General features: G+C 37.5%; 49 protein-coding genes (1 of these 49 running past the window's edge). 36 read left to right on the top strand and 13 right to left on the bottom strand.

The features are described from left to right. From RM553_RS15665 to uvrA, 4 genes are all read right to left on the bottom strand, one after another. Window positions 1-291: the start of a thiamine pyrophosphate-dependent enzyme gene (locus RM553_RS15665; protein WP_311535892.1), read on the bottom strand. It extends 2,112 nt beyond the left edge of the window; 291 of the gene's 2,403 nt are visible here — the first part of the coding sequence; the start codon lies at window positions 289-291; its stop codon lies off the left edge, out of view. A 201-nt stretch (window positions 292-492) separates the two neighbouring features. Next, the gene (locus tag RM553_RS15660; protein WP_311535891.1) at window positions 493-3,306 is read right to left on the bottom strand and encodes a gluzincin family metallopeptidase; all 2,814 of its coding nucleotides are present in this window, start codon (window positions 3,304-3,306) and stop codon (window positions 493-495) included. A gap of 78 nt (window positions 3,307-3,384) precedes the next feature. Continuing rightward, window positions 3,385-4,074, bottom strand: a complete 690-nt coding sequence (locus RM553_RS15655) for an LOG family protein (protein ID WP_311535890.1) — start codon at window positions 4,072-4,074, stop codon at window positions 3,385-3,387. 16 nt (window positions 4,075-4,090) lie between these two features. Continuing rightward, window positions 4,091-6,922, bottom strand: coding sequence for an excinuclease ABC subunit UvrA (uvrA, locus tag RM553_RS15650; protein WP_311535889.1), 2,832 nt, complete (start codon window positions 6,920-6,922; stop codon window positions 4,091-4,093). A 338-nt stretch (window positions 6,923-7,260) separates the two neighbouring features. On the opposite strand from uvrA, the gene RM553_RS15645 reads away from it, so the two are divergent. The 6 genes from RM553_RS15645 (at window position 7,261) to RM553_RS15620 (ending at window position 17,164) form a co-directional block, all read left to right on the top strand. Then, on the top strand, window positions 7,261-8,784 hold the full coding sequence (locus RM553_RS15645; RefSeq protein ID WP_311535888.1) for a hypothetical protein: 1,524 nt from the start codon (window positions 7,261-7,263) through the stop codon (window positions 8,782-8,784). Window positions 8,785-9,319: 535 nt separating this feature from the next. Then, the gene (locus RM553_RS15640; RefSeq protein WP_311535887.1) at window positions 9,320-10,333 is read left to right on the top strand and encodes a LuxR C-terminal-related transcriptional regulator; all 1,014 of its coding nucleotides are present in this window, start codon (window positions 9,320-9,322) and stop codon (window positions 10,331-10,333) included. A gap of 228 nt (window positions 10,334-10,561) precedes the next feature. Beyond that, window positions 10,562-12,184, top strand: a complete 1,623-nt coding sequence (locus RM553_RS15635; RefSeq protein ID WP_311535886.1) for a hypothetical protein — start codon at window positions 10,562-10,564, stop codon at window positions 12,182-12,184. A gap of 150 nt (window positions 12,185-12,334) precedes the next feature. Beyond that, a complete protein-coding gene (locus RM553_RS15630) occupies window positions 12,335-13,831 on the top strand; it encodes a hypothetical protein (protein WP_311535885.1) in 1,497 nt (498 codons plus the stop codon). Between the two features lie 146 nt (window positions 13,832-13,977). After that, window positions 13,978-15,531: a hypothetical protein gene (locus RM553_RS15625; RefSeq protein ID WP_311535884.1), complete on the top strand. Its 1,554-nt coding sequence runs from the start codon at window positions 13,978-13,980 to the stop codon at window positions 15,529-15,531. Window positions 15,532-16,108: 577 nt separating this feature from the next. After that, a complete protein-coding gene (locus tag RM553_RS15620; RefSeq protein ID WP_311535883.1) occupies window positions 16,109-17,164 on the top strand; it encodes a M12 family metallopeptidase in 1,056 nt (351 codons plus the stop codon). A 185-nt stretch (window positions 17,165-17,349) separates the two neighbouring features. On the opposite strand, the gene RM553_RS15615 is transcribed toward RM553_RS15620, so the two are convergent. Next, window positions 17,350-17,943, bottom strand: a complete 594-nt coding sequence (locus RM553_RS15615) for an acyl carrier protein phosphodiesterase (protein ID WP_311535882.1) — start codon at window positions 17,941-17,943, stop codon at window positions 17,350-17,352. Window positions 17,944-18,059: 116 nt separating this feature from the next. On the opposite strand from RM553_RS15615, the gene glmM reads away from it, so the two are divergent. After that, window positions 18,060-19,445 (top strand): phosphoglucosamine mutase, encoded by a 1,386-nt coding sequence (gene glmM, locus RM553_RS15610; RefSeq protein WP_311535881.1) that lies wholly within the window; start codon window positions 18,060-18,062, stop codon window positions 19,443-19,445. A gap of 1 nt (window position 19,446) precedes the next feature. Here glmM and RM553_RS15605 read toward each other — a convergent pair whose 3' ends face one another. Beyond that, complete coding sequence (locus RM553_RS15605; RefSeq protein ID WP_311535880.1) at window positions 19,447-20,352, bottom strand: lysophospholipid acyltransferase family protein; 906 nt, start codon at window positions 20,350-20,352, stop codon at window positions 19,447-19,449. Window positions 20,353-20,404: 52 nt separating this feature from the next. Between RM553_RS15605 and RM553_RS15600 the strand changes: the two genes are divergently transcribed. Together RM553_RS15600 and RM553_RS15595 are read left to right on the top strand one after the other, a co-directional pair. Continuing rightward, the gene (locus RM553_RS15600) at window positions 20,405-21,052 is read left to right on the top strand and encodes a rhomboid family intramembrane serine protease (RefSeq protein WP_311535879.1); all 648 of its coding nucleotides are present in this window, start codon (window positions 20,405-20,407) and stop codon (window positions 21,050-21,052) included. A gap of 42 nt (window positions 21,053-21,094) precedes the next feature. Then, window positions 21,095-21,778: an SIMPL domain-containing protein gene (locus RM553_RS15595; RefSeq protein ID WP_311535878.1), complete on the top strand. Its 684-nt coding sequence runs from the start codon at window positions 21,095-21,097 to the stop codon at window positions 21,776-21,778. A gap of 70 nt (window positions 21,779-21,848) precedes the next feature. On the opposite strand, the gene RM553_RS15590 is transcribed toward RM553_RS15595, so the two are convergent. After that, a complete protein-coding gene (locus tag RM553_RS15590) occupies window positions 21,849-22,964 on the bottom strand; it encodes a redoxin domain-containing protein (RefSeq protein ID WP_311535877.1) in 1,116 nt (371 codons plus the stop codon). 146 nt (window positions 22,965-23,110) lie between these two features. Here RM553_RS15590 and RM553_RS15585 point away from each other — a divergent pair, with 146 nt between their 5' ends. After that, on the top strand, window positions 23,111-25,477 hold the full coding sequence (locus tag RM553_RS15585) for a GAF domain-containing protein (RefSeq protein WP_311535876.1): 2,367 nt from the start codon (window positions 23,111-23,113) through the stop codon (window positions 25,475-25,477). On the opposite strand, the gene RM553_RS15580 is transcribed toward RM553_RS15585, so the two are convergent. After that, entirely contained in the window at window positions 25,469-26,653 is a 1,185-nt protein-coding gene (locus tag RM553_RS15580; RefSeq protein ID WP_311535875.1) for a Pycsar system effector family protein, read from the bottom strand. The two genes, RM553_RS15585 and RM553_RS15580, sit on opposite strands and share 9 nt — an antisense overlap. 50 nt (window positions 26,654-26,703) lie before the next feature. Between RM553_RS15580 and RM553_RS15575 the strand changes: the two genes are divergently transcribed. After that, window positions 26,704-30,417, top strand: a complete 3,714-nt coding sequence (locus RM553_RS15575) for a metallophosphoesterase (protein WP_311535874.1) — start codon at window positions 26,704-26,706, stop codon at window positions 30,415-30,417. A 73-nt stretch (window positions 30,418-30,490) separates the two neighbouring features. On the opposite strand, the gene RM553_RS15570 is transcribed toward RM553_RS15575, so the two are convergent. The 5 genes from RM553_RS15570 to RM553_RS15550 all read right to left on the bottom strand — a co-directional run bounded on the left by RM553_RS15570 (window position 30,491) and on the right by RM553_RS15550 (window position 33,106). Next, on the bottom strand, window positions 30,491-30,946 hold the full coding sequence (locus RM553_RS15570) for a hypothetical protein (RefSeq protein ID WP_311535873.1): 456 nt from the start codon (window positions 30,944-30,946) through the stop codon (window positions 30,491-30,493). A 126-nt stretch (window positions 30,947-31,072) separates the two neighbouring features. Continuing rightward, the gene (locus RM553_RS15565; RefSeq protein WP_311535872.1) at window positions 31,073-31,963 is read right to left on the bottom strand and encodes a mechanosensitive ion channel family protein; all 891 of its coding nucleotides are present in this window, start codon (window positions 31,961-31,963) and stop codon (window positions 31,073-31,075) included. 18 nt (window positions 31,964-31,981) lie between these two features. Further along, on the bottom strand, window positions 31,982-32,473 hold the full coding sequence (locus RM553_RS15560) for a Dps family protein (RefSeq protein WP_311535871.1): 492 nt from the start codon (window positions 32,471-32,473) through the stop codon (window positions 31,982-31,984). Window positions 32,474-32,551: 78 nt separating this feature from the next. Then, window positions 32,552-32,872 (bottom strand): phosphoribosylpyrophosphate synthetase, encoded by a 321-nt coding sequence (locus tag RM553_RS15555; RefSeq protein WP_311535870.1) that lies wholly within the window; start codon window positions 32,870-32,872, stop codon window positions 32,552-32,554. 90 nt (window positions 32,873-32,962) lie between these two features. Beyond that, a complete protein-coding gene (locus RM553_RS15550; protein ID WP_311535869.1) occupies window positions 32,963-33,106 on the bottom strand; it encodes a hypothetical protein in 144 nt (47 codons plus the stop codon). 191 nt (window positions 33,107-33,297) lie between these two features. On the opposite strand from RM553_RS15550, the gene RM553_RS15545 reads away from it, so the two are divergent. From RM553_RS15545 to RM553_RS15425, 25 genes are all read left to right on the top strand, one after another. Further along, a complete protein-coding gene (locus tag RM553_RS15545) occupies window positions 33,298-34,305 on the top strand; it encodes a LacI family DNA-binding transcriptional regulator (protein WP_432271467.1) in 1,008 nt (335 codons plus the stop codon). Window positions 34,306-34,418: 113 nt separating this feature from the next. Next, the gene (locus RM553_RS15540; protein WP_311535868.1) at window positions 34,419-35,417 is read left to right on the top strand and encodes an SDR family oxidoreductase; all 999 of its coding nucleotides are present in this window, start codon (window positions 34,419-34,421) and stop codon (window positions 35,415-35,417) included. Window positions 35,418-35,447: 30 nt separating this feature from the next. Next, on the top strand, window positions 35,448-36,731 hold the full coding sequence (locus RM553_RS15535) for a nucleotide sugar dehydrogenase (protein ID WP_311535867.1): 1,284 nt from the start codon (window positions 35,448-35,450) through the stop codon (window positions 36,729-36,731). A gap of 34 nt (window positions 36,732-36,765) precedes the next feature. Continuing rightward, window positions 36,766-38,160 carry a nucleotide sugar dehydrogenase gene (locus RM553_RS15530; protein ID WP_311535866.1) on the top strand — a complete coding sequence of 465 codons (1,395 nt, stop codon included), beginning with the start codon at window positions 36,766-36,768 and terminating at the stop codon, window positions 38,158-38,160. Between the two features lie 14 nt (window positions 38,161-38,174). Continuing rightward, the gene (locus tag RM553_RS15525; RefSeq protein WP_311535865.1) at window positions 38,175-39,965 is read left to right on the top strand and encodes an ABC transporter ATP-binding protein; all 1,791 of its coding nucleotides are present in this window, start codon (window positions 38,175-38,177) and stop codon (window positions 39,963-39,965) included. Between the two features lie 14 nt (window positions 39,966-39,979). Continuing rightward, window positions 39,980-41,032 (top strand): dTDP-glucose 4,6-dehydratase, encoded by a 1,053-nt coding sequence (rfbB, locus tag RM553_RS15520; protein ID WP_311535864.1) that lies wholly within the window; start codon window positions 39,980-39,982, stop codon window positions 41,030-41,032. Between the two features lie 25 nt (window positions 41,033-41,057). Continuing rightward, a complete protein-coding gene (rfbA, locus tag RM553_RS15515) occupies window positions 41,058-41,924 on the top strand; it encodes a glucose-1-phosphate thymidylyltransferase RfbA (RefSeq protein WP_311535863.1) in 867 nt (288 codons plus the stop codon). Window positions 41,925-41,949: 25 nt separating this feature from the next. Next, complete coding sequence (locus RM553_RS15510; protein WP_311535862.1) at window positions 41,950-42,363, top strand: sugar 3,4-ketoisomerase; 414 nt, start codon at window positions 41,950-41,952, stop codon at window positions 42,361-42,363. Continuing rightward, window positions 42,356-42,787, top strand: coding sequence for a sugar 3,4-ketoisomerase (locus RM553_RS15505; protein WP_311535861.1), 432 nt, complete (start codon window positions 42,356-42,358; stop codon window positions 42,785-42,787). The genes RM553_RS15510 and RM553_RS15505 overlap by 8 nt, the downstream gene beginning before the upstream one ends. A gap of 27 nt (window positions 42,788-42,814) precedes the next feature. After that, complete coding sequence (locus RM553_RS15500) at window positions 42,815-44,242, top strand: NDP-hexose 2,3-dehydratase family protein (protein WP_311535860.1); 1,428 nt, start codon at window positions 42,815-42,817, stop codon at window positions 44,240-44,242. Continuing rightward, window positions 44,239-45,216: a Gfo/Idh/MocA family protein gene (locus tag RM553_RS15495; protein WP_311535859.1), complete on the top strand. Its 978-nt coding sequence runs from the start codon at window positions 44,239-44,241 to the stop codon at window positions 45,214-45,216. Before RM553_RS15500 ends, RM553_RS15495 begins: the two co-directional genes overlap by 4 nt. A 48-nt stretch (window positions 45,217-45,264) precedes the next feature. Continuing rightward, window positions 45,265-46,122, top strand: a complete 858-nt coding sequence (locus tag RM553_RS15490; protein ID WP_311535858.1) for a glycosyltransferase family 2 protein — start codon at window positions 45,265-45,267, stop codon at window positions 46,120-46,122. A 114-nt stretch (window positions 46,123-46,236) separates the two neighbouring features. Then, window positions 46,237-47,256 carry a UDP-N-acetylglucosamine 4,6-dehydratase (inverting) gene (gene pseB, locus RM553_RS15485; RefSeq protein ID WP_311535857.1) on the top strand — a complete coding sequence of 340 codons (1,020 nt, stop codon included), beginning with the start codon at window positions 46,237-46,239 and terminating at the stop codon, window positions 47,254-47,256. A gap of 8 nt (window positions 47,257-47,264) precedes the next feature. After that, window positions 47,265-48,455, top strand: a complete 1,191-nt coding sequence (gene pseC, locus RM553_RS15480; RefSeq protein ID WP_311535856.1) for a UDP-4-amino-4,6-dideoxy-N-acetyl-beta-L-altrosamine transaminase — start codon at window positions 47,265-47,267, stop codon at window positions 48,453-48,455. After that, window positions 48,442-49,281: an aldo/keto reductase gene (locus tag RM553_RS15475; RefSeq protein ID WP_311535855.1), complete on the top strand. Its 840-nt coding sequence runs from the start codon at window positions 48,442-48,444 to the stop codon at window positions 49,279-49,281. Before pseC ends, RM553_RS15475 begins: the two co-directional genes overlap by 14 nt. Then, the gene (locus tag RM553_RS15470) at window positions 49,266-50,162 is read left to right on the top strand and encodes a Gfo/Idh/MocA family oxidoreductase (RefSeq protein ID WP_311535854.1); all 897 of its coding nucleotides are present in this window, start codon (window positions 49,266-49,268) and stop codon (window positions 50,160-50,162) included. The genes RM553_RS15475 and RM553_RS15470 overlap by 16 nt, the downstream gene beginning before the upstream one ends. Continuing rightward, on the top strand, window positions 50,159-50,908 hold the full coding sequence (locus RM553_RS15465; protein WP_311535853.1) for an SDR family oxidoreductase: 750 nt from the start codon (window positions 50,159-50,161) through the stop codon (window positions 50,906-50,908). Before RM553_RS15470 ends, RM553_RS15465 begins: the two co-directional genes overlap by 4 nt. Then, window positions 50,902-51,594, top strand: a complete 693-nt coding sequence (locus tag RM553_RS15460; RefSeq protein ID WP_311535852.1) for an acylneuraminate cytidylyltransferase family protein — start codon at window positions 50,902-50,904, stop codon at window positions 51,592-51,594. The genes RM553_RS15465 and RM553_RS15460 overlap by 7 nt, the downstream gene beginning before the upstream one ends. Next, window positions 51,594-52,589: a UDP-2,4-diacetamido-2,4,6-trideoxy-beta-L-altropyranose hydrolase gene (gene pseG / locus RM553_RS15455; RefSeq protein ID WP_311535851.1), complete on the top strand. Its 996-nt coding sequence runs from the start codon at window positions 51,594-51,596 to the stop codon at window positions 52,587-52,589. Before RM553_RS15460 ends, pseG begins: the two co-directional genes overlap by 1 nt. A gap of 63 nt (window positions 52,590-52,652) precedes the next feature. After that, the gene (locus tag RM553_RS15450; RefSeq protein ID WP_311535850.1) at window positions 52,653-53,477 is read left to right on the top strand and encodes a hypothetical protein; all 825 of its coding nucleotides are present in this window, start codon (window positions 52,653-52,655) and stop codon (window positions 53,475-53,477) included. A gap of 36 nt (window positions 53,478-53,513) precedes the next feature. Next, a complete protein-coding gene (locus tag RM553_RS15445) occupies window positions 53,514-53,948 on the top strand; it encodes a GNAT family N-acetyltransferase (protein WP_311535849.1) in 435 nt (144 codons plus the stop codon). Beyond that, entirely contained in the window at window positions 53,945-54,625 is a 681-nt protein-coding gene (locus tag RM553_RS15440; protein WP_311535848.1) for a formyl transferase, read from the top strand. The genes RM553_RS15445 and RM553_RS15440 overlap by 4 nt, the downstream gene beginning before the upstream one ends. Further along, complete coding sequence (locus RM553_RS15435) at window positions 54,603-55,313, top strand: PIG-L deacetylase family protein (protein WP_311535847.1); 711 nt, start codon at window positions 54,603-54,605, stop codon at window positions 55,311-55,313. The genes RM553_RS15440 and RM553_RS15435 overlap by 23 nt, the downstream gene beginning before the upstream one ends. Before the next feature lie 4 nt (window positions 55,314-55,317). After that, on the top strand, window positions 55,318-56,361 hold the full coding sequence (gene pseI / locus RM553_RS15430) for a pseudaminic acid synthase (RefSeq protein WP_311535846.1): 1,044 nt from the start codon (window positions 55,318-55,320) through the stop codon (window positions 56,359-56,361). A gap of 30 nt (window positions 56,362-56,391) precedes the next feature. Continuing rightward, complete coding sequence (locus tag RM553_RS15425) at window positions 56,392-57,564, top strand: hypothetical protein (protein ID WP_311535845.1); 1,173 nt, start codon at window positions 56,392-56,394, stop codon at window positions 57,562-57,564. The last annotated feature ends 107 nt before the right edge of the window (window positions 57,565-57,671 follow it).

Here is a 57,671-nt window from a genome sequence, read left to right as displayed (position 1 = left end):
AAGACCGGCAAAAAACTGCTGGATTGTAAGTTCATCAATAGCCATCATAAAGGTTTGATCACGATAGTAACCCGACCTGAAATCTCCATTTTTAAAAGCTTTGGCCATGGCTAGCTGCGGTACCTCCTTGCCATCCCCAAAAATTCCAAACTTTGCTTTACCGGTAAGCACTTCCCGTCTTCCCAGGATACTGCATTCCCTGCTGGTAACAGCAATTTTGTAGTCTTTAAGGACCTGCGCCTTAAAATCTTCAAAGGATATGGAATCTTTTGTCTGTATTTCGCTGTGCATGAACTTGGTTTTGAATAAATACAAATGTAGCGAAAACAATGATTATATACAATTCATAAATTTTGAGTTATTTTAGCTTTTCTGTATCTGAAACTGCTAATTTTTAATTAATAAAAAATTAACTTCTCCGTAACAGGAGAATTTTTGAGAATAATTCAATGGCTAAAAAGAGGGTAAGATGAAACCGTAAAGCTCCTAAGCTTAATACCACCTTCTGGTAAAGAGTTTAATTAAGGTATTAATATCCAGGGAAACGATAAAACGAATTTTTTGGTCGTAATTAGGTTGTGCAATTTCCCAGCCTAAATTGGAGTAAACAGGGAAGAAAACCTCAAAATAATCGGCTACAAGGCTTACCCGTATTCCTGAATCGTACATGAATTTTGGTTGGAGAAACTGGTTTTTTACGAGTCCAACATCGCCATAAGCATAGATCCAGTTCCAGATGTTGGTGCTACCGTTAAGAGTGGTCATCCATTGATTGGCAAATGCAGGCTTCAGCTGGGATTTAAATCCCCCTTCAGCTACAATAATTTGTTGGCTGAATAGTCCGCTGCCCTGGCTTCTTCCGTAGTAATTATAGTCGAAGAGGTAATCTGTAGGCCGGTCTAAGGCAAAGCTGAAATAATCGGTATTTTGAACATCGTTGTAAAGAAAAGTTCCTGCGAACAGGCGAAGGTTGACCTGGCGGTTGTTCTTAAACAATTTCCGGTATTCCAGGCTAAGCGAAATTTTACTGAACTTCTCTGCCAGCTGGTAATCTACAGAGCCGGAATAGTAATCTACAATATTCGGATTCCTGTAAGTGTATTTTACGTTAAATACGTTATAATCTGGCTGCTCCACAGGGTCTATAGGGTTAACATCCCGTTGTACCCCTACGTTTCTAATTGTTAGATACTGCCTCTCATTACTCCTAAGATATTCATCCCTGAAGGCAAAAACCATAAAGGGAGTAAATTTCTCATAAAACAAATTATAGCCATAGGAAAAACGTGTTCCGCCAATCCCGTAGCTTACGGCATACAATTTTTGATTATCGTACTGGTGGGTGTAAGAGACGGAGGCCGATCCTACAATAGTTTCGCTGCCAAAAGCATACTTTGGGGAAATTTTATAATTCAGGTTCTTGTTGAGAAAGGTGCTGTTGTAGAGCTTTGGGCCTATGGAAATCCCGTCATAAAGATTATAATCAAACTCCGGCATAAAAAATAACTGGCTGTACCTTGGGTCTTCCACATCCTGCAAAAGCCGGAATTGTAGTGGTTTATCCAGTAATTTCGTTACGCCTTCATAATTGTTCCTCTGGTTGACTTCAGGAATTTTTTGCTCATAATTAAGTGCCACCCGCTTCACGTCTTTCCGCGGAATTTTCACCTCTTTTAATTTTCCAAATCCATCTACCCAGGTTTTATATACAACTTTTCCTTCGTCAAGCCCATAAACTGAGACAGGCATGGCAGTATTGCGTCTGTCCCTGACTGTCACTATAAGAGAATCACCTTCCCTTTTTACCTTTTTTATGGAAAAATCTATTTTTTTATTGGTGTTCACGTAATCTTCAAAAAACCATTCAAGGTCTTTTGAAGCATTTTGCTGAAGAAGATTTTTGAAACTTTCCTGGGTCGTAGGCTGGAGTTTATACTCCTGGTAAAATTCGTGGATGGATTCCTTCACTGCATCTGTTCCCAGGTAATCGTCCACATATTCCAAACCTATTCCCGCTTTATACGCGTTTGCAATATTCTTGTTGAATTTTATAAGGGAGTCCTGCTGAGTGTTTAAAGCCTGGTCCAGGTTCATCCTGGCCATATTCATATACAGCAATTGATACTGGTCATTAAACTCCAGATCGGCGGCATGAAACCATCTAATCCCAAAAACGTCACTAAGGTTTCCAATAAGTTTCATCTTTGGATAATAGGTATCCACATAATCCATCATAAGCGAGACGAGAATGGCATCTTTTACCCATTGATCCCTGCGCGGGTCGAGCAACAGAGTGTTCTGTAAATAATTGTAGGTGATGGTTTTGAATTGTTTCAGGTCATACTGAAAGCCATCAGGAAACGGACGGATAAAACCGGGCAATTGGTTTAGTCCATATATTGGACTATTTTGATAATCTTCCCTGGTAATGAAAATGTTGTTATGAGGGTATTCTCCTAATCTTGTATCCAGGTACTGAAGGATGCGCTTAAGAATAATAGCTTTTACTTCCGGCTGGAGATCGTCATCTTCCAGATCTGTGATTACCTCGTGAGAGTAGGCATAAAGATCTTCAAAAACAAAGGACTGGGTAAGATATAGTTTGGATTCTACCCGGTCTTCGCCAACCATCCGGACAAATTTCTTCCCGTTTTCGGTAGAAATGTTAAGGGTATTTAGGCCTGAAGCGGCATAATAGGAGGAGGGGATTTCAAGATTAAGCTCAATATTTGCCGGCGGGGTATAATCCAGCCCGAGATTTTGATGGCTGTAGAGGCGCCATCCATCCTCCCTGTAAACGGCAGGAGTGATATACCAGTAGCGCATCTTGTAATTGCCCTGGGAATCTTTGCCATACCTGGTAAAACGATCTGAAGGTACTTTAATGGCATAATTAAGATTCAGGGTAAATTTATCACCGGGAGCGATACTTTCTTTGGGCTTAATTTTAATTAAATCAACCCTCTGAGGCACCCGTGTCCATCCAATGGAATCACCCTGTTTATCTGCGATTTCATTTATTACCGTTCCACCGCGTTCCTGTGCGCTTGCAAAATGGAATTTCCTTACAAATTCTTCTGAAAACCGCTTCCCCAGATAACTGCTTTTACTGCTGAAGGCGTTTATCCAGTCATTCAGGAATATTTCAGAAAGCGTGTCCTTACTCTTATTCTCATAAACAATTTCCTGCTGAATATAAATTGTATCTGTTTTCGCATCCAGCCTGGCATGCACGGAGATGCCGTTCTGCCCAAAACTAAAAGCGGTAAGCGTAAGAAAGAAGCAGGAAAAGAGAAAATATTTCAAGTTAACAATGGAGATTTAGATAAGATACAATCCGGGCTAAGATAAACAAAGTTTCATAAGAGCTGTTATTATAATAAACTAGAAATTAGGGCTAAGATTGTATTCCGCATAAAATTTATCCAGTACTTCAATAACTTCATCTTCAGTATCTACAACCTGTACAAGATCTATGTCTGCAACACTTATGTTTTTGAAGCTATCGCAAAGGGTGGTTTTAATCCATTCCACCAGTCCGCTCCAAAAATCAGAACCTACAAGAATAATAGGAAATTTGTCGATTTTATGAGTTTGAATAAGGGTAATCGCTTCGAACAGTTCGTCTAAAGTTCCAAAGCCTCCGGGCATTACCACAAAACCCTGGGAATACTTTACGAACATTACTTTTCTTACAAAAAAGTAATCGAAGTCCAGGCTCTTGTCACTGTCTATATACGGATTATCATGCTGTTCAAAAGGCAGCTCGATATTTAGTCCCACAGAGGTGCCACCAGCAAGGTGCGCGCCTTTATTTCCGGCTTCCATTATTCCGGGGCCGCCGCCGGTAATCACGCCATAGCCATGGTCAACAATTTTCGCGGCGATCTTTTCAGTAAGTTTATAATACTTCTGGTCTGGCTTTGTTCTCGCCGAGCCAAAAATGGATACGCACGGGCCAATCTGGCTTAGCTTTTCATAGCCGTTCACAAATTCTCCCATTATTTTAAATATAGCCCAGGAATCATTTGTTTTTATCTCGTTCCAGGCTTTGTTTCCTTGTCTAGGTCTCATCTTAAAATTTAAATTTTTAATGCAATTCCTTCCTGAGGAATTTAGCAGTGTAACTTTTTTTATGCTTTGCAACTTCTTCCGGAGTGCCGGTAACAATTACTTTACCTCCATTTTTTCCACCTTCGTAGCCAATGTCTATAATATGGTCTGCCATTTTTATAACATCCATGTTATGCTCAATAATAAGAACGGTATTTCCTTTATTGGTAAGTTTATTAAGCACTTCCATCAGGACCCTTATATCTTCAAAATGTAAACCGGTGGTAGGTTCATCAAGAATATAAAAAGTATTTCCGGTGTCACGTTTAGAGAGTTCTGTGGCCAGTTTTATTCTTTGCGCTTCTCCACCCGAAAGGGTTGTGCTTTGCTGGCCAAGGGTAATATAACCCAATCCCACATCCTGAATGGTCTTCAGCTTACGGAAAATTTTTGGAATAGGTTCAAAAAACTGGGTAGCTTCATTAATGGTCATTTCCAGGACATCGGCAATAGATTTTCCTTTGTACCTGATTTCCAGGGTTTCCCTGTTGAAACGTTTGCCCTGGCAGGTTTCACATTCAACGTAAACATCGGGAAGAAAATTCATTTCGATTACCCGCAGCCCTCCGCCTTTGCAGGTTTCACATCTTCCTCCTTTAACATTAAAACTGAAACGGCCTGGTTTATAACCGCGAATCTGTGCTTCGGGAGTTTTGGTAAAGAGGCTTCTTATTTCTGAAAATACTCCTGTGTAAGTAGCGGGATTAGAGCGTGGGGTACGCCCAATAGGTGACTGGTTAATATCAATAACCTTATCTATATGCTCAAGTCCTTTGATGCTTTTATAGGGTTTTGGCACTTTTACGCCATTAAAGTAATGAGCGTTCATTATAGGATAAAGCGTTTCATTGATCAGGGTAGATTTACCACTTCCGGAAACCCCGGTAACCGCGATCATTTTACCCAAAGGTATTTTTACAGAAACATTTTTAAGGTTATTACCTGTGGCACCCTTCAGCTCAATGGTTTTACCGTTGCCTGAACGGCGTTCTTCAGGAACAGCGATCTCTTTTTTACCATTAAGATAAAGTGCGGTAAGGGTTTCGTGTTTTTTTAATTCTGAAGGTGGGCCTTCGCTAATTATTTCACCCCCGTGTTTACCCGCTCTGGGTCCAATGTCTATTACATGGTCTGCCCGCTCAATCATATCTTTATCGTGCTCAACAACTATAACAGTATTGCCAATATCCCGAAGGGAAACAAGGGAATTGATAAGCTTTTCATTATCGCGCTGGTGAAGGCCAATACTAGGTTCGTCCAGAATGTACAGCACTCCCACAAGTTGTGAGCCTATTTGTGTGGCAAGTCTAATTCTTTGCGCTTCTCCTCCCGAGAGGGACTTTGAGCCACGGTTAAGTGATAAATAGGTAAGGCCAACATCGGTCAGGAATTGCAGGCGCGTCCTTATTTCTTTTATAACCTCTGTGGCAATAAGTTTTTGTTTATCTGAAAGATGGTTTTCAAGTCCCTCAAACCATTCAGCCAGGTCTGCAATATCTTTTTGGGCAAGTTCCGCAATGTTCTGTTCATTGATTTTGAAGTATAAGGATTCCTTTCTCAGCCTTCCGCCTTCACAGGTGGGGCAGATAATCTTATCCATATATTCTTTCGCCCAACGCCTTAGGGAAATGGAGTCATTATTATTATAGGTGCTTTCTATAAAAGTGGCGACTCCTTCAAAATCAATTTTGTACTCACGGGTTATGCCCAGGGCTTTTGATTCTTTTGAAAATTTTTCTTTTCCGCCGTAAAGGATCATCTGCATTGCCTCTTTCGGAATTCCGGAGATAGGATCGGTAAGTTTAAAATCAAAACGTTCCGCTATTAATTCCAGTTGAGAAAAAACCCAATTTTTCTTTTGGGGCCCGTGCGGTGCAAGTCCTCCGTTCTTAACAGACTTACTGTCATCGGGAATAATTTTACTGATATTTACCTTATGCAAGGTGCCAATCCCGTTGCAACTGGGGCAGGCGCCTTTTGGGGAATTAAAACTGAAGGTATTGGGCTCCGGGTTTGGATAGGAGATTCCCGTGGTAGGACACATCAGGTTCCTGCTGAAGTACCTCACGTCCTCCGTTTCATGATCCAGGATCATTAACGTATCATCCCCGTGATACATAGCCGTTTTTATACTTTCATCAAGACGTTTTTGTCCGTCGGTTTTATCGTTAATCTGAAGCCGGTCAATAACAATTTCAATATCGTGGGTTTTATAACGGTCCAGTTTCATTCCTTTAACGATATCCCTTACTTCGCCATCCACACGTACTTTTACAAAACCTTGTTTGGAAATTTGCTCAAAAAGCTCACGATAATGGCCTTTTCGGGAACGGATTACCGGTGCCAGAACATTAACCCTTTTTCCGTTGAACTTTTTAATAATAAGGTCTTTGATCTGGGAATCGGTGTAACTAACCATTTTTTCTCCCGTATTGTAGCTGTAGGCGTCAGCCGCCCTTGCAAAAAGGAGCCTGAGAAAGTCATAAATCTCTGTAATGGTGCCTACGGTACTCCGTGGATTCTTACTCGTGGTTTTTTGCTCGATAGCAATAACCGGGGACAGTCCTTCAATTTTATCTACATCTGGTCTCTCAAGTCCCCCTAAAAACTGTCTGGCATAGGCCGAAAAGGTTTCAATATATCTTCGCTGGCCTTCAGCATAAATAGTGTCAAACGCCAGAGATGACTTTCCTGAACCTGATAAACCTGTAATTACAACTAATTTTTCCCGGGGGATACTAACATCAATATTCTTCAAATTGTGGACTCTCGCCCCCAATACTTCTATTTTTTCTTCGCTTTCCGCCATAAAATAAATCAAGGGGGCAAAGGTACTTAATGTGTTGCTAATTAAAAAGGAAGGTTTATTCCCTGAACGTTAATTTAGAACTAAATTCATATTTTAGAGGGGGAATGGCTAAAATTCAGCAGCGAACTTATAAACCGGCTTATTTTACGGGTTTTCCCCTATAATACAAATCTTTAATAACTTCTAATTTTAGTCAAGAACAGGAGCGGATATATCTTCCACTTCTTTTTCATGATAAAAATACAAAGGTTTAGCCCCTTTTTACCTGATGAATATGTCTTCTTATGGGCACCTGGCCGGCAAATGGTTCAGGTATAAATTTAATTTCGTTTTATATTATGAAAGACCTGAAGAATATTCGAGTTATAGCCATTTTACTTGTGTTTATTTTTGCTTCCTGCAGTAAGGAAGAAGGTGAAACTGCACAAGAGGATTCCGGAAAGGCCAGTATCTCTTTTAATACCCTGTTGCAAAATGTTTCGGCTAACAGGCTTATGGAAAGGCAATCTTCTTCCGGTATTCCCGAATGTTCATCAGCAGAACCGGCAACTGCAGTTGCACTTTTGTCGCTGGACGGAGTAGATATGGATCCTGTTACCGTTAATATTCTTTCTGATGACTTAGATGATGATGGTAACCTGGAGTATTATACAGATTACTCTGATGATCTGGAACTGGATCCTGATGTTTACATGTTGGAGGAATTTGTGGTTTATGATGAAGAAGGTAGTATTCTTTGGGTGGCACCTAGGATTGGGGAAGGGACAGAAGGGCTGGAAGATTTTATTGACAATCCGCTTCCAATAAGTATAAATCTTTCGGCAGGGGTTAAAAAATATATAGATGTAGAAGTGCTCTGTTATGATGAGCGAATGGCCAATGAGTATGGCTATCCCTTTTTTGAGCTTGTACAGGACAGGGTTTATGATCTTTGCTTCTTTGCTCAATATTGTTTTAATAATGTGGTTTACGCGGCAAATTATAGTCTTGAATTATACTATGTTAGAGAAGGAGAAGAGGATATTCAGCTTTATCCCCAAAATGATGTACCTGTAACTCCTTCAACAGGGATAGATGAAGAAGGAGAGTACTATGCCGATCCTCTATGTGTAAAAATACCTGCGCCACAATATGGGGAAGCAGATGATGAAGGCTATTTGTTTTTCAGGATTACCTTAATAGACTGGCCGGAGAATTATGGAGATATAGTGGACGGAGCCATTACACGGGAAGGGTATATCACCTGGGATCTTATTGAGATCCTTAGGGATACAGATGATAACCCTGCTACAGAGGATACCGATATGAGGTTTTTACAGTTCTACCTGAATTGTAGTAACCCTGGAGGAGGGGATTGTATTCCTACTCCCCAGGATGAAAATGGGGATTGTATTCCGGATAATTTGAATCAATACGGCTATTTGTTTTACGACCTTGAACCCACAGAAATAATAGACTTCTGTCTCTTTGGAAATTACTGTACTCCTAATGGCAGGCATTATCCCGCTTCTTATAGTATAGATGTCTGGAAATATGAAGAAGGAGAGGTAACAATTCAGCTTTATGATAACCTTTTATCTGAAGTTACCATGGTAGACGGGGAATATTCAGCAGAACCACTTTGTATAAATTTACCCGATGGGAGCGGCGAGGACGAGTACTATTTTGAAATAACCATACATGACACCGATGAGTATGATGTGGAAGAAGAAATAATCCGTGCAGGTGTAATTACAGATGCAGAGGTGCGGGCTCTTTTTTCAGGAGAAAGTAATGTGGAGTATTATCATTTCTTCTATGGTTGTGATCTGGAAGATGATCCGGCTTTGTTGAATAGCGTACCTTCCTCCACAGAAGAATAGGTTCTAATATCAACAACTATTCTAATCCAGTCTTATATTTATTCAAGAAGCGTATCAATTGATGCGCTTTTCTTTTTTTGTTGAAGTATAATCTGAATCTGGTTAAAGGTAAGGAGGGCTATTTTACCACCTGTAATGCATAGAGAGCCTTTTATGTGAAATTTTTCAGTTGCCCCACCTTTCCATTTCCTTTTAAAAACTCTGTTTAAAGACGTTCGTATAACGTTTTAGCCTTTTTTACAGAAAATTAAAAAGTTACAGCTTTGTTAATGAAAAAAGAAAAGATCTAAAAACTGGTTTCAAGCCTGTTAAAAAAGGATTCTTGACAGTCAGAAAAATTTGTTTTTGTAAGTATAATATTACTTAATTTTTTACATAAAAAATAGATTATCGTATATATTTGATAGTGTTATTAAGAAGTATTTATTTTTACTCCCCGCCTTTTAAGATATTCCTACTAGTATCTTTTTTTCGCCCCTTTCTTAAAAATTTGTTTAACTATTTGCCATTTGGTAAACTAAATTGTTAGAGAAAGATGAATGAGAAAAAACATTTACTTTTAATTTCTACAAGTCAAAAATTTATTAGGGAAATAAAAGAAGCTCTAAGCCTTCAGTTTGAAATAAGCGAAGCTACTTCTGTACATGCTGGTTATGGTGTTGCTATAAGTCTTTTACCAGATGTTATCATCATTGATAAGACTTCTTTTAGCTGCCCCAGTGATTTGAAAAACATCACCAATTACAAATCCACTCATTTTCTTGCTAAAAGCTGGCTCTTCCTATTCGTGGGAGAACTGGAAAAACAAGAAATGGAAGATAACTTTGCCAATATAGTAGATGAAGTAATTTCTGAAAGTACTTCAATAAATGCTTTATGTGAAAAGGTTATAAACAGAATATATGTAAAATCTTCTTTGTCTAATTACTGGAAAGATTGTTTTATGGGTATGTTTAATCTTATGGTGAAGCCAGTGGTTCTTTTGGAAGGGAATACCATTCTAGCCATGAATGATGCCTTTAAAAAGACTTTCAAGGTTAAAGCCGCAGAGAATGTAAGGCTTACAGATTTTGTGAATGTGGAGAATAAAGCAAAGGTACAGGCAAGTTTAAGGAATTTTTCCAGGGGTAAGCATCTTAAAGCCGTTACTAAAACAAATCTCCTGTTACAAAATGATAAGGTAAGAGAGGCGAAAATAAGTTTTTCAAAACTTAGCAATGGCCTTGGAGATCAGTTTGTCATGATGATAGATTTTTCTGGAGAGGAGGTTTTTCTTTATGAAGAAGTAGGAACTGCTTCTGCAAAAGTAGAAGAAAGCTTTACAAGTACTAGCACTCAGTGTGATTTTAGTTTCACTAAGAGGGAAAAGGAAATAATCGAACTTCTTTGCAAAGGGTACAAGACAAAGGAGATTTCTTCCACATTATTTATATCTCCAAAAACAATAGAAAAACACCGCTCCAATATTATAAAGAGAACAAAATCTGACACCATACTGGAAAGTATTATTTATGCAATTAATCATAATCTGGTAGAAATCAATGCCTGAGAATTCCATAGCCCTTATAGGTGCCGGAACGAAAATAGGGGTTTTCCCCCATAGCCATACAGCAGTTTTAAAATTACATTTACATTGAGATAAGAAAGAGTCACCCCACTTCCAAAATCTTATTAAAGCCAAAAAAGAATTACCCCAACAAAGAAATGAGCTAAGCCTTTTATTGGGAAAAGTATGCAAATTATTAACCATTCTACATATTATTTAAAAGTTCAAGTTATGGGGAAAATAAAACTACCTCTTCTAATATTGGCACTTATTGCCATTTGTTTAACTTCCTGTAGCACAGAAGAAACAGATGTTACCAGCAAGGAAACTGAACAGGCTACCTTGTCCTTTGGTGCTACTCTTAATGATCTTATGAATAACAGGTCCCAAAATAAACAACATTTTTCAGATCTTCCTGAATGTTCTGATGCGGCACCCTCTTCTGTTATGGTGGTCTTGTCCAGGAATGGTGTGGCAATGGAGCCTGTGACATTGGAGATTTTGTCTGATGATTTAGATGATGATGGTACTATCGACTATTTTACCGATTATTCACAGGAGCTGGAGCTGGAGGCAGGTACTTATATGCTGGAGGAATTTATTGTTTATGATTCTGAAGAAAATATCATCTGGATCGCTCCAAGAGATGAGGAAGAATCTGGAATATTTGATGGGTATGTTGCCAATCCACTCCCTATGACTATAAACCTAGGTGCCGGGGTTAAAAAATATGTAGATGTTGAAGTTCTTTGTTATGATAACCGTGAGGTGAGCCAGTATGGATATTTATTCTTTGACCTGATTCCCCGCGAACTCAAAGAATTCTGCGTTTTTGCAAATTATTGTACCAATAACGGAAGGCATTATACTGCCAATTACAGTCTGGAAGTATGGTATGTGAGAGATGGGGAAAATGATATTCAGCTTTATCCTCGTGGCAATGCTGGTTCCCCTGTTACAGGAATTGATGTTAATGGTGATTATTATGCTGAACCTCTATGTGTGGTAATTCCCACTCCCCAGTTTGGAGAAGAAGCCGATGAAGATTATCTGTACTACAAATTAACCCTTCTGGACTGGCCAAATAATTATGGCGATATAGAAGATGGAGTTCAAACAGAAGAAGGCTATCTCACATGGCAGGAAGTGGAAGATCTTCTGGATACAGATGATAACCCCGAAACAGAAGATGCTTTTATAGATTATCTACATATCTTTTTTAACTGCAATGATACCCCGGGAGAAGATTGTCCTGCAGGTCCGGGAGATTTGGATGGAGATTGTGTGCCAGACAATGATGATATCTGTCCTGGTTACGATGATAATATTGATAGTGACGGAGATGGTATTCCCGATGGATGTGACATTTGTGAAGATGGGGATGATAATGTGGATGAAAACCAGAACGGTATTCCTGATGCTTGCGACTATGTACCTCCTGGTAATGATTGTGAGACTGCATTTATGTTAGGTAATCACACTTTCATTAGTCTTGGATTAACTAATAAAAGATGGGGGTGGGCAGAGCATTTTACAGGAATTGATGGCTCTTATACTTATCCACTTTACGCGGGAGCAGGTCAAAACGACTATCAAAATAAAGGCTATCAGGCAGGGAATATAATTATTACTGTCACTGGGACTAATATAGAGGTGGAGTTTGATCTATTTAGTGGAGTTACTATTGATGAAACCCACATATTTTTTAATGATTCTTCAGCACCAACCACTATTGCACCAGGACAGTATGGTAATACAGATGAAAATCCAAACATTTTAGGGGAAACATATAGTTTCACTTATAGTGGAGATGGGGATTTCTGGATCATAGTCCACGCAGCAAGTTGTCAATAATAGAATGCAATTCATGCTCAAAATAATTCAGGATGAAATCATCATTATGGCTTCTGCAACTAATGAGAATTAAGAGAACCGGGGAGGATCTCCGGAGATTCAAATATTTATTAACCATTTTAAATATTCTATTAACCTAAATTTTTAATTATGAAACACTTTAGAATTACATTAATGTCAATTGCCATGATGGCACTTCTTTTTAGCTCCTGTAGCAAAGAGGAAAGCGAAGGAATGGATGAAACTTCGCAAAAAGCCAGCCTATCTTTTGGGGCTACTTTAAATGACCTGTTAAACAGGAGAGCCGACACAAAACAACATTTTTCTGATCTCCCTGAATGCTCAGATGCTGCACCTGCAAGTGTGATGGTGGTTCTTTCCTCTGGTGGAGTAGAGATGGATCCTGTAACACTTGATGTTTTATCTGATGACCTGGATGATGATGGTATGATGGATTATTATACCGATTACTCTGATGATTTGGAGTTGACTCCTGGTACCTATGAGCTGGAAGAATTTATTGTGTATGATGCAGAGGATAATATTATCTGGATTGCTCCCATAGATGATGATGACAGCGGTGAGTTTGACGGCTATGTTGTAGATGCACTTCCTATTACTATCAATCTTGGTGCAGGAGTTAAAAAATATGTTGATGTTGAAGTGTTATGCTACGATCAACGTGTTGTTAATCAATATGGATACCTGTTCTTTGACTTTGAAGGAAAAGAAATCATCGATTTCTGTATTTTCGGAAACTTCTGTCCTCCTAATGGAAGACATTATGTGGCATCCTACAGCGTAGATGTTTGGAATTATGTAGATGGCGAGACTACTGAGCAGCTTTACGATGATGTTACTGCCGAAGTTGTAATGGACGCAAACGGAGACTATATGGCTAATCCAGTATGTTTCCAATTGCCTGATGGTGAAGGTGATGATGAGTATTATTTTGAAATTACCATTCATGAAACTGATGAATACTCAACAACTGAAAGAATTATCCGTGCAGGAACTATTACTGATACAGAAGTGAGATCCTTCTTTGATGGAGATGACAATCTGGAATACTATCATTTCTTCTATGGAGGTTGTAACCAGCCAGATAATCCACCAGTATTCCCAGACCCTCAGGATGAAGCTATGAATTACAAGGCTTGCCTGAAGGATTTAAATGATTCCGGAGCAATTGCATTCTCTTATGCAAGACTTGAAGGTAATACATTGTTTACTTCCGTATTAGCTTATAATGTGGAGCCTGGAGAAATGCATCCACAACATATCCATGGATTTACAGAGGGATCTGACGTAGAAGAAATGGGAGCTTCCTGTCCAGATATGTCTGATGATGCCATAGTTAATGGTGGTAATAATAACGGGTTTATTGAAATAGGAGAAGGAGCATCAGATTATGGTCCAGTTCAACTAGCTCTTACTACTGATGGTACCAATTTCCCTGTTGCTACAGGCGGTATGTATTTCTATGAGCGCACTTACAACTTAAGTAATGCAGATCTTGAACTGGTAACCCCGCTTGATAAGAAAGTAGTGGTTATACATGGTCTTGATGTAGATCTTGACGGAGTAGGAGGAGAAGAGTATGAAGCTTCGCTTCCAATTGCATGTGGAGCATATATCATGCAGTAATGATTTGCTTTCTCCCTAATTACATTATTTAGGGAGAGGTGAAACTGATTTAGGGAATTGAGCATCCTAATAACAACGAGGATGCTCATTCTCCTAAATTATAATCTTTTATACCATTCTATTTTTAATAACTAAAATAATAAATTATGAAAGGCTTTAAATTGTTGATTGCCTTTATTGCGGCAATTACTATGCTATTTACCTCCTGTAGCAAGGAAGAAACAAATTCCCCGCTAGATGATGGAGAAACTGCTACTTTGTCCTTTGGGGCTACACTAAATAATCTTCTTAATAATCGTTCTCAAACCAAACAACATTTTTCTGATCTTCCAGAATGTTCAGATGCTGCTCCTGCCACTGTTATGGTAGTGCTTTCTCAAGGTGGTGTGGAAATGGATCCAGTTATCCTTGATGTTCTTTCAGACGATCTGGATGATGATGGAATTATGGATTATTATACTGATTATTCTGAAGACCTGGAATTAACACCAGGTTCTTATGAACTGGAAGAGTTTATCGTTTATGATGCTTCTGATAATATCATATGGATAGCTCCTATTGATGCAGATGATAGTGGCGAATTTGAAGGTTATGTTATGGATCCTCTACCAATGACCATAGAATTGGGCCCTGGCGTTAAAAAATATGTAGATGTTGAAGTGTTGTGTTATGACAGCCGAATGGTTAATCAATATGGCTACTTGTTTTTTGACATTATCAGCAAGGAATTATATGACCTATGCTTCTTTGTGAACTACTGTACAGAAAACGGCAGACATTATACCGCCAATTACAGCCTGGACCTGTGGTACGTTGGAGACGACAATAATATAGCCCTTTATGAAGATTCTGAACTTTCCGAGGAAATGTTGGGTGTAAATCAATATGGAGACTATTATGCAGATCCAATGTGTTTGGTAATCCCGGCACCAAGTTTTGGTGAAGCTAGTGGTGATGATTACCTGTATTATGAAATTACCATTCTGGATTGGGAAGGGAATTATGGAGATGTGGAAGACGGCGCTATCACAAAATCCGGATATCTCTCCTGGGACGATGTAGAAGGCATGTTTGATGCAGATAACAGTGATTATACAGATTACTGGCATGTCTTTGTTGGCTGCGGTCAAGATGATGACGGAGGTAACGGTAACGGTAATGGAGGTAATGATTGTGACGCTACAGATCCTAATGAAGATTGTGATGATGATGGAATATCGAATGAATGTGACCCTGATGCAGCAAACTGGGCTCAATGGGATTGTGACAATGATGGTGTTCCTAACGGCGAAGATGATTGTGAAGGTACTGCCGAGGGTGTTGATGTAGATGAAAATGGCTGCCCTGTAGAGGAAGAAGAAGGTTGCCTTGGAGATCCTGCCACAGGATGTGTAACTGCGACTTTTTCTGGAACAGTAAACAGTAATATACCGGTGCCTTTGCTTTACGACGGAGATGAAATAGGAACAATGACTTTTACCATTGAAGAAGATGGAGATTTGTCTGTGGGTGTAGTTTTTCTTGTTGCAGGAGGTTGGGCTATGGATGGCCTGGAAGTTACTGTAAACGAAAACACACCTGTTTGTTTCGATACCAGTTTGCAAACTGTGTCTTATCTTGAAATAGTAGATGGCAATTTTAGCTATTCTTTAGATATTGATCTGGAGGCTAATATATGTGGTATTGCTCCTCCTCAATAATGGAGAAGTTGTTATTGATTGCTGAATTATTAGAACTATAAATAAAATCTCACAGGCAAGAATATGTCCTGTGGGATTTTAAGTAGCTCAAAACCTTAAATGAAGCTTAAAAGAGTGAATTTCAACCTTCTTCTTAATTATTATACCGGGGGGTGACTAATTTTTGAAAAGGTTGATTTTCTTTACCATCTCAGTTTTTAATAATTGGATGGTATAGAAGAGGCCGTTCGGATAATTCCGGGCGGCTTTTTTTGTTAAAATTAACCAAAAATTTTCTGAAAGGGTTTTTCTGCTTTATGTTGGGCAAAATTAATTTGGAGTACATTTTTCATACCGCTCTATATTGTGTCGAAGTTCTTTAAAATAAAGGTGTTTAATGTCTGTGCAAAATCAAAATGAGCATTTGATGACCAGCTCAGGTTGTAGGTTTAATTTCTTTATGTAGGATCTGTAGGAATTTAATTGTTAAATAATTAGAGCGAAATTGGCCCCTGTTTTATGGTATGAAGCTTGTAAATCCCTAATCAAAAATTTATTAATCGGGACTAGGTGTTCCCTAAAAACAAAAACCCTACTTATGACAAAATTTAAGTTTCTTTATTTACTACCTGTGCTTGGAATGTTAGCCTGTAGTGAAGACCCGCTTTCTGAAAATCCTGAAATAGAAAGCTTACCCCAGGAAAATGAATTTAACCAAAATTTAACAGAAGTAGCTTACCCAGACACCAAGGGAAATGTTTCCAGTGTCTACTATGCAGGACAAAAACTGCCTGTGGCCGAAATCAATGGGAAATATGTATATCAGGGAGATATTCTACTTCCGAAAAGTAAAGCCACAACACATTATGAAAATTTAATATTTGAAGAAGGCCAGGCTCCTGCTACAAAAAGTACAGGAAGAACTTCAGGGATGTGGGAAGATAACACCGTTTATTATTCCATTGACTCAAATCTACCAAATAAGGATAGAGTTTATGACGCTATTAAGCACTGGGAAACCAACACGCCTCTTACCTTTATAGAAAGATCTGGAGAATCGAGCTATATTTATTTTACACCTGGCTCAGGATGTTCTTCTTATATTGGGCAGATTGGTGGAAGACAGGAAATTACCCTTGCATCTGGTTGCAGCACCGGAAACACTATTCACGAGATAGGTCATGCTGTAGGCTTATGGCATGAGCAGAGCCGGATGGACAGAGATAACCATATCACCATCAATTATGAAAACGTTCAGAGGGGTATGGAATATAATTTCGAAACCTATGCCGAGGGTGGATATGATGGAGAAGAGTTTACTTCTAATCTTGATTTCGGATCGATCATGATGTATAGCTCTTATTCCTTTTCCAGCAATGGACAACCAACTATAGTGAAGAAAAACGGTAGTACGTTTTCCGTTCAAAGAAGTGAATTATCCAATGGCGATATTCGCGGAATAGAGAGCATGTATCCTTCTATTGAGCAGAAGCCGGAAAAACCTGAAGAACCTTCTACCCCAAATTACATAAACGGAGAATACTACACCCTTTATGGTTTAACTGTTTTAAGATACTATGATTCATGGTATTACGGTTCCAGGTTTGGATGGAGAAAAATTAAACTTGTAAATGGTAATTGGTACTGGGCATAATCACCAAAAAGAATTTCGACATGAAAAACCGGCCACTAGCGCCGGTTTTTTTATGTTGTTCCTAAAATTGTGTAAAAATCCCCATGAGGTGAGAACAATTTCCACAGTTTTATTTGGGGAATTTTTAACTTCTTCCAGAGATGAAATTTTAACATTATCTGTAGAAATTTTTTTATCCGGTATTATTACTGTTTATCCAGATCTGATAGCTTGCTTTTACTAAACACGATTAAGTCCTTAAAAAACAATTTAAATTCTTTTCCAAAATCAGAATAATACTCTTGAAGTTCCTTAACCGCCTGTTGCATATTTGATTTTCCTTTGGTCCTTACGTTCATTTGATAAAGGATTTTTTCAATTCCTTCAATGCTGGAATAGTTTAACAGCCAGTTATCCCTTATCATGAAAGGAAGAAAAGCCTGGACCTTTTCAGGGAGCAAATCCAAATTTTTATTCAGAAGGCCATAGAAAGCATCAACATAGATATCTAATGGAATATCTGAATAAACTTCCCAGTTTGCTGCCAGGAAGTGATCATATAAAATATCAACAATAACAGTACTATAATGGCTATATTTTTTAAAGAGCCTGTGAGTGCTTTTTTTAACAACCGGGTGTGTATCAGTATAAAAGTCTATAGCCCGGTGCAAAATTATGCCTTTTTGAACAAGGCCAGGATAGGAAAGATAGCTGTTGCCTTTAACAGAGTCAGCGATAAAATTGCCAATTTTCACCTGCTCGTTATTCCCGGAAAGATAAATATGTGCTAAAAAGTTCATTTTTGAATATACTAATTAATAATGTGCTGTTTAATTTTTGTTAAGTTTTGGGAGCGCGCAGCTCAAGCTTATATCTTTGCCATTGTGAAAATTTTTTATGCCAAATCAACAATATAATGAGCTTAATTAAATCAATTTCTGGAATAAGAGGAACCATAGGTGGAAAAACATCAGAAAATCTTACCCCAATAGACACAGTAAAATTTGCTGCCGCCTACGGTACATGGCTTCAAAAGACTCTAAATAAAAACAAAGTTAAGGTAGTGGTTGGAAGGGATGCCCGTATTTCTGGTAAAATGGTACAGGAGCTTACCATGAACACTCTTACAGCTTTAGGTATTGAGGTTATTGATTTGGGACTTTCCACCACGCCCACGGTAGAAGTTGCGGTTCCTATGGAAAAGGCTGATGGAGGTATTATCCTCACTGCCAGCCATAATCCAAAGCAATGGAATGCCCTTAAGTTGCTAAATAGCAAAGGCGAATTTCTAAGCGGCGGGGATGGCGCCAGGATATTAGACATTGCCGAAAAGGAATCATTTGATTTTGCTGAAGTTGACGATCTGGGGGAGGTGATTAAAAAAGAAAATTATATAGATCTTCATATTAATGAAGTACTGAATCTTGCCCTTGTTGATGTTGAAAAAATTAAATCTGCAGGCTTTAAAGTAGTTGTAGATGGCGTCAATTCTACAGGAGGTATAGCTGTTCCCAAACTCCTGAAAGAAATGGGAGTGGAAGTAATAGAATTATACTGTGAACCTAATGGGCATTTTCCTCATAATCCCGAACCTTTAAAGGAGCATCTGGGCGATATATGTAAATTGGTAAAAGAGGAAAAAGCAGATCTTGGTATTGTGGTAGATCCAGATGTTGATCGTTTGGCCTTTATCGATGAAAAGGGCGAAATGTTCGGTGAAGAGTACACCCTGGTGGCTTGTGCAGATTATGTTTTACGTAAGAGAAGTGGCTCTACGGTTAGTAATTTATCTTCTTCCCGTGCGCTGCGGGATATTACCAATAAACATGGCGGGAGTTACGAAGCCAGTGCAGTAGGAGAAGTGAACGTGGTCAAACTAATGAAAGATACCAATGCCGTTATTGGTGGTGAGGGGAATGGAGGAATTATTTATCCTGAAGCCCATTACGGTAGGGACAGCCTGGTAGGCGTAGCCCTATTTCTTACCCACCTTGCAGAGAAAAATATTAAAGTTTCAGAACTTAGGGAAGAATATCCGGCTTATTACATGAGCAAGAATAAAATTGAACTCACTCCGGGATTAGATGTGGATGGTATTTTAAAATCGGTGCAGAAAAGGCATGAAAATGAGGAAATTTCTACAGTTGATGGCGTTAAAATAGATTTTCCTGAAAACTGGGTACACCTTAGAAAATCCAACACAGAGCCTATAATAAGAATTTACACCGAAGCTAAAAGTCAACAGGAAGCAGATGACCTTGCCCAAAAAATGATAAAAGAAATACGGGACATAATGGCATGATTCAATCTATAATCTTAGCGCCTTCCGGAAGAGGGGTGTTTCTATGTTTCCACCTTTTATGCGTCCAGAGATAAAATTCGGGTTTATTCCTAATTTGTTCTTCAAGAAGATCGAGGTAGGTTCTTGTTATTTTATTTGGAACTTCTTCCTGCGCATTATCAGTAATATTTATTAGAGTGGCAACATAATGTCCACGGCTTACTTTTTCAACATGAAGATAAATAACAGCCGTATTAAATTCCCTGGCCAGTTTTTCTGAACCTGTAAATACGGGAACTTTAATATTCATAAAGTCTGCCCAGTATTTAGATCTTGCCATTTTTGGGGATTGGTCTGCAATCATGGCGTAAATGCCTCTTTTGTTTTCCTTTTCGTGCTTTGTAATGGTCATCGTGGCTTTGGAAGTGGGAATAAGTTCCCCATTGAATTTGCTCCGGATGCCTTTTACCAGCTTATCGAAATAAGGGTTTTTTATCTTTTTATAGACGCCGTACGCCCTTATTTTAATTCCATATAATTGCAGGGCAATCATCCATTCATAACTGGCATAATGGCCGCACATAAGAACAATGCTTTTATTATTCTCCTGAAGGCGTAATACTTCTTCAGGATTGGTAAAGACAAAACGTTTTTTAAGTTCCCTGTTGGATATGGATAAGCTTTTTATCATTTCCAGGAACATGTCACACATATGGGAATAAAACTTTTTTCTTATGTGAAAACGCTCCTTATCACTTTTCTCGGGAAAAACCAGCTTTAAGTTATCTGCCACTACTTTTTTTCGGTAGCCAATAACGTAGTACACTAAAAAATAAACAACATCTGAGACAGCATAGAAAAGCCTGAAGGGAAGAATTGAAATTATCCATAATACCGGATAAACCATCCAGAAAACAAGGGCATGCATAAAAAAACTTTCAGCAAATATATGGTATATTTGGCACTAAACTTACATAGGTATGGGAGAATTGAATCTGGCTACTATAATAGTGATTGCAGCTAACGTTATCATTTCATTTAAAGGTTTTAATGATAATGCCTTTTTTGAAAAGTATAAATTTAATGTCGGCGATATTAACAGGGGCGCCAAATACCAGATCCTTACTTCCGGTTTTCTTCATGTAAACACCACTCATCTTTTTGTAAATATGCTTACGCTGTATTTCTTCGCAAATGTGGTGATCTATCAACTTGGCAGCACAGGATTCGTGACGGTTTATCTGGCAAGCCTGATATTGGGGAATTTGCTTTCGTACTTTTTTCACAGGGATGAACCTTTTTACAGGGCTGTGGGTGCCAGTGGGGCTGTAATGGGAATCCTCTATTCTGCTATTTTACTTTATCCGGACATGACCCTGGGCCTGTTTTTTATAATTCCCATGCCTGCTTATATCTTCGGAATAGGATATTTGCTTTATACTATTTACGGGATGAAAAGGCAGGTTGGAAATATAGGACACGACGCGCACTTTGGAGGTGCGGCAGGAGGATATCTTTTAACCCTAATTCTTGCGCCCTGGGTTTTTGAAAGCCACTTACTAATGGTAATCTTACTTGCGCTCCCAATAGTTGTACTTTTTGTACTGCAAAAAATGGGAAAAATCTAATGTGGTATTTTTCTTGATTATCTATAATAAAAGAAGAAAATTATGGTAAAAAAACTCATCCTTCTGTTGGCAATAATTTTTGCTACAGGAATAAATTCTCAAGCACAAAACCAGCCTGTAAATGCGGTAAATGTTACCGGAAAAGGCACTGTGAATGTTGTGCCGGACCAGGTGATCATTAAATCTCGCATAGAGCATGAAGGAGAAAGTGCAGTTGCGGTAAAAAAAGAAAATGACCAAGCGGTAAATGCAATTATCAAATTTTTAAAGAATAGTGGGGTTCCCGAGAAAAATATACATACGGATTATATCAATCTGAACAAAAACTACAATTATAACGACAAAACATATTCCTATGCTGCCAATCAGGCGATCTCCATTACTTTAGAAGATATTAAAGATTATGAGAATATTATGTCCGGACTCCTGGAGAACGGCCTTAATCGCATTGACGGAGTGGAGTTTAAGTCTTCTGAATATGAGAAATATGAAAGTGAAGCCAGAAAAAAAGCGGTTTTAGATGGCCGTGAAAAAGCTGAAGAACTTGTGGAGCCTTTAGGCCAACGTATTGGGAAAGCGATTTATATTAGCGAAATGACTACGCGTAATTTTCAGCCGGTTTATAAAATGGCGGCTATGGACGAGAGCAGGGAAAACCGTGAAACTATAGCACCTGGTGAAATGGAAATAACAGTGGAGGTAAATCTTGGGTTTGAAATAATGTAATCTAGTAAAAACTTTAAAACAGAAAAAGCGCCCTCCATGGCGCTTTTTCTGTTTATATCAATTTCTAATTCTAATTTAAAAGCTCGTCTACTTTGGCTTCAAGTTCGTCGCCACGTAAATCCCTGGCCACAATTTCCCCATTTTCATCAAGTATAAAAGTAGCGGGAATAGATCTGATGTTGTAGAGCTGGGCAACAGGATCCTGCCAGAACTGCAAATTAGATACATGCTGCCATTCGAGGCCGTCCTCTTCAATCGCTTCCAGCCATTTGTCTTTCTGGCCGGGACGATCCAGGGAAACGCCAATAATATTTAGGCCCTGGTCGTGGTACTTGTTATATATTTTAACCACATTAGGATTTTCAGCACGGCAGGGTTTGCACCATGCTGCCCAAAAATCGATAATGGTTACCTCACCCATAGCATCTTTTAGGGAAAGTTTTTCCCCTTCAGGTGTAGGCGCAGTAAAATTTGGAGCCTTACTACCAATCGCCACGGCGTCCTGTTTTTCCAGGGTTTCCTTTAAATCCTGTCCAATAGCGGTATTCTGAAGATTTTCAGGAATTTCATTATACATTTCTTTAATTTCCTTTACCGGATAAGCTTTCATCCTAAGCATATCCATCAGGATCATAAGAGAAACGTAAGAATCTTTATTTTCTTTGAAAATTTTCTTTTTGGAAACGGCATCGTTATCCCTTATTTCATCTTCTGCTGCCTGAAGGCTTTCCAGTTTTACAGTGTCCTGGGCACTGTATGCCTCACGCATTTCGTTTCTTCCAGCCATCACTTTCCTGTTGGTCTCCTTAAGATGGTCCATATACTGGGAAAGCGCACGGTTCTCTTTTCCGCCGGTTATCCTGGAGCTTCTCAGGCTGTCTTTATAAGCTTCAATATTTATTTCTTCATTTTCAGCAATATAAATAATGTTGCCATTCAGCCCTTCAATAGAAATAAAAGCCATTGTTGGGCCTTCATTTTCTTCAAGGTCTGCTTCAAATTTGCCATTTTCCACCTGCACCGTATCAATAACTTCAGGCCTTCTGGTTTCATCACTTATTTCAGAAATATACACATTTGTGCCGTTTTCGACTCCTTCAATATTACCGTTAAGATAATATCCTTTATCCTGTTCACAGCCAGTGGCCACTATGGCTATAGCTGCCATAATAATTAACTTTCGCATAATTCATTTTTATTTGGTGCAAAAGTAAAGAACAGTTTTCGCACTGTTTAGGATTTTGTACAAAATATTGTTAATATTTGTTAATTTCCCCTTCGTAAATATCCGATCAATTACAGAACAGGTAATTTTGAATTATATTTTAGCCTATGAAAGACCAATTGAGCGATTTTCCCCTGGATATAAAAATCAGTTTTCATAAAGTTATTGAGCAATATAAGACTGAACTTGAAAACCAACACAGTGATATTGCTAAAGAATATATGGAAAAGGTACTGGATTATGTCTCCACATTTCCGGAACTTTCAGAAGGAATTGATGATGCCAAAGACCTGGATAAACTTAGGGAACCTATAAAAGTGCTTTTGCATGATTTGTTCCCCAGCGTCCTCACCAATAATGAAATAAAAGCTGTTTCAATCCCTTACCATAATATCCTGTTTAACTCTTCTAAAAGGCTTAAAAAAATACTGGAACTTGCAGGAGAAGATTTTGTGTTGAAAACAAGAAATGTAGATGAAGATACCTACTATATAAATGCATGTATTAATATATTACAAACATGCTACGGCTACGATATAAGTTTCTCCAAACCTCTTTATTATGATATTCCTGACGAAAAAGGGGTGGTAAGGCACTACCGTATTGCCCTTAACGGAGATTTTGTAGAGATTATTCCTAAAGAGAATGCGCCGGAAATTACCCAGGAAGATGTGGATATGCTTATCCAGAACATTGGAAATATTGAATTATGGAAGAAAAAATTCCCGCCACAGAGTTATATCTTTAAAGGTTTTACCATTGTAAATCTTACAGATGTTACTGTAGATGATGCTATTTCCAAGCTCAAGACCACACTGCTTTACAATGAATCTTCCCAAAAAGAGGAGTTGCTTAATCTTCAGCAAATATTCAGGTCTATTTATAAGATTCCTGATCTCAAGGTAGGATTCACGGCCTATAATACTTCCGAAAAGAAATTTGAGAGAATGGATTCTGAAGAATCTATGAGCTATATGCTTTGGAATTCTGAAGAATTGTATCCTGAAGATCTTGGTGAGGAAGCCTATGAGAAAATTATTGAGGAGAATAGCTATTTTACCGTTGCCAATATGGATTCCTACCGGGAGAAAGCCAAAAATAAAACCCTGGCAGAAAACCTTAATGCTAACGGTGTTAAGAGCTGTATCCTTGCACCGGTGGCAAAAAACCGAAGATTGATGGGGGTCCTGGAATTAATTTCTGAAAGAAAAAATGAACTGCACAGCATTAATGCCATAAAACTCGATGATATTCTTCCATATATCGTAACAGCCACAGAAAGAAACCGTACCGATTTTGAGAACAGGGTAAAGGCAATTATCCAAAGCGAATGTACTTCTATTCACCCCAGTGTGCTGTGGGTTTTTGAAAAGGAAGCTAAAAAATTCATAAGAGATCTGGATGATGACGGGCTCGCTTCTTTTAAGGATATAACGTTTAAAGATATCTATCCGCTTTACGGCCAAATAGATATTGTGGCTTCTTCGGAAGCAAGAAATGAGGCTATTCAAAAAGACCTTATGCATCAGCTGAATTTTATTCTGGAAATAATGGATGATGCTTTAGAAATGGAAGAGCTTCCTATATATGAACAGGTGAAATACAGGATTTCAGATTTTAAGGAAAATCTTGAAAACAGCCTGAATGCTTCAAGTGAGCAGAAGGTTTTTAATCTTCTTCAAAAGGAAGTAAATCCAATTATGTCCCACCTAAAAAAGCAATCTGAAGAACTAAATCGAAAAGTAAACGAATATCAGAAAAAATTAAATCCTGAAACAGGTATTGTTTACGATGAACGAAAGAAATATGATGATACCGTTCAACGTATAAACCGTACCATGTCCAGGTATATTGACAGGAAGCAGGTACAGGCGCAAAAAATTTATCCGCATTATTTTGAACGCTACAAAACCGATGGGGTAGACCATAATATCTATATTGGCGCCTCCATGGCGAATAACAAACCATTTAATAAAGTTTACCTTTATAATTTACGGCTCTGGCAGTTAAGCACCATGTGCGAAATGGAAAACAGGTTTTACCAGTTGCAGGAGGAAACTCCTATAAAACTTGATGCGGCGTCACTTATACTTGTGTACAGCAGTACCATGTCTATACGCTACCGTATGGACGAAAAGAAATTTGACGTAGATGGTACTTATAATGCCCGTTATGAGATTATTAAAAAGCGAATAGATAAAGCCTACATCAAGAATACTGAAGAGCGGGTTACCCAGAAAGGGAAAATAGCAATTGTTTATTCACAGCGAAGCGATGAACGGGAATATTTGAGGTATATCAAATACCTTCAGGCTAAAAAATATCTCGGGAAGGAGATAGAGCTCCTGGAGTTACAGGATGTTCAGGGTGTAATAGGCTTAAAAGCCATAAGAGTGGAGGTGCTGTATACCATTCACGATCATGCTAATCAAGAAAAAACCATAACCTATGAGGAGATGGAAGAATTACATTAGGTAGAAACCAACCACGAAACTTATGACAGAAATTATTATTCCCACCATAAACACGGTGTAGGTAAGCCTGAGCAGAAGGTATTTTCGGTGCAAAACCTTACCCAAAAGGTGCAAATCCAGCATTAAAGATTCGTAAACGTAGTCTTTATCTTTAATCATCTCCTTCATTCCCCATTTAAACTGTTCAAATGGCATTTTGTGGAAATTTCCAAAGAAGAGAAGGTTTACCTTCCTGCTTTCCACCTGTTCCCTTGTAAATTCACCACTGGTAATATTTGGCCTTGTAGACATTATGGAAAGAATAATTGAAGCAACGCTAAAAAGGATCAAGATCATACTTGGGATAAGCAGGTGCTTATTGGAAGCCGCATCCAGTTTTGGGATTAAATTGGCCAGTGCCAGGGAAATAATTATTGCGTTTACCGAAAGCAGGATGTTGGCTTTGGTATCGGCAATGTCACTCAATTTAATGTGGTTTCTCAAAGTCACCCGGAACATAGACTGAATACTGCGTTCAGGATTATCATTTTTATAACGGGCTTTTAACCTGGCTTTATTTTCTTCTTTTTTTAGCTTTTTCTGGGCCTTATTTTGGGATTCAATAAGGTTTAGCAGATTTTCTTCCTTTTGTGGCTTCCATTCCTTCAGCGCGTAATCCGTATAATAACGGTGCTTTTCAGTAAAGAATTTAATGTTTTCCTGCAACCATTCGATATGGGTAAAATTCTGGACATTATGCAACTCAAGTTCCTGCCGTAAAAATTCGCTGGCATCTTCAAAATATTCCTTGGCAAAATGAGAGGAATCCGCATCCCTTATGATCATTTCAGCTTTATTCTGGGGCGCAACGCTAAATTTTGTTGCTTTAATAAGGGCACTTACCTGGTTAATAAGGTCTTTGGTGGCATTGTTTTCTTCAAGAAAGCAGGTGGCAATTTTCACACTTTCTTCTTCGTGTCCTTTATATGTTTTGGTATATCCGGTATCATGAAACCATGCCGCAAGAATAAGTGCTTCTTCTTGTTTAACATTAATTTCAGAATTATCGATCAATTCTTTGGTACTTTTAACCACACGCTGTGTGTGCTTATAATCGTGATATATGTAGGTGTTTGGAAGTTCTTCTCTAAATAAATTTTGTACAAATTTTTCTGCTTTCTCAATGAGATTATTCATATACCGATCCTTATTTTCCTGCCAAATTACAAAATTCGACTTAACCGTTTATGATAAAAAATAACATTTTATACGCTTTACTGGTGGTAGCACTGCTTTGCTCATGTTCTTCTTCAGGGCCAAAATACAGGGAAGGAGAGCCGAAGGAGGATTTTGGTTATCCTCATGATAAGGAAATTGAAAAATCCTTTTACCTGCTGGGAGATGGAGGATATTCTCCAAAAGGGGGGAGTTCAGAAGGTCTGATCGCTTTTAAGCGTTTTCTGGACTCAGTTGATAAACCTCAAAATTATTCCATTTTCCTGGGGGACAATATTTATCCCGTGGGAATGCCTGCGGAAGATGACCCGGGCAGGGAGAATGCTGAATATCGATTGGAAGCGCAATTGGATGCGATTGAAGATTATGACGGGCACGTGATTTTTATTCCTGGCAACCACGACTGGTACAGCAAGGGCATTGATGGCCTGGAAAGGGAAGCAGAATACCTAAAGGAAAATTTTGATGAGCGTCTTAAATGGTCACCAGATACCGGCTGCGGACTGGAGGTGTTGGAGATTAGCGAGAATATTGAAATGATTGTTATCGATTCCCAATGGTACCTTGAAGATTGGGACGATAATCCCAAGATTAATGACGATTGTAATATAAAAACCCGTGAAGCAATGCTTCTTGAGGTGGAGTCTGAAATTAGTAAAAATAAGGATAAGACCATAATCATAGCCATTCACCACCCGTTGCTAACTAATGGCGTGCATGGCGGCCAGTATAACTGGACCAGCCAGATCTATCCATCCCAAAAGAAAATTCCGGTTCCTGTATTGGGCTCGCTTGCCACTTTAATGCGCACAACGGGTGGTGTGTCTATACAGGATGCCCAGAATGAGCGTTACAAAGCTATGGTGCAGCGGCTCACCACGCTGGCCCAGCAGGCAGAACGGCTAATATTTGTATCGGGGCACGAGCATTCCCTTCAGTATATTGAAGATAATAATATCAAGCAGGTCGTTGCGGGATCGGGCTCTAAAGCTTCGTATGTAACCTTAAGTAATACAGGATTATTTGCATACCAGGGGCAGGGATTTGCGGTTCTGGATGTCTTTGAAGATGGCTCCTCCTGGATTAGTTTCTACGGAAATGAAAACAATAAGCCGAAGCTTTATTATCAAAAGGAAATTTTTCCTGTACCTGAATATTATGATGCTTCCGTCCTGCCCGAACATTTTCCGGAACGTTTTACTACTTCGGTTTATCCCAAAGAAGAAACAGATAAAGGAGCTACTTTCCGGACTTTGTGGGGAGAGCGTTACCGCGAACTTTATGGTAAAGATATCCAGTTTCGTGTGGCAGACCTGGATACGTTGTATGGCGGTCTGGAACCGGTGCGTGCAGGAGGCGGCCACCAAACTTTATCTTTAAGGGTTAAAGACTCCTTGGGCAGGGAATATAACTTCCGGAGGATAAGAAAAGAAGCTATCCAGTTCCTGCAAACCGTGGCGTATAAAGATCGTCCTATAGAAAGTGAACTGGATAACACCGTTGCCGAAAACCTGGTTAAAGATTTTTACACCGCGGCGCATCCATACGCTTTTTTGGCAATTCCCACCCTTTCGGAAGCTGCCGGAGTGGCACATACTAATCCCCAATTATTTTACTTGCCAAAGCAAAAAAAGCTGGGGAAATTTAATGCGCAGCATGGGGACGAAGTTTATATGCTGGTAGAACGGCCAGAAGAAAACTGGCTTGGTTATGAAAATTTCTGGAGTCCCAACCATGATATTGTAAGTACTGCCGACATGTTTGAGAGGTTGAGGCGAGATGAAAAATATTCCCTGGACGAGTCGGCATATGTGCGGGCAAGGATCTTTGATATGCTTATTGGGGACTGGGACCGGCACCAGGACCAGTGGAGATGGGCAGAAATAGAGCAGGAAGATGGTAGCCGTCTTTTTGAACCCATTCCCAGGGACAGGGACCAGGTTTTTTCAAATTTTGACGGTGCCTTTTTTGGAACATTAAGAGCACTGGCGGGATTTGCCAATCAGTTTGCTGTTTATGGAGCAGATCTCAATAATGTACAGTGGTTCAATATTTCAGCCACTGGCCTGGACAGGTCACTTCTTCAGAATACAGGAAGGCAGGCATGGCTGGAACAGGCAAAATATATAAAAGAGCATGTTACCAATGAGATAATAGAAAAAGCTTTTTCTAAACTGCCTCCGGAAACCCAGGGAGAAGCCACAGAGGATCTCATAGAAAAAGTGAAAGGCAGAAGGGATAATATTGTGGATATTGCTGAAAGATATTATGAGCAATTTGCTAAACTGGCGATTGTGACAGGAACAGATAAAGATGATTTTGTGGATGTTACCCGTATGCCTGAAGGAAAAACAAGAGTCACCATTTTCAGAAATAAAGACGGGGAAAGAGCAGACATTCTTAGCGATAAAATTTACGATAAAAAAGAAACCAAAGATATTTGGATCTATGCGCTGGATGATGACGATGAGATAACTGTGGAAGGGGATGGTGATAATTATATTTATGTACGTATTATTGGAGGGCAGAATAATGATATATACACCATCTGCAATAAAGAAAAGCTGAAGATATACGACCATAAATCGAAGCCGAACACTATTAAGGAAGGAGCCAATGCTAAATTCCGTTTTACAGATAAGTACGATATTAATACCTACGATAAGAATAAGAAGAACTATAAATCTGCCAGCATAATCCCTGCTTTTGGATATAATCCAGACCAGGGTTTTAAGATAGGAATGGAAACGGTGTATTCCGTTTACGGATTTAAAAGAAATCCTTTCACCTCCAGGCACACGCTTGGTGGTGGCATTTATTTTGCCACCGGAGGTTTTGACCTTAACTATCAGGGAGAATTTGCCAATATTATTGGCAATTACAACCTGCAGGTGGGGGCGCACTTTACCAGCCCTAACTATTCCACTAATTTCTTTGGCTTCGGCAATGAAACCACTAATTATGAAGATTCCCGTGGAATGGATTATAACAGGGTAAGAATAAGCCGGATTGGTGCAGATTTCGGCTTTGTTAACAGTACGCCCTTTGGAAGCTATTTTGCCTGGATGGCAAATTTTGAAGCCGTAAAAGTAGATGCTACTCCGGAGCGTTTTGTTACCGAAAATTATCCTGAAGATGCCAATTTCTTTGATTGGAATTATTTTGGCGGTCTGGATGCAACTTATAAGTACGAAAGTTACGATAACCGGTTAAACCCAACTCGAGGAATGCGTTTTGTGCTGAATCTTGGAGGCAAGATGAATACTGCACAAACCGATAAGCATTTTGGATATTTTAAGCCTTACCTGGGATTCTATAATGCCCTTACCAGAAACCGGAAGGTTGTACTTAAAACGCATGTCCAGGCTCATATGAATATTGGGGATGATTATGAATTTTACCAGGCTGCCCAACTGGGAGGTGATAGTGGCTTAAGAGGTTACCGCCAAGAAAGGTTTACCGGGAAAACAGCTTTTGCAACCGGTGGTGACCTGCGCTATAGTTTTGATCAGTTTAAAACAGGATTTTTGCCATTCCAGATCGGCATCTTTGGAGGTTATGATTTAGGAAGGGTTTGGAATGATTTTGAAGATAGTTCCCGCTGGCATGACAGCTATGGCGGCGGCTTATGGATAAACAGCGCCGATGCTATTAATGGTACCTTCAGTCTTTTTTCAGGATCTGAAGGAGCACGGTTTTCCTTCGGACTGGATTTTAGGTTTTAGAGTGAGTTAAAAGGAATAGCAGAATAAACATATCTGCCTAAAACAAATTGATGGCTATACAGAAATAATAATTTTATTTATTTGAATTCATGTAATGAAATTGCTTCCAATCATTTGGCAGCTGGTTTGTGATTTCAAGTTTATTTGATGTAATTGTGGGTTTTACCCTTATAACTTTTACAGAATCAGAGACATTTATTTCATGTTCACTTCTCATATTTACCACATCAATATGCCGGATATTAAACACATGCTTTCCATTTTCCAAATCAATTACCACAAAGTCTTTAGCGCGTAACTGCCCTAAATTTTTATTATCAAGCTGAATATTAAGGCGTGCGGTATTATCTCCGGTATGGAAAATATTGGCATCGTTGTAGACTAATATTTTCCCATTTCCAAGCCCGGAAAGTGAAATATCATCTTTTTCTTTTCTAACTAAATTATGTTCAGAAGGAATGGGCTTTAAAGCACAGGAAGTAATGGTAACCGATAAGAATATTAATAGTAATAAATTTAGATTTTTCACTTTTCAGGATTTAAGTTTTTGTAAATAAAGTATTTTTTCCTGAACCTCTTCTGGCCAGGTTTTAAATTTTTGCAAGAAAAAACCCGGAGAAGTTCCGGGCTTAAATTTATATAAGAGAAATAACTTTTAGCTTTCCTTTTCCGGTTTTTGGATAGAGAGTTTATTGGTGAAATCTATAGTTCTTATAGGGAATGGGATATTAATATCATTCGCGTCAAAAGCCTTCTTAATTTCGATTACAGCTTTGTTTTTAGCAATTAAAATATCTCTGTTTTTAGTTACATCTGTCCAGAAACGCACCACGAAATTTATGGAGCTGTCCCCGAATTCCTCGTACATAAACTCCACTTCTTCGTTCCCCTTTTGAGGGAAGGAATTGGCGATTGTTTTTTTAGTGAGGTCCTGCACGAATTCCAGGTTGGAATTGTATGCAACTCCACAGTTGAGCATTACCCGTGAACGCAGCGTCCTGCTAAAATTCTTGAATGGTTCTTCCACAATCTTACCGTTTGGTATAATTACATAATTATTGTCAGATTGCTTAATAACAATATTCCTGAGGTTGATTTCTTTTACTTCTCCCGCAAAACCATTGGTTTCTACCCAGTCACCTATTTGAAGCTGCGGCAGAAAACTTAAAATAACCCCGGAAAAGGTATTATTTAATGTTCCCTGCAGTGCCAAACCAATTGCCAAACCAACCACCCCGGCACCAGCCAGGACAGAAGTAAGGACCTTGTCCAGATTGAGCAGCCCCAGGGCAATAAAAAAACCTACAAGTATAATTATGGCCTTCAGCACTTTTACAGACATTTCCCGGATGGAAGCCTGCTTTACTTTTCTTCTTAATAGCCGGTTTATCAAATTGCCAACATATTTGGCAATAAAAATAAACACGAGAAAGACCAAAATGGCTAAAAGGAAATTGGGCAAATTGAGGATAATACTATCCAGCCAACTGCCCAATTTTGTCCCTATCTTGTTAAGGGATTCATTTATGCTAAAGTTTTCGAACATTTATGGGGGATTAGCAACCTATATTGCCTTATGGCTTTCTGTGGTTTTCATTTTCCAGGCGTCAAGCATCCAGCTGGTTTTTTCAAGCTCCCGAATATAGGCTCCAATAAGGTCAATGGTTCCTTCATCGCCTCCATCTTCTGCTGTTTTTACTACTTTTCTCATTTGTGTAAGAAGTAAACCGTGATCTTCCAGTAGCTGTTCAATCATTTCAAGGTCTGAAAGTTCGCTCTTAGACTCTTTAAGACTGGAAAGTTTCAGGTAATCACTCAGGTTGCTGGTTGGCTGATGACGAAGGGTAAGAATTCGTTCTGCAATTTCATCAACCTTTAGTTTTGCATCATCATAAAGTTCTTCAAATTTTTCGTGCAGGTCAAAGAAATTTTTTCCAATTACATTCCAGTGGAAGTTTCTTAATTTCTGATAATATAAGTGATAATCGGCTAAAAGAATATTTAATTCTTCCACGGTTTTTTCTGTTTTACCATTATCTAAACCTAAATAGCTCATAGTTTTTGTTTATTGATTTTAAAATTTTAATTCAAAATTACAATACTCCTTGTAGCAGGAAAAGAGGAAATCATAAAATTAATCTATTGGTCGATTCTTTTTGAGATCCAGCTTTTTTATAAGTTCTGCAGAGGTCTGTCCCGAAGAATAATCGTATCCATCCACAAGAACTCCTTTACGCCCGGAGGAAGTACTAATAGCATATAACACTGCTTCGTCCCCCGGGTTGGAAGGCCCCTCAAACCTGTAAACCTCATCCACCACAAATTCCTGGGATAAAAACTCTTCTTTTTCAGCTTCAGATTTTAATTTTTTATCGATTAGGTTGAAGTCTTCTTCATAGCCTTCTTCAAGTCTCAACATATTGAGGGTTTGCGATAAAGTACCTTTTCGTTTCATAAGTTGGTTTTGTTTGAACATTCATTTCAAAATACGTCTGTGACGCTTGTCTTGCAAGAGAAGAAGATGATTTAGTATAACTTTAACTTGTTACTCATCTTTATCTTTCTTCCCAGGATTAAATAACCCAAAAGGAATTACAAAAAGAAGAAAGAAATACCAGCCTGTAACTAATCCAACTATAGTAATTATTGCAGCAACAATATAGAACCAGTAGGAGTGCAGAAACTTCATGATCTATAATATTTTTAGATGAAAATAATAAAAAAGAGCTGAATCTAATTTATGGAAAAGGCTCAATTTTTAATTAAATCGAAATCCACAATATTAAATTAAGTTTATTAATATGAAATTTAGGTAATAGAATCCGCAAAAAATAGTTGAAATAGTCTAAATTTGTTGAATTATTTCTTGCACTCTTAATTATGAAGAACAAAATAACCCTCAAGGAATTAGCGAAATTATTAAATGTTTCTGTTTCTACAGTTTCCAAGGCCCTGAATGACAGTTCAGAAATTAGCCCCAAAACCATAGAAAGAGTTAAGGAACTTGCAGCATTGCACAACTACAGGCCAAATCCGGTGGCGGTAAATTTGAAGAGTAGTAAAAGCGGTACTATAGGAGTGGTTATTCCAAATATATCCAATAATTTTTTCGCAAAGGTTCTCTCTGGTATTGAAGCCAAAGCACAACAAGAGGGACTGCAGGTAATCACTTATATTTCCAATGAATCCCTGGAAAGGGAAAAGCAAATTACAGATATGCTTACTTCCGGCTTTGTAGATGGCGTGCTAATTGCCATTTCGGAAGCCACCCACAGGGCAAGAAATTACGATCATATTTTTGGCATCCTGGAGTATGAAATTCCGGTTGTATTGTACGACCGTATAAATATTGATGTGCCGGTGGACAAGGTGGGAATCGATGATGAGAAAAGTTTTGCAGAAGCCACAAATCTGCTAATTTCAAAAGGGATAAAGAAGATTGGTCTTGCTTCAGGAATTCATCACCTGGGAGTGGGGAAACTAAGAATTAAAGGATATGAAAGTGCTTTAGCTGAAGGTATGGAGAGCATGATTGCGGCATCTTCAAGAAAACAGGTTCTTATTGATGGTATTCATGATATTCTTGTAAATAAAAAAGTGGAAGCAGTGCTTTGTACCGATTTTGAGAGCGCAATGCGGGTTTACAGAATGGCGTATGAAAATAATATTCGTATCCCTGAAGACCTAAAGATGATTGGTTTTTTACCTAAAAATGTTGCCCGTTTTTTAACTCCTTCCATTAGTTACATTGAGCAGTTTCCTGAAGAAGTCGGGAAAAATGCCATGCAAATGCTCATAGACAGGCTTAACGGCAAACTACTTTCTGATAAAAGCACAGAAAAAATAATTAATACTGAACTGGTACATTTAGAGTCGACCGTGTTTTAGAGTAGGATCTATATTTCTTTCATTTTTTGCATTTCTTTAAGAGGGAGAAATCTTTAGCTTAGAAAGGAAATTATATCTTTGGCCTTTCTAAATGTTAAAAATTGAAATATTTCATGAGTGAAGATCAGTATTCCAGGCTGGATTCAACGCAGGTTTTAGTTACCGGAGGAGCCGGTTTTATCGGTTCTAATCTATGCGAACGTTTGCTTGGTTTAGGAGCAAAAGTTACCTGTCTCGATAATTTTTCTACCGGCCACCGGCATAACCTTGATGCTATTATTAATAATCCCGACTTCACTTTAATAGAAGGGGATATTCGCGATGCAGAAACCTGTGGAAGGGCTTGTGAGGAAAAAGACTATGTTTTACATGAAGCCGCTCTGGGTTCGGTTCCGCGTTCATTAAAAGATCCTGTTACCAGTAATGAAGTAAATGTTACTGGCTTTTTAAACATGCTTGTTGCTGCCCGAGATGCCGGGGTAAAACGTTTTGTTTATGCAGCAAGCTCTTCCACTTATGGAGATTCTGAAAGTCTGCCAAAAGTAGAAGATAAGATAGGAAAGCCTCTATCTCCATATGCGATTACTAAATACGTCAATGAATTATACGCCGATATTTTCCATGATGCCTATAATCTGGACACTATAGGATTACGTTATTTTAACGTATTCGGAAGAAAACAGGATCCAAATGGAGCATATGCTGCTGTTATTCCGAAATTCGTTATGCAGTTTATGAAGCACGAAAGCCCGGTAATAAATGGAGATGGCACCTATTCCCGCGATTTTACTTATATAGATAATGTTATTCAGATGAATCTTAGAGCTTTAACGGTGGAAAATCCCGAAGCTGTAAACCAAATTTATAACACGGCTGTAGGGGATAGAACAAATTTAGTAGAGCTAACCCAATATTTAAAAAAGTTCCTTTCTGAATATGATAAGGAGATAGCAAAGATTGAAGTTAAGCATGGTCCTAATCGCCCGGGAGATATTCCACATTCCCTGGCTTCTGTAGATAAAGCTAAGCAACTTCTTGGGTATAGCCCTGAATTCCCTATTAAAGAAGGGTTGAAAGAAGCTGTAGACTGGTACTGGAATAACCTGAGATAATTTAACCTCTTACGAAATTTAAATTTCATAATGAATAAAGATGTAAAGATTGCAGTAATTGGGCTTGGTTATGTGGGATTACCTCTGGCAAGGCTTTTTGCAGAAAAATATCCTGTAGTGGGATTTGATATTAATCAAAAAAGAGTGAAGGAATTAATGAATGGAGTAGATGCTACTCTTGAAGTTGAAAATGAATTGCTTCAGTCGGTTTTAAAGCAGGAACCATCTGGTACAACTGGTTTGTATTGTTCGGCAAACCTGGATGATATTAAGGACTGCAATTATTATATTATTACGGTGCCTACTCCTGTTGATAAGAACAATCGCCCAGATTTAACTCCGCTTTATAAAAGTAGCGAAACTGTTGGGAAAGTACTAAAGAAAGGTGATGTAGTAGTTTATGAATCCACCGTCTACCCCGGGGTTACTGAAGAAGAATGTGTGCCCGTACTGGAAAAACACAGCGGACTTCAATTTAATGAAGATTTTTTTGTAGGATATTCTCCTGAGAGAATTAACCCCGGCGATAAAGAACATACGGTAGAGAAAATCCTAAAAGTTACAGCGGGATCTACGGCAGAGACAGGAGAAAAAGTCAATGAGTTATATGCGTCTGTTATTACTGCAGGCACTCATTTGGCGCCTACAATTAAAGTTGCTGAAGCTGCCAAGGTTATTGAGAATTCCCAAAGGGATATTAATATCGCATTTGTTAATGAACTGGCAAAGATTTTTAATATGATGGGAATTGACACACAAGATGTGTTGGAAGCTGCAGGAACAAAATGGAATTTTCTACCATTTAAACCAGGACTTGTGGGTGGGCATTGTATAGGGGTAGATCCTTATTACCTGGCACAAAAAGCACAGGAAATTGGCTACCATCCTGAAATTATCCTTGCGGGAAGAAGAATGAACGATTCGATGGGGCAGTATGTTGCAGGAGAAGTAGTGAAGCTAATGCTTCAGAACGATCAAAAAGTAAAAGGTACAAACGTGCTTGTTTTGGGTGTGACCTTTAAAGAAAACTGTCCTGATGTTAGAAATACAAAGGTTATAGATGTTATAAAAAACCTGAAAGAATATGGTACTGATCTTACGGTCTACGACCCCTTGGCAGATCCTGAGGAGGTCATGCACGAATATGGGCTAAAAACTACTAAGAACCTGCCAGATAAAAAATTTGGGGCTATTGTCCTGGCGGTGGCACATAAAGAATTCCTGAACCTTGATTTTGATTCTCTCAAAGATAAAAACGCTGTTGTTTATGATGTAAAAGGGGTTCTTGGGGATAAATGCGACAAAAAATTATAAAAACGAAACTAAGAACTATTTAAACCAGCTAAAATTGAAGATTAAGAATATTTGTTGCATTGGTGCAGGATATGTAGGAGGTCCTACTATGGCGGTAATTGCTCAAAAGTGTCCTGAAATAGATGTGACCGTAGTTGATATTAACGAAAAAAGGATCGCAGCATGGAATGATGAAGATGTGGAGAATATTCCTGTTTATGAACCTGGTTTGCCTGAAGTGGTAAAAGAAGCCAGAGGTAAAAACCTTTTCTTTTCAACAGAAGTTGATGCTGCCATTGACAAAGCAGACATGATTTTTATTTCTGTAAATACACCTACAAAAACTTATGGTATAGGAAAAGGTATGGCAGCCGACTTGAAATGGATTGAGCTTTGTGCAAGACAAATCGCCAGAGTTGCGAAAAATGATAAAATAGTTGTTGAGAAATCTACCCTTCCTGTACGTACCGCGGCTGCGCTTAAAGATATTTTGGATAACACAGGTAATGGAGTAAAGTATCAGATTTTATCTAATCCTGAATTTCTTGCAGAAGGAACCGCTATACAGGATTTAAAAAAGCCGGACAGGGTTTTAATCGGTGGAGATGTGGAAACTTCTGAAGGAAAAGAAGCTATGGAGGCTTTGGTGAATATTTATGCCTCATGGGTGCCCAGAGAAAACATCTTAACTACAAATGTTTGGTCTTCAGAACTGTCTAAATTAACTGCAAATGCCTTTTTGGCTCAACGGGTATCCAGTATAAACGCCATGTCAGAATTATGTGAGAAAACCGGCGCCGATGTTAATGAAGTAGCGAAGGCTGTTGGGATGGATTCCAGGATTGGCGCCAAATTCCTGAAATCATCGGTAGGCTTCGGAGGCTCCTGCTTTCAAAAAGATATATTGAATTTGGTTTATATAGCTAAATCCTTTGGTTTAAAAGAAGTGGCCGATTACTGGGAGCAGGTGATCATTATGAACGACCATCAAAAGCGAAGATTTGCGGCTAATATTGTGAAAACTTTATATAATACAGTCTCGGGTAAAAAGATTGCTGTATTAGGTTGGGCATTTAAAAAAGATACTAATGATACCAGGGAGTCCGCAGCAATTTACGTAGCAGATTATCTTCTAAATGAGCATGCCGAAATTGTGGTTTATGATCCAACGGTAAAAGAAGAGCAGGTTTATGCGGACCTTGATTATTTAAATACCCGTTCGTCTGAAGAAAATCGTTCTAAAGTAACTGTGGTTAAAGATGCTTATGTCGCCTGTGAGGAGGCGCATGCCGTTGCTGTATTAACTGAATGGGATGAGTTTAAAGAACTGGACTGGCAAACAGTATACAGGAATATGCTGAAGCCGGCGTTTTTGTTTGATGGCCGCAGGCTTTTGGATAGAAAGACAAAAGAAGAAGTAGGTTTCGAATATTATGCAATAGGAAATTAAATTAATTTATAGGATTGATAAAAAGAATAATAAAAAAATATTTTGAAAGCCTTGCATATTTTTATTCCTATCTGGGGTATCGAATATTAATTGTCGTTTCTTTCAGCATTATCATCGGGATCCTTGACGGATTTGGATTAACTATGTTTTTACCATTACTGCAAATGGTTAGTGGTGAAGGTAATGTAGATCCTGAGGGGCTGGGACATCTTAGTTTTTTAGTAGACTTTTTTGAAGATTCAGGAATAGAACTCACTCTGCTGATGGTTTTAGGAATAATGACTTTCTTCTTTTTAGCAAAAGGGGTTTTTCAATATTTTGCCGGCGTTTACAGAGTGAATGTTCAGGAATGGTTTATTAAAAGACTAAGGCTTAAAAATATCAAAGGTCTAAATAATCTGGCTTACAAGTATTTTGTCAATTCCAATGTTGGTCGTATTCAAAATACACTTACAGGTGAGGTGGATCGGGTAGCTACTTCCTACTTTAATTATTTTAAAGCAGTGGAATATGGGATTCTGGTAGCTGTATATATGGGTTTTGCGTTTTGGATTGATGCCCAGTTTGCTATACTTGTTACCATAGGAGGTGCTTTAACTAACTTCCTTTTCAAACATTTATATAAAAAAACCAAAGGTGTTTCCAGAACATTAACAGGAGAGAATAACAACTTTCAAAGTTTGATTATTCAAAATGTTGGGAATTATAAATATTTGAAGGCAACTGGTTCTTTGCATAGCTATGGGAGAAAATTGCATGAATCTGTTCTTAGAATTAGAGACAGCAATGTAAGAATTGGCAAATTAGATGCTATTCTGACTGCTGGTAGGGAACCTATTTTAATTATTGTGGTGGTTTCCGTTATTATTATTCAAAACACTCTATTTGGGTCTGAATTAGGTCCAATATTGCTGAGTTTGGTATTTTTTTACCGGGCACTTAATTATTTGATGCAACTTCAGGTGAGATGGAATAAGTTTTTATCAGTCTCAGGCTCTTTAGAGAACATGCAGCAATTTGAGAAGGAACTGAAAGAAAATCAAGATCTTAACGGCGGCCTGGAACTGGAGGGAGCTATACAAACATTAGATCTAAACAGCATTTACTTTTACTACGGAAAAACAGCAGTTCTTAGAGAAATTAATTTAGGTATAAAAAGCAATGAAACTGTTGCCTTTGTGGGTGAAAGTGGTAGTGGAAAAACTACCTTGGTAAATATAATTGCAGGGTTGCTACCTGTGGAAGAAGGGCTTTACAAAATTAACAAGCATATAAGTACAGAACTTGATCTTAATTACCTTCAGAATAAAATTGGATATATCACACAGGATCCGGTAATTTTTAATGATACACTTTTTAACAATATTACTTTTTGGGAAGAAAAAAACGAATATACTGAAGAGCGGTTTTGGACCGCAATTAAGCAAGCAGCAATATTTGATTTTATTAATGATTTACCTGATCGCGAGGAAACAGTATTGGGCAATAACGGAATGACACTAAGTGGGGGGCAAAGACAACGGATCTCCATAGCACGGGAATTATATAAGGATGTGGAAATATTAATTTTGGATGAAGCTACCTCTGCCCTGGATTCTGAAACAGAAAAAGCCATCCAAAGTAATATTGATGAACTAAAAGGTCGATATACCATACTTATAGTTGCTCATAGAATTTCTACTATTAAGAATGCTGATAAAATAGTGGTAATGAAAGATGGGGTAATTTCTAAAACAGGAAACTTTAATGAACTTGTTACAACTTCATACTATTTTAAAAAATTAGTTGAACTACAAGAGTTATAATTTAAGTGGGAAAGATGAGTACAAAAAATATTTTAATAACGGGAGGAGCTGGCTTTATTGGCTCTCAAGTGGTAAGGCTATTTGTAGAGGAATTTAAAGATTGGCATATATATAATCTTGATAGTCTTACCTATGCTGGAAATCTTGAAAATTTAAAGGATATAGAATCGGAAGTAAATTATACTTTCTTAAAGGCCGATATAAACGATTTTTCGCAAATTGAAAAGCTTTTCAAAAAGTACAATTTTCAAAAAATCATACATCTTGCTGCAGAATCACACGTTGACAGGTCAATTACTAATCCTGATGCCTTTGTAAGAACTAATATTTTAGGAACTGTAAACCTTTTAAATGCAGCCAGGGGAATATGGGGAAGTAATATGGAAAATAACCTGTTTTACCATATTAGCACAGACGAAGTTTATGGAACCCTGGGCGAAACTGGTTTCTTTACAGAAACCACACCATATGCACCAAATTCTCCTTATTCTGCTTCAAAGGCCGGGTCAGATCATTTTGTAAGAGCTTTTGGAGAAACATATAACCTTCCATACATTATTTCAAATTGTTCAAATAATTATGGTCCCAACCAGTTCCCGGAAAAACTGATTCCATTATTCATTAATAATATTATTGAGAAGAAGCCTCTTCCGGTATATGGTGATGGAAAATACACAAGGGATTGGCTTTTTGTTAAAGATCATGCACTGGCAATAAAACTTTTACTGGAAAAAGGTCAAAATAAATCTACCTATAATATAGGAGGTTTTAATGAGTGGCAGAATATTGATCTAATTCAACTCTTGTGCAAGATAATGGATGCAAAATTGAACAGGGAAGAAGGGAGTTCAGCTTCCTTAATAACTTTTATAAAGGACAGGCCGGGACATGACAAAAGGTATGCTATAGATGCTTCAAAAATTAACAAAGAACTAGGTTGGAGCCCTACAGTTACTTTTGAAGAAGGTTTGGAACAGACTGTAGAGTGGTATTTATCTAACCAAGCATGGATTAAAAATGTTACTTCAGGGGAATACCAGAATTATTATAATAAGCAGTATTCCTGATTTAGAAATTTACAAAAACTAAAAAATGAAAGGAATTATTCTGGCCGGAGGCTCTGGCAGTAGGTTATATCCTATAACTATAGCGGTAAGCAAACAGTTGCTTCCGGTATATGACAAGCCAATGATCTATTATCCATTATCGGTTCTAATGTTGGCAGGTATAAAGGATATATTAATCATTTCAACCCCTGAAGATCAAAGTTCTTTTAAGAAACTTCTTGGGGATGGTAGCCATCTTGGCTGTAATTTTGAATATGCTGTTCAAAAAGAACCCAAAGGATTAGCAGAAGCTTTTACAATAGGAGAAGAGTTTATTGGCGAAGAGAAAGTAGCATTGGTTTTAGGAGATAACATTTTCTACGGAAATGGATTGGCCAACCTTCTGGCAAGCAAAGTAAATATTGAAGGGGCATCTATTTTTGCTTATCCGGTTAAAGATCCTGAGCGTTATGGCGTAGTTCAATTTGATAAAGAAAATAAGGTACTTAGCATAGAAGAAAAGCCTGAGCTGCCAAAGTCTAAATATGCTATTCCCGGTTTATATTTTTATGACAATAAAGTTGTTGAATATGCTAAAGAGGTTAAACCATCTGGAAGGGGGGAGAAAGAAATTTCTACTATAAACCAAAGATATCTGCAAGAAGGAAATTTAGAAGTGGGGGTAATGACCAGGGGGATGAGCTGGTTTGATACCGGTACGGTGGAATCTTTGGATGATGCTACAGAATTTATTCGTGTAATCCAAAACAGGCAAAGTGCTATGATTGGTTGTATTGAGGAGGTAGCCTATTTAAGGAATTTTATTGATAAAGATTCCCTGAACCAATTATCTGAAAGATATGGGAAATCTAAGTATGGTGCTTATTTAAGGGAACTGGCAAAGGTGTACTGATTAGCGCTAATATAATATTATAGACATGAACACTATTACAGAGCCAAAAATTTTAGAATTGCCCAAAAATAAAGAGTCCCGGGGGTATCTTACTTATATAGAGAAGGATCTTCACATACCCTTTAAAATTGAAAGAGCGGTATGGCGTTACGACCTGCCAATGGAGGAAATGCCGGTCGGGTACGCCTGCAAAAATAGTGAACAGTTAATTATCCCACTTACCGGCAGCCTTGAGGTTCTGGTAACCAATGGAAAAAATACATCTACTTTTTTTCTGAATAAGGCATTTAAGGGGCTTTATATTCCGCCGGAATATTGGGTGAAGATGAAAAATTTTTCCTCGAATTCAATGATTCTTCTTTTAGGTTCTGAAAAATATAATGAAGAAGAATATGTTTATGAGCATTATGAATTTCTAAAATTGAAAAATCATGAATAAAAACAGTGTATTTGATTGTTCAATTTTACCGCTGGATACGTTACAAGATCAATTTGGAAATATGGTCGCGGTTCAGGGAAACCAAAATATAAATTTTCCTATAGAGCGCGTATACTATATGTATGGAATGCCTGAAGGGGTGTCCAGGGGAGGGCATGCTCATACAGATTTATATCAATTAATAGTTGCTACGGGAGGAAGTTTTGATGTTCTTCTGGATGATGGGAAAAATAAGAAAGTAGTAAGGCTTAATCAGCCAAACCAAGGGCTTTTCGTTGTTCCGGGAATATGGAGAGACCTTTATGATTTTTCTGCAGGCGCTGTTTGTTTGGTTTTTGCATCTCTTACTTACAAGAATAATGTATCGATAAGGCATTACGATGAATTCAAGAAATTTAAGGGGTTGGAAAATTATAAACTTTAAAATTACCAATATTTAATACAACTAAATATGAACCGGAATTTGTGCTTATTTCTAAAAAGTCTTGTAAACCAGGGTAACACTTTTGTTTCTACTGATTATGCCCTGGAATGGATAAAAGAGCAAAATGAAAGAGTAGAAGTATCTGTAGATCAAATTCCATTTTCTAAATTAAAAAACTGGAAATTAAGCCATAATAATCTTAGTCATGAATCCGGGAAGTTTTTCTCTATAGACGGTATAGATGTTAGTACAAATTATGGAAATGTTTCTCACTGGCAACAGCCAATTATAAATCAACCTGAAATTGGTTATTTAGGCTTCATTACCAAAGAAATTAATGGAGTATTGCATTTTTTAATGCAGGCAAAAATTGAACCCGGAAACATTAATTATGTGCAATTGTCTCCCACACTTCAGGCAACCAAGAGCAACTATTCCAGGGTTCATAAAGGTAATGCTCCGGCATATCTGGATTATTTTAAAAATGCTACCAAAGATCAGGTAATGCTGGATCAACTTCAGTCTGAACAGGGAGCAAGGTTTATAAAAAAGAGAAATAGAAATATTATTATTAAAGTAGAGGAAGATATAGAAATTCTCGAAAACTTCCTTTGGTTAACCCTGGCGCAAATAAAAGAACTTATTGGTCACAATAATGTTGTAAATATGGATACCCGTACTGTAATATCAGGTATTCCATTGGGAGATTTGACTTCAGAAAGTGTGGAAGTTATCAGTATTTTTGAAGATGTTAAATGGAATAGTTTTAATAAGGGGCTTTTAAAATCTTATGCACTGGATGTCAACAGCTATAATAGCCTTAATGATATTATCCTTTTTATTACCGGTAGAAAATGTGAATTGGAATTAGAAATTTCCAAAGTCCCGTTAATGTCTTTAAATAATTGGATAGTAGGTGATACAGCGATCTATCATGAAGAGCATAAATATTTTGAAATTATAGCTGCAGACATAAAGATAGGCAACCGTGAAGTTATAAATTGGTCGCAGCCAATGGTAAAGCCGGTTCAGGAAGGGCTTTGCGCTTTTATATGTAAAAATATTAATGGGGTGCTGCACTTTATAGTACAAACAAAAATGGAGTGTGGCAATTTTGATTTAATTGAATTTGCTCCTACAGTACAGTGCCTTACAGATAATTACAAAAATAATACTTCATTGAAAACGCTTCCCTTCCTAAAACAGGTGTTGAATGCACCTAAGGAAAAAGTTATTTTTGATACTTTACAGTCAGAAGAAGGAGGAAGGTTTTATAAAGAACAAAACAGAAACCTCCTTATAATGGCAGATGAGGACTTTCCCCTGGAGCTCCCCAAAAATTATATTTGGATGACTTTTAGTCAGCTTCAAACGTTTATGAAGCATAATAATTATATAAATATACAGGCGAGAAATTTACTTTCTGCTTTATCATTTCATAATATAAATTCATGAATAAAAAAATAAGAATAGGGGTTTTAGGTACAGCGAACATTGCGATGCGATCTGTTGTTCCAATTTTGAATTCCCTGAAAGATAAATTCGAATTTATAGGAGTTGCCACCAGGGATCCTTCCAAAGTGGATTATCCTGATTATAATATTGTAAAAGGTTATGATGCCCTTATAGAACAGACGAACTTGGATGCTGTTTATATTCCCCTACCCAATGCCATGCATTATGAATGGGTTAAAAAGTCTTTGAAAAAAGGCTTGCACGTATTAGTTGAAAAATCACTTGCTTGTAATTATGAAGAGGTTAAAGAGCTAAATTTTCTGGCAAAGGAGAAAAACCTTGTACTATTAGAGAATTTTCAGTTTAGAACTCATTCCCAACTAAAAACCATTAGGGAAATTCTTGATAATGGTGTAATAGGGAAAATACGTATCTTAAGAAGTACGTTCTGTTTTCCTCCTTTTCCTGATAAAACTAACATAAGGTATCGTAAAGATTTAGGGGGAGGAGCTTTACTGGATGCAGGGGCGTATCCCGTAAGACTATCTCAGCTTCTGTTAGGAAAAGAGCTTGAAGTTACTTCCGCAGTACTAAATTTTGATGAAGATCTTGGCGTTGATATCTGGGGAGGAGCTTTTCTGAAACAGAAAAATGGTTCTTTATTTTCCCAAATAGCTTTTGGGTTCGACAATTATTACCAATGTAATCTTGAGGTGGTTGGTTCTAAGGGTAAACTCTACACTAACAGGATCTTTACAGCTAAAGAAGATTTTACTCCTACACTCTTTTTAGAAACAAATTCTGAAGGTTTAAAGGAGGTAAACCTTAAAGATGATAATCACTTTAAAAACATGCTTATATACTTTTACACTTGTATACTTGGAGATAGTATTAATAGAGAAGAAGAATATGATAATAATATTAGTCAGGCTTACTTGTTACAGGAATTACGAAGCAAGGCTATTGAAAGCTGAGGATGATTGTAAATAAATGTCCCTTTTTAACGGATTAACTATAACAATATGCATACAAAAAAGCCTAAGGTTTCGGCTTGTATTATAACTTATAATCATGAGAAGTTTCTCAGGAAGTGCCTTGATGGTGCTATATCACAAAATTTAGATTTTCCTTATGAAATTGTGATTGGAGAAGATAAATCTACAGATAATACATTAGCAATATGTAAGGAATATCAAAACAGGTACCCAGATCTCATAAGGCTTATAGAGAGACCGGCTAATCTCGGAATGTTGGGTAACTGGACTGGTACTCTGGGAGAATGTAATGGAGAATATATAGCGGTATGTGAGGGGGATGACTATTGGATTGATCCCGATAAATTGAAAAAGCAGATTGATTTTTTAGATAATAATAAGCAGTATGTTCTATGTGGTAGTAAAGTGAAGAGCAGCAATGAAAATGGAGAAGAAGGCGAAAGTGGAGGAAAAAAATATGGTGCTGTTTCCCTGGAAGATATCTTATGGAGAAATCAGTTTACAACCTGCTCTGTAGTATTACGAAAAGAAGCATTGGACATCCCTCCCTTTAAAAATTTTTCACGTTACTTTACCCCAGACTGGACAGTTTGGTGCAGTGTTTTGCAGTACGGAAAAGGCTATAATTTTAAGGAGATTACAGCACAATATAATATACACTCTGCAGGTGCTACTTCCGGTCGCAACCGGGTTAATGCTTTGCGTAACAAATTGGAAGATAGAATGTTGATGATTGAAAATTTTCCAGCTCATAAGCAAAGGATTAAAAAATACGGCTTAAAAATAATTTTTCACTACATGTGGAAATCTTTGTTGCTTAAAAAGAGCTATAGCCAGGCCCTTTCAAAAAACAGAAAATTGGTGCTTAATTATCTAAATTGTTGAATTATCCTATAAAAGCAAAAATTTCTACTTGTTAAATTTGATTTAAAATAAACGGGTTATAGTTCTTAGGCTTTTAAAGTCTTTAATTTTGGCCCTTAAAATAGATATAATTATATGTTGGAACTATCAGGTAAGTCCATCCTTATAACCGGTGGTACCGGTTCTTTGGGAAAGGCTTTAACAGCGCATATGTTAAAGAACTCGCCCAATATCAAAAAATTGGTAATCTTTTCAAGAGATGAGCAAAAACAATTTGAAATGGCTCAGGAGTATCCTGTTTCAAAACACCCTCAAATTCGTTTTTTTATTGGAGATGTTAGAGATTTCGATAGGGTGAAGAGAGCTCTGAAAGGTATAGATTATGTTATTCATGCCGCCGCAATGAAACATGTTCCTATAGCAGAATACAATCCCATGGAATGTGTAAAAACTAACATCTTGGGTGCTGAGAATATCATTAATGCTTGCCTGGAGACGGAAGTAAGCCGGGTAGTTGCTTTGTCTACAGATAAAGCTGCTGCTCCAATCAATCTTTACGGCGCCACAAAGCTGGCATCAGATAAACTTTTTGTTGCAGCAAATAATATTACAGGCTGGAACCCTATAAAATTTTCTGTTGTGCGATACGGTAATGTAATGGGATCCAATGGTTCAGTAATTCCATTCTTCTTAAAAAGAAGGAAAGAAGGAGTACTTCCTATTACAGATCCTACGATGACAAGATTTAATATATCGCTTCAGGGAGGGGTGGATATGGTAATGCATGCCCTTGAAAATGCATGGGGAGGAGAAATATTTGTCCCTAAAATCCCTTCATATAAAATAACTGATATTGCTGAAGCTATTGGCCCAAATTGTGAGAAACCAGTTGTTGGTATTCGTCCGGGAGAAAAAATACATGAGGAAATGATAACATCATCAGATTCCCATTATACTTATGATCTGGGGCGGTATTATGCCATATTACCTACCACTCACAAGTGGAATAAAGAAGACTATCTTGAAAAATTTAACGCGAAGAAAGTTAAACCAGGTTTTCAATATAATTCAGGAGAGAATGAGGATTGGGAAACAGTAGATAATCTAAGGGCTTTAATTAAAGAACATGTAGATCCAACTTTTGAAGTAAAATAACTATTTGTATGAACAATCCGATTCCATATGGAAGGCAAAATATAACTGAAGAGGACATTTCTGCAGTTATTGATACTCTTAAATCTGATTATTTGACTCAGGGGCCTAAAGTTGCTGAATTCGAAAAAAACTTTGCGCAATATGTAGGTAGTGAATATGCAGTGGCAGTAGCTAATGGCACTGCCGCTCTTCATTTATGCGCACTTTCTCTTGGTGTCGAAAAGGGAGATAAAGTCATTACTACTCCTATTACTTTTGCGGCTTCTGCAAACTGTGTAAAATATGCCGGAGGTGAAGTGGTTTTTGCTGATATTGATCCTGAAACATATCTTATTGATATTGAAAATGTCAGGAAACTTTTGCAAGAATCTCCTGAAGGAACCTACAAAGGGATAATTCCAGTAGATTTTGCCGGCAGATCGGTAGATATGGAAGCTTTACAAAAGCTTGCAAAAGAATATAATTTATGGATTATTGAGGATGCCTGCCACGCACCAGGCGGTTTCTTTCTTGATAAGCAGAATAATAACCAAATCTGCGGGAATGGAAAATATGCAGATCTTGCGATTTTTTCTTTTCACCCTGTAAAACATATTGCCAGCGGGGAAGGGGGCATGATAACTACAGATGATGAAGAACTATATCAAAAACTACTTCAACTAAGAACGCATGGAATCGTAAAAGAAAAATCTCTTTATAAAAATTCTGTTGATCTCGCTGGAGGAAAAGATAATAGTTATCCTTTGTGGTACATGGAAATGCAGGAGCTGGGGTTTAATTACAGAATTACAGATTTTCAGGCAGCATTGGGAAACAGTCAGCTCCAGCGAGCCGATGAAGGATTAGTTGAAAGACGAAGAATTGCGCAGAACTATTACAATTTTTTTAAGGATAAAGCCTATGTTAAAGGTCAGTCGGGAGTAGTAAAGGGCCATGCCTATCACCTGTATATCTTAGAGGTTTCTGATCGTTTGGGGCTGTATAATTTTCTTCGGGAGAATAAGATTTATGCTCAAATTCACTATATCCCATGCCACCTAATGCCATATTACAGGCAATTCGGCTGGAAAGAAGGCGATTTTCCAAATGCTGAAAAATATTACAGACATTGTATAAGCCTTCCTATGTACCCTACTTTGAAGGAAGAGGAACAGGAATATGTTATTGAAAAGATAAACTCCTATTATGCTGCAAAGTAAAAAAATAGGATTAGGTACTGTACAATTCGGAATGGATTACGGCATCTCCAATGGGAGAGGACAGACTTCTAAGGAAGAAGTGCGTTCTATTTTAAACTGTGCCAGGAAAAATCAAATTAAGTTTTTAGATTCTGCTTCAGCATATGGAAATGCAGAAGAAATATTGGGGATATGCGGTGTTGAAGATTTTAATATTGTTTCAAAATTCATGCCTTCAGAAGAAGGCGTTTCTCTTCAGGAGCAATTAAACTCTTCTTTTGAAAAACTAAGGGTAGAATCTCTGTATGGATATTTGGCCCATCGGCCCTTAGCCCTTATTGATGAGCCCGATGCCTGGCAGGAGTTACTTGAATTGAAAAAAGCTGGGAAAATTGAAAAAATTGGATTTTCTCTAAACCAACCAGAGGAATTAGAAAAATTGCTGAATATTGGATTATTGCCGGATTTAGTTCAAGTTCCATATAATTATTTTGACAGAAGGTTTGAAAAGGCAATAGAAGACTTAAAAAATGGTGGTTGTGAAATACACACCAGGTCTGCTTTTTTGCAGGGACTCTTCTTTGTGGAACCAAGTAAGCTTTCCTCATTTTTCGACGAAATAAAATTAAATTTGGAAGAGATACAAAACAGGGAATCAAGCCTGGCAGGTGATCTTTTAAATTTTGTTTTATCTAATGAAATGATTGACAAGGTTATTATTGGAGTAGAGGACAAAAGTCAATTGGAGAATAACTTTCAAATGTTGAAAAGTGCTAAGGAATTACCTTTTTTAACTAAAGAAATTCCTGATAATATTTTAATTCCGTCGTTATGGCCAAAAAGATAAAGTTAGGAATCATTGGAATGAGCGAAGGGAATGGGCATCCGTATTCATGGAGTGCTATTTTTAATAGATATGATAAACAGGCAATGCTTAAATGTCCTTTTCCAGTTATTCCTGAATATCTTGCCGCTCAAGACTTTCCAAAAGATGGTTTATCCCATTTGGGAGAAGTCACACATATATGGACTCAAGATCCAAGAATTTCTAAGGAAGTAGCCGGGGCGTCAAATATTAAAAATATTGCCGAATCTTTGGAAGATATGACAGGACATGTAGATGCTGTTTTGCTGGCAAGGGATGATGCCAGTACACATTATGAAATGTCTTTACCTTTTTTAAAAGCAGGAATACCAATTTATATAGATAAACCTCTTGCTGTTTCCTGCCAGGAAGCAGAGAAGATATTAAAGTCTCAAAAGTATGAAGATCAAATTTTCACATGTTCCTCTCTTAGGTTTGCATCGGAATTAATTCTAACTGAAAGTCAAAAAAATAATTTAGGTAAGATTTTACATGTAGAAGGTGCCGTTCCAAAATACTGGGAAACTTACGCTGTGCACCTTATTGAACCAATTATTACGCAAATTCCAGATCGGGGAAAATTGTTAAAGGTGGTGCCTTTTGATAAAAACGGAATTAGGTTTGTCTTCATCGAATGGAAGAATATTTCAGCTTACCTAAAAGTTACCGGGGATGCTCCTACACCTCTTCAGATAAAATATTTCGGAACTAAAGCTAATCTCGAAACCAATTTTAGTGATTCATTTTCTTGTTTCCGTGAATCATTAAGAAAGTTTGTGGAAGTAGTTCAAGATAGAAGTAAAAATATTGCCAGAGAAGAAACAATGGAGATTGTAAAAATATTAGAAGAAGGAAATTTATGAAGACTGTTTTAATAACCGGAGGAAGTGGGAAAGTTGGATTTCAACTGGTACAGCATTTTTTAGAAAGAGAATTTGTGGTAATAACCACTACCAGGAACAAGGATAAATTTTTAAGAGAGAAAGAAGGTAGTTTAAATAATGGAAACAACCTATATGTTATAGAAGTTGATTTCTCTTCTGAAAATGCTATTACTTCTATTCTGCAATTTCTGAATAAAAAAGAAATAGAAATTAATAGTATTGTACATAACGCCCGTTCCCTAGAATATTTGAAAATTGAAGAGAATTATTCGGTAAGTAAAGAGAACTTCCATGGAGAATTTCATATGGATGTGGTTTTTCCATATCAATTGTCCCTGGAATTAAAGAAGTACAATTCTACTCTTGAAAATATAGTTTTTATTTCCTCTATGTATGGAGTTGTTGCTCCCACACCACATCTCTATGAGAAGTTTCATGAATCTTCTCCCGTTCATTATGGAGTATGTAAGGCGGCTCAAATACACCTTACAAAAGAATTGGCAGTGCGAATGGCTCCTGGTACACGGGTTAATTGCGTGAGTTTTGGAGGTATTAAAGGAAGAACTAATGAAGAATTCCTAAGAAGATATGAAAATCTGACTCCGCAAAAAAGAATGCTTGAAGAGGAAGATGTTGTTGGACCCGTTGATTTTCTTTTATCAGAAAAATCTGAAAGTATGACGGGACAAAATTTAATTATAGACGGAGGCTGGTCAGTATGGTAAAAGATAAAATTATAGCAGTTATTCCTGCCCGCGGTGGATCTAAGCGAATTCCTAAGAAGAATATTGTTCCCTTGTGTGGAAAACCAATGATTGTATGGACAATACAGGCAGCTTTAGAATCAAAATATATTTCTAAAGTTGTGGTAAGTACTGATGATGAGGAAATAGCCGAAGTCTCCCGTGAATATGGAGCAGAAGTCCCATTTTTAAGAGATCAGAATGCAGATGATCATTCCCCAATTAGCCTTGCAACCATCAGAACACTGGAGCAGCTGGAGGAAGTTAATATTATTGATCAGCAAATTGTGGTTCAGTTAATGGCAAATTGTCCATTGAGAAGTTCAAAAGATATAGATAAGGCCGTTGAAAATTTTATTTCCAAAAAATTACATTTCCAGATTAGTTCATTTAAATATGGCTGGATGAATCCGTGGTGGGCTCACAAAATTGATGAGGAAGGCAAAGCCATACCTGTTTTTGAAGAAAAAGAAAGGATGAAAAGGTCTCAGGATCAGCCTGATCTTTATTGTCCAACAGGGGCTATTTGGATTGCCGATATTCAGGAATTGAAAAGGGCAGAAACCTTTTATGGACCTGAATATAGATTTTTTCCGCTTCACTGGGTACAAGCTATAGATATAGATGAATATGAAGATTTAGAAATGGCAAAATATTTCTTGAAATAATGGATAAACCTTGCATTTTTATAAGAGCTGATGGCGGGTTGGAAATAGGCTTAGGTCATCTGGTGAGATGCATAGCCTTAGCTCAAATGCTAAAAGTGAAATACAAGTTCGAGTTTGTTTGCAAATCTATTCCTGAAAAATTTCAGGAGGAAATCACTTCACAAGGTTTTTCTGTGAGAATAATTTCCAGTGAGGAAGATTTTTTTGGGAAGCTGGTTCCGGGGACAATGGTAATCCTCGATCATTATGGGATGGATTCCGGCTACCAACAACGTATTAAGAGCAAGGAGAGTAAATTAGTTGTTATTGATGATTTACATGATAAAGAATTTTTTGCTGATATTATTATTAATCATTCTCCGGGAATAAACTCTCAGAATTATAACGCCCAGTCTTATACTAAATTTGCCCTGGGGTTAAATTATGCCCTTTTAAGGCCTCAGTTTCTACATGCAGCCAGGGAAGTTGTAACAAGAAACTCTAATGAAACAGTATTAATTTGTTTTGGAGGTAGTGATTTTTATAATCTAACGGAAAAATGCCTTACTGCTGTTATTCATTATAGTCAGTATAAGAGAGTAAATGTTGTTCTGGGTGCAGCATATGATAATGTGGAGAAAATTCAGGAGATAGCAGGAAATACTACGAATGTGAAGATATATCATGCAGTGGATGCTGAAGTTATGTTAGCTCTTATGCAAGATTCAGATGTTGCCATTGTGCCTTCAAGCGGAATTGTTTTTGAAGTAATTGCAGCCGGATGTTTGCCATTTATTACTTACTATGCTGAAAATCAAAAATTGTTGTTTGCATATTTAGTAGAAAAGAAAGGCTTTAAATTTTTTAATGGAATAGATTTTAATGAAGAAAGTTTTTTAAAGAATCTACAGCAATTGGAATATAGACAGGAGGAGTCTTACAACCAAATGAGAAAAGAAATAGGATCTTCTAAAGAGAACCATTTAAAGAATTTTGAATATCTGGAGGAAAAATAATGCTTTTTGATTCCAATATGTTCACCAGAATATTTATATTATAAAATCTAATCAAATATAATCATGGGGTATACCATAAATGCAGAAGAAGTACATATAGGTAAATATGTTACCATAGAAGATGGAGTCTTTATAGGGGACAAATTTGGAAAAAAAGCAAAAAAAGTAGTAATTGGTGATGGAGTTACCATAGGGAAAAATAGTCGCTTTTACTATCCCACACTGGAAATCGGGGACTACACCAATATTAATAACCATGCCTTTGGAAGTGGAGATAATTCTTGTAAAATAGGAAGTTGCTGCTGGTTTGGCCAAAACTGTATTCTGGATGCTGAAGGTGGTTTAGAGATTGGAAATGGTGTTGGAGTAGGAGCCTATTCCCAGTTATGGAGTCACATCAAATTTGGAGACACCTTACAGGGATGCAGATGGGATCAAAAGAAAAAATTAACGGTAGAGGATGATGTTTGGTTTGTGGGACATTGTATAGTTTCTCCAATAACTGCAAGAAAAAAGAGTATGGCAATGGTAGGTGCTGTTATTACCAAAGATATGGAAGAAAATCATGTTTATGCCGGTACTCCGGCTAAAGACATGACGAGCATTTTTGGAAATCAGTTTGAAGAAAGGTCTGTAGATAATAAGTTTGATACTATGCAGGAAGAGCTTGGAAAATTTAAAGAAGCTCATCCTGAATTTCAAAATGTAAATGACCACATTAAAATTATCAAGAATGAAAAGGAGTTGGAAGAAAAAGAAGGCGTTTCTTTTTTCAATGTAGCTGACAGGACATATAGTAAAACTTTGTCAGAAATTGAAAATAGTTTTATGAATTTCTTACTTGTTCAAATTAAATTCTATCCCAGATTATCCCCCCAAAGGAATTAAAGGCCTATATAAAAACTAATCCAGAGGGTTTGTCTGATGAAATTGCAACTAAGAAAGGTAGAAGAAAAAGATTGTCTACTGTTGTTTAAATGGATCAATGATCCTGAGGTTAGAAAAAATGCTTTAACTCCAAAGGAGATAGGTTGGGAGGAGCATCAGGAATGGTTCTCTAACAGAACGAGGAGTGAGAACACTAAATTATATATTCTTGAAAATGAAGCTGAACCCGTAGGACAGATTAGATTTGACTGGGAGAATGATTATTGGAAAATATCTTATTCTGTTGAAAAAAATTCCCGGGGACAGGGATTGGGTACTAAAATACTGGAGTTAGGATTAAATAAAATAGACGGTAAGGTTAAAGCCTGGGTTAAGGCTGATAATCCAAAGTCAAAAAAAATTTTTGAAAAATTAGGTTTTCACCAGGTGGCCCATTTACGGGAGAGTGTGGAATATGAACTTATTAAATGAAAAATTATATTATCCTTTCAGAGAAGCCATGGCATTATGAGATGTTCCAAAATCTTAAAGAAACATTTCCTGATTATAAATGGAATTTAATAACCAGTAAAGCAGAATTTCAACAGGATCGTTTGATAGAATTAAAACCGCATAAAATTTTCATACCGCATTGGTCGTATATCATTCCGGATGCGATATACGAAAATTTTGAATGTATAGTTTTTCACATGACGGACCTGCCATTTGGAAGAGGAGGAAGTCCTCTGCAGAATTTAATAGTGAGAGGGGAAGAAAAAACTAAAGTTTCTGCCTTAAAAGTTGAAAAAGGTTTAGACACAGGTCCTGTATACTTGAAAAAGGACCTGATGTTATATGGTACGGCTAAGGAAATTTTCATCCGTAGTACAGCTATAGTTGAAAAGATGATTAAAGAGATAATTTCGAATAGTCTTGAACCTGAAGAGCAAAAGGGAAAAATAACAGAGTTTAAAAGGAGAAAGCCTGAAGATGGAGATGTTTCCGAATTATCTGATTTAGCCAAAGTTTATGATTACATAAGAATGTTGGATTGTGAGGGATATCCGCCTGCTTTCTTTGAAAATGAAAATTTTAGATTTGAATTTACAAGAGCTTCAATTAAATCTGAAAACGAAATATTAGCAGATGTTAGAATCATTAAGAAATAAGAAAATTTTAGTAGTAGTTGCCCACCCAGATGACGAATTATTGGGACTTGGAGCTACAATGTATAAATTGATTAATGAGTATTCCTGCAAAGTCCGGGTTGTAATACTGGGAGAAGGAATTACTTCCCGATCAGAGATACATGATCAGTTAAAATGGAAGAGAGAGCTGGAGATTCATCGGGAAAATATCTTAAGCGCCCAGCGCGCAATTGGATATGATTCTGTGGGGATTTATGATTTTCCTGATAATAGATTTGATACTGTGGCTTTGCTTGATATTATAAAAGTAGTAGAAAAGGAGAAGGATAGGTTTGATCCTGGAGTTGTTTTTACGCATCATGGAGGAGATGTGAATGTAGATCACCAAAAAACATTTGAGGCAGTAATTACCTCATGCCGTCCTTTAGCGTCTGAAAGGGTTAAAACTATTATTGCATTTGAAACACCTTCAGGAACCGAATGGAGGGCAGCGACCGATCCGCGGCATTTTATTCCGAATTTCTTTGTTGAAGTGAGTGAAGAAGGGATTGAAGCAAAAATTAAGGGAATGGAAAGCTATGAATTTGAAAGGCGTAAATTTCCTCATCCAAGGTCCCCTAAAGCCTTAAAAATACAGGCACAACGTTGGGGTATTGTGGTAGGAGCATCATATGCAGAAGCTTTTTCAGTAGTACGAATTTTAAATTAGCAAGATGAAAATAGGAAGTTTTGAAATAAATGAAAATAGTGAAGTCTTTATAATAGCAGAGTTGTCTGCCAATCATAATGGAAGTTTAGAAACTGCCCTGGAAACTATAAAGGCAGCAAAGCGGGCAGGGGCTAATGCTATTAAATTACAGACTTACACTGCAGACACAATGACCCTTGATGTGCAAAAGGATGATTTTATGCTCAAGCAGGGCACCATTTGGGATGGAAAATATTTACATGACCTTTATAAAGAAGCTTATACACCCTGGGAGTGGCACAAAGAACTATTTAAGACTGCCGAAGAAGAAGGCCTAGTATGCTTTTCTTCTCCTTTTGATTTCTCGGCAGTAGAATTTTTAGAAGAACTTAATGCGCCCGCCTATAAAATTGCCTCCTTTGAAATAACAGATATTCCATTAATTGAAAAAGCTGCATCAAAGGGAAAACCAATAATTATTTCTACAGGAATAGCAGAGAAGGAGGATATAGAATTAGCCCTGGAAGCATGTCGCAGAGTTGGTAACCATGATGTGGCATTGTTAAAATGTACTTCCTCATATCCTGCTCCTATTGATGAAGCCAACATGAAGATGGTGAAAGATTTGGCAGAGCGGTATAGCGTGATTAGTGGGCTTTCTGACCACACTATTGGTAATACTGTTCCTGTTGTGGCAACCTCTCTTGGGGCAAAAATAATTGAAAAACACTTTATCCTGGACCGCTCTATAGGAGGTCCGGATGCCTCTTTTTCTATGAATGAGCAGGAGTTTAAAGATATGGTTGCAGCTGTGAGACAGGCAGAAAAAGCCATAGGAGAAGTAGATTATAATTTGACTGAAAAGCAAAAAAGTGGTCGTGAATTTTCTCGCTCACTGTATATCGCCGAGGATGTAAGTGCTGGTGAAGTTTTAACTGAAAAAAATTTAAGATCTGTTCGTCCTGGATATGGTTTACATCCAAAGCATTATTCAGAAATTTTAGGGAAGAAGGTGAATATGGATGTTGAAAAAGGTACAGCCTTAAACTGGGACATGCTGGAGAACTAATTTTCTTTTCAGGAAGAACAAACAATTACAATGAAGATCATTTTCTTTTGCCCGAATATTTTAAGGGATGCCCATAGACGAATTTTTCAGTTAGACAGATTAAAAGAAGAGAATTACGATTTTGTTTTTTTAGATGCCACTGCCTACTATAATAATTCAGCCACAGCAACAGATGAATTAATACTTAAAAACCGAAAAAAATGTAGCTCACTGGCAGATTTTAAGAATTTCCGCGAGCAGTTGCCTCAAGAACCAGCCTTATATGTTAGTTTCGATCAGTATATGCAGTTTGCTGCCCCGGTTCTGGATATTTTGGTTAGAAAAAAGGATAAAGTTCTAACCTATCATACAAAAAGATTTTCTTCAGTACATATTCCTTCCAGCTCCATCAGAAAATTCACAGATAATGCAATAAGAAAGTTAGATAAAGTTTTACCTCTTCACCTATTAAAACAATATTATAGACGCAGATATGGATTTTTTGTGCCAGATTATTTTTTGTGTAGTACATCTAACCTTGTACCAACTAAGATTTTTTTTAGTGTGAAAAGGAAAAACAGGATAATAGTACATTCTGATGATATTAATCATACCCTGGAGAATAAGCCAGCAGTGTTTGACACATCTAAAAAAGTTGGAGTATTTCTTGACCAGGTAATGCCGTACCAAACCATACTTCATCCTGGGATAGAACAGGAAACACCTCCTGTAGGATATAAGGAATACTATTATGAACAACTTGCAGGCTGCTTAAAAAGTTTAAAAAATGAACTGGATCTGGACGAGATTGTTATAGCCCTGCATCCTGATGCCGTTAAATTTGCAGATGAAGTTCAGGAAAGTTTCAAGAATTTTAGAACATTTATAGGAATGACTCATGAATTAATTCGTGATTCAGAAGTCGTATTTGCTCATAGCAGTACTGCACTTGGATGGGCTATTTACCATCAGAAACCAGTTGTTTTACTAAAAGAAGAATATTTAATGAGGCAATTAATGGGGAAGTATATTACTTTTTTTGAAGAGAATCTGGGTTTTGAAACCTATCCTATGGAGAATAAAAAAGAAAAAACAACCCCACAACTTTTAATTGATCATCAAAAATATAAAGATTACACAATGAAATTCTTAAAGGATAATAAGATTAGAGAGAATTCCTATTACTATGCTTTTAACTATATCAAAAAAGACATTTCAGGTTAGGAGTTTGAAGGGACAGAACTTAAAATACGGTGCATTTCGCTAATATTATGAATTTGATATGCAAGAAGGTGATTGTCCATATTAAAGGTTGTTCTCTGACACTATCA

This window comes from Autumnicola tepida, assembly GCF_031846485.1.
GTDB lineage: Bacteria > Bacteroidota > Bacteroidia > Flavobacteriales > Flavobacteriaceae > Autumnicola > Autumnicola tepida.
This window is presented reverse-complemented; position numbering and strand designations above follow the sequence as displayed.

Coding starts and splice junctions, on each gene's coding strand:
- RM553_RS15655 (WP_311535890.1), bottom strand. CDS start 4,074: ATGAGACCTAGACAAGGAAACAAAGCCTGGAACGAGATAAAAACAAAT.
- uvrA (WP_311535889.1), bottom strand. CDS start 6,922: ATGGCGGAAAGCGAAGAAAAAATAGAAGTATTGGGGGCGAGAGTCCAC.
- RM553_RS15645 (WP_311535888.1), top strand. CDS start 7,261: ATGAAAGACCTGAAGAATATTCGAGTTATAGCCATTTTACTTGTGTTT.
- RM553_RS15640 (WP_311535887.1), top strand. CDS start 9,320: ATGAATGAGAAAAAACATTTACTTTTAATTTCTACAAGTCAAAAATTT.
- RM553_RS15635 (WP_311535886.1), top strand. CDS start 10,562: ATGGGGAAAATAAAACTACCTCTTCTAATATTGGCACTTATTGCCATT.
- RM553_RS15630 (WP_311535885.1), top strand. CDS start 12,335: ATGAAACACTTTAGAATTACATTAATGTCAATTGCCATGATGGCACTT.
- RM553_RS15625 (WP_311535884.1), top strand. CDS start 13,978: ATGAAAGGCTTTAAATTGTTGATTGCCTTTATTGCGGCAATTACTATG.
- RM553_RS15620 (WP_311535883.1), top strand. CDS start 16,109: ATGACAAAATTTAAGTTTCTTTATTTACTACCTGTGCTTGGAATGTTA.
- RM553_RS15615 (WP_311535882.1), bottom strand. CDS start 17,943: ATGAACTTTTTAGCACATATTTATCTTTCCGGGAATAACGAGCAGGTG.
- glmM (WP_311535881.1), top strand. CDS start 18,060: ATGAGCTTAATTAAATCAATTTCTGGAATAAGAGGAACCATAGGTGGA.
- RM553_RS15605 (WP_311535880.1), bottom strand. CDS start 20,352: ATGCATGCCCTTGTTTTCTGGATGGTTTATCCGGTATTATGGATAATT.
- RM553_RS15600 (WP_311535879.1), top strand. CDS start 20,405: ATGGGAGAATTGAATCTGGCTACTATAATAGTGATTGCAGCTAACGTT.
- RM553_RS15595 (WP_311535878.1), top strand. CDS start 21,095: ATGGTAAAAAAACTCATCCTTCTGTTGGCAATAATTTTTGCTACAGGA.
- RM553_RS15590 (WP_311535877.1), bottom strand. CDS start 22,964: ATGCGAAAGTTAATTATTATGGCAGCTATAGCCATAGTGGCCACTGGC.
- RM553_RS15585 (WP_311535876.1), top strand. CDS start 23,111: ATGAAAGACCAATTGAGCGATTTTCCCCTGGATATAAAAATCAGTTTT.
- RM553_RS15580 (WP_311535875.1), bottom strand. CDS start 26,653: ATGAATAATCTCATTGAGAAAGCAGAAAAATTTGTACAAAATTTATTT.
- RM553_RS15575 (WP_311535874.1), top strand. CDS start 26,704: ATGATAAAAAATAACATTTTATACGCTTTACTGGTGGTAGCACTGCTT.
- RM553_RS15565 (WP_311535872.1), bottom strand. CDS start 31,963: ATGTTCGAAAACTTTAGCATAAATGAATCCCTTAACAAGATAGGGACA.
- RM553_RS15560 (WP_311535871.1), bottom strand. CDS start 32,473: ATGAGCTATTTAGGTTTAGATAATGGTAAAACAGAAAAAACCGTGGAA.
- RM553_RS15555 (WP_311535870.1), bottom strand. CDS start 32,872: ATGAAACGAAAAGGTACTTTATCGCAAACCCTCAATATGTTGAGACTT.
- RM553_RS15550 (WP_311535869.1), bottom strand. CDS start 33,106: ATGAAGTTTCTGCACTCCTACTGGTTCTATATTGTTGCTGCAATAATT.
- RM553_RS15545 (WP_432271467.1), top strand. CDS start 33,298: ATGAAGAACAAAATAACCCTCAAGGAATTAGCGAAATTATTAAATGTT.
- RM553_RS15540 (WP_311535868.1), top strand. CDS start 34,419: ATGAGTGAAGATCAGTATTCCAGGCTGGATTCAACGCAGGTTTTAGTT.
- RM553_RS15535 (WP_311535867.1), top strand. CDS start 35,448: ATGAATAAAGATGTAAAGATTGCAGTAATTGGGCTTGGTTATGTGGGA.
- rfbB (WP_311535864.1), top strand. CDS start 39,980: ATGAGTACAAAAAATATTTTAATAACGGGAGGAGCTGGCTTTATTGGC.
- rfbA (WP_311535863.1), top strand. CDS start 41,058: ATGAAAGGAATTATTCTGGCCGGAGGCTCTGGCAGTAGGTTATATCCT.
- RM553_RS15510 (WP_311535862.1), top strand. CDS start 41,950: ATGAACACTATTACAGAGCCAAAAATTTTAGAATTGCCCAAAAATAAA.
- RM553_RS15505 (WP_311535861.1), top strand. CDS start 42,356: ATGAATAAAAACAGTGTATTTGATTGTTCAATTTTACCGCTGGATACG.
- RM553_RS15500 (WP_311535860.1), top strand. CDS start 42,815: ATGAACCGGAATTTGTGCTTATTTCTAAAAAGTCTTGTAAACCAGGGT.
- RM553_RS15495 (WP_311535859.1), top strand. CDS start 44,239: ATGAATAAAAAAATAAGAATAGGGGTTTTAGGTACAGCGAACATTGCG.
- RM553_RS15490 (WP_311535858.1), top strand. CDS start 45,265: ATGCATACAAAAAAGCCTAAGGTTTCGGCTTGTATTATAACTTATAAT.
- pseB (WP_311535857.1), top strand. CDS start 46,237: ATGTTGGAACTATCAGGTAAGTCCATCCTTATAACCGGTGGTACCGGT.
- pseC (WP_311535856.1), top strand. CDS start 47,265: ATGAACAATCCGATTCCATATGGAAGGCAAAATATAACTGAAGAGGAC.
- RM553_RS15475 (WP_311535855.1), top strand. CDS start 48,442: ATGCTGCAAAGTAAAAAAATAGGATTAGGTACTGTACAATTCGGAATG.
- RM553_RS15470 (WP_311535854.1), top strand. CDS start 49,266: ATGGCCAAAAAGATAAAGTTAGGAATCATTGGAATGAGCGAAGGGAAT.
- RM553_RS15465 (WP_311535853.1), top strand. CDS start 50,159: ATGAAGACTGTTTTAATAACCGGAGGAAGTGGGAAAGTTGGATTTCAA.
- RM553_RS15460 (WP_311535852.1), top strand. CDS start 50,902: ATGGTAAAAGATAAAATTATAGCAGTTATTCCTGCCCGCGGTGGATCT.
- pseG (WP_311535851.1), top strand. CDS start 51,594: ATGGATAAACCTTGCATTTTTATAAGAGCTGATGGCGGGTTGGAAATA.
- RM553_RS15450 (WP_311535850.1), top strand. CDS start 52,653: ATGGGGTATACCATAAATGCAGAAGAAGTACATATAGGTAAATATGTT.
- RM553_RS15445 (WP_311535849.1), top strand. CDS start 53,514: ATGAAATTGCAACTAAGAAAGGTAGAAGAAAAAGATTGTCTACTGTTG.
- RM553_RS15440 (WP_311535848.1), top strand. CDS start 53,945: ATGAAAAATTATATTATCCTTTCAGAGAAGCCATGGCATTATGAGATG.
- RM553_RS15435 (WP_311535847.1), top strand. CDS start 54,603: ATGTTAGAATCATTAAGAAATAAGAAAATTTTAGTAGTAGTTGCCCAC.
- pseI (WP_311535846.1), top strand. CDS start 55,318: ATGAAAATAGGAAGTTTTGAAATAAATGAAAATAGTGAAGTCTTTATA.
- RM553_RS15425 (WP_311535845.1), top strand. CDS start 56,392: ATGAAGATCATTTTCTTTTGCCCGAATATTTTAAGGGATGCCCATAGA.